The organism is Herbaspirillum sp. FG34 (genome assembly GCF_057809315.1).
Genome location: NZ_JBMDJS010000003.1, coordinates 56,120 through 113,790, shown reverse-complemented (window position 1 = coordinate 113,790; position 57,671 = coordinate 56,120). Strand labels below are relative to the sequence as shown.

Annotated in this window: 50 protein-coding genes and 1 tRNA gene (2 of these 51 running past the window's edge); 29 read left to right on the top strand and 22 right to left on the bottom strand. The window is 61.8% G+C overall.

All coding sequences use genetic code 11. From position 1 onward, the window contains the following. The 6 genes from ACODSZ_RS04690 to fmt form a co-directional block, all read left to right on the top strand. Positions 1–1,830, top strand: the 3' portion of a protein-coding gene (locus ACODSZ_RS04690; protein ID WP_488927137.1) for a primosomal protein N'. Its footprint begins 333 nt before the window's first position; 1,830 of the gene's 2,163 nt are visible here — the last part of the coding sequence; its start codon lies off the left edge, out of view; it ends in the stop codon at positions 1,828–1,830. A gap of 267 nt (positions 1,831–2,097) precedes the next feature. Next, a complete protein-coding gene (gene argS / locus ACODSZ_RS04685; RefSeq protein ID WP_488927136.1) occupies positions 2,098–3,831 on the top strand; it encodes an arginine--tRNA ligase in 1,734 nt (577 codons plus the stop codon). Positions 3,832–3,862: 31 nt separating this feature from the next. Then, the gene (locus tag ACODSZ_RS04680; RefSeq protein ID WP_008332971.1) at positions 3,863–4,501 is read left to right on the top strand and encodes an SPOR domain-containing protein; all 639 of its coding nucleotides are present in this window, start codon (positions 3,863–3,865) and stop codon (positions 4,499–4,501) included. Between the two features lie 108 nt (positions 4,502–4,609). After that, positions 4,610–5,317 carry a thiol:disulfide interchange protein DsbA/DsbL gene (locus ACODSZ_RS04675; RefSeq protein ID WP_008332970.1) on the top strand — a complete coding sequence of 236 codons (708 nt, stop codon included), beginning with the start codon at positions 4,610–4,612 and terminating at the stop codon, positions 5,315–5,317. 100 nt (positions 5,318–5,417) lie between these two features. After that, the gene (locus tag ACODSZ_RS04670) at positions 5,418–6,224 is read left to right on the top strand and encodes an SDR family oxidoreductase (protein WP_008332969.1); all 807 of its coding nucleotides are present in this window, start codon (positions 5,418–5,420) and stop codon (positions 6,222–6,224) included. A gap of 33 nt (positions 6,225–6,257) precedes the next feature. Then, positions 6,258–7,211: a methionyl-tRNA formyltransferase gene (fmt, locus tag ACODSZ_RS04665; protein WP_488927135.1), complete on the top strand. Its 954-nt coding sequence runs from the start codon at positions 6,258–6,260 to the stop codon at positions 7,209–7,211. A gap of 89 nt (positions 7,212–7,300) precedes the next feature. Here fmt and ACODSZ_RS04660 read toward each other — a convergent pair whose 3' ends face one another. After that, on the bottom strand, positions 7,301–7,900 hold the full coding sequence (locus tag ACODSZ_RS04660; RefSeq protein ID WP_008332967.1) for a 5'-methylthioadenosine/S-adenosylhomocysteine nucleosidase: 600 nt from the start codon (positions 7,898–7,900) through the stop codon (positions 7,301–7,303). 200 nt (positions 7,901–8,100) lie between these two features. Here ACODSZ_RS04660 and metH point away from each other — a divergent pair, with 200 nt between their 5' ends. The 8 genes from metH to ACODSZ_RS04620 all read left to right on the top strand — a co-directional run bounded on the left by metH (position 8,101) and on the right by ACODSZ_RS04620 (position 18,284). Beyond that, positions 8,101–11,844, top strand: a complete 3,744-nt coding sequence (gene metH, locus ACODSZ_RS04655; protein WP_488927134.1) for a methionine synthase — start codon at positions 8,101–8,103, stop codon at positions 11,842–11,844. Between the two features lie 140 nt (positions 11,845–11,984). Beyond that, positions 11,985–12,269, top strand: coding sequence for a WGR domain-containing protein (locus ACODSZ_RS04650; protein ID WP_008332962.1), 285 nt, complete (start codon positions 11,985–11,987; stop codon positions 12,267–12,269). A gap of 391 nt (positions 12,270–12,660) precedes the next feature. Then, complete coding sequence (locus tag ACODSZ_RS04645; protein ID WP_299537440.1) at positions 12,661–13,260, top strand: hypothetical protein; 600 nt, start codon at positions 12,661–12,663, stop codon at positions 13,258–13,260. A 202-nt stretch (positions 13,261–13,462) separates the two neighbouring features. Further along, complete coding sequence (locus ACODSZ_RS04640; RefSeq protein ID WP_488927133.1) at positions 13,463–14,116, top strand: hypothetical protein; 654 nt, start codon at positions 13,463–13,465, stop codon at positions 14,114–14,116. A 62-nt stretch (positions 14,117–14,178) separates the two neighbouring features. Further along, positions 14,179–14,673, top strand: coding sequence for a hypothetical protein (locus ACODSZ_RS04635; RefSeq protein WP_488927132.1), 495 nt, complete (start codon positions 14,179–14,181; stop codon positions 14,671–14,673). Between the two features lie 641 nt (positions 14,674–15,314). Beyond that, the gene (locus tag ACODSZ_RS04630) at positions 15,315–15,968 is read left to right on the top strand and encodes an SMI1/KNR4 family protein (RefSeq protein ID WP_488927131.1); all 654 of its coding nucleotides are present in this window, start codon (positions 15,315–15,317) and stop codon (positions 15,966–15,968) included. Positions 15,969–16,235: 267 nt separating this feature from the next. Further along, complete coding sequence (locus ACODSZ_RS04625; RefSeq protein WP_488927130.1) at positions 16,236–17,486, top strand: MFS transporter; 1,251 nt, start codon at positions 16,236–16,238, stop codon at positions 17,484–17,486. Between the two features lie 108 nt (positions 17,487–17,594). Beyond that, positions 17,595–18,284: a MarC family protein gene (locus tag ACODSZ_RS04620; RefSeq protein WP_034351390.1), complete on the top strand. Its 690-nt coding sequence runs from the start codon at positions 17,595–17,597 to the stop codon at positions 18,282–18,284. A 64-nt stretch (positions 18,285–18,348) separates the two neighbouring features. Here ACODSZ_RS04620 and ACODSZ_RS04615 read toward each other — a convergent pair whose 3' ends face one another. The 5 genes from ACODSZ_RS04615 to ACODSZ_RS04595 form a co-directional block, all read right to left on the bottom strand. After that, positions 18,349–19,002 carry an LON peptidase substrate-binding domain-containing protein gene (locus ACODSZ_RS04615; protein ID WP_488927129.1) on the bottom strand — a complete coding sequence of 218 codons (654 nt, stop codon included), beginning with the start codon at positions 19,000–19,002 and terminating at the stop codon, positions 18,349–18,351. Positions 19,003–19,024: 22 nt separating this feature from the next. Next, complete coding sequence (locus ACODSZ_RS04610; protein WP_008332933.1) at positions 19,025–20,554, bottom strand: SpoVR family protein; 1,530 nt, start codon at positions 20,552–20,554, stop codon at positions 19,025–19,027. Further along, positions 20,551–21,819 (bottom strand): YeaH/YhbH family protein, encoded by a 1,269-nt coding sequence (locus tag ACODSZ_RS04605; protein ID WP_175343973.1) that lies wholly within the window; start codon positions 21,817–21,819, stop codon positions 20,551–20,553. Before ACODSZ_RS04605 ends, ACODSZ_RS04610 begins: the two co-directional genes overlap by 4 nt. 102 nt (positions 21,820–21,921) lie before the next feature. Continuing rightward, positions 21,922–23,844, bottom strand: coding sequence for a PrkA family serine protein kinase (locus tag ACODSZ_RS04600; protein WP_008332931.1), 1,923 nt, complete (start codon positions 23,842–23,844; stop codon positions 21,922–21,924). 539 nt (positions 23,845–24,383) lie between these two features. Next, positions 24,384–24,602 carry a hypothetical protein gene (locus tag ACODSZ_RS04595; RefSeq protein WP_488927128.1) on the bottom strand — a complete coding sequence of 73 codons (219 nt, stop codon included), beginning with the start codon at positions 24,600–24,602 and terminating at the stop codon, positions 24,384–24,386. Positions 24,603–25,104: 502 nt separating this feature from the next. On the opposite strand from ACODSZ_RS04595, the gene rpmH reads away from it, so the two are divergent. The 7 genes from rpmH (at position 25,105) to ACODSZ_RS04560 (ending at position 30,431) form a co-directional block, all read left to right on the top strand. Continuing rightward, complete coding sequence (gene rpmH, locus ACODSZ_RS04590) at positions 25,105–25,242, top strand: 50S ribosomal protein L34 (protein ID WP_006461360.1); 138 nt, start codon at positions 25,105–25,107, stop codon at positions 25,240–25,242. 26 nt (positions 25,243–25,268) lie between these two features. Beyond that, the gene (rnpA, locus tag ACODSZ_RS04585) at positions 25,269–25,682 is read left to right on the top strand and encodes a ribonuclease P protein component (RefSeq protein ID WP_175343975.1); all 414 of its coding nucleotides are present in this window, start codon (positions 25,269–25,271) and stop codon (positions 25,680–25,682) included. 18 nt (positions 25,683–25,700) lie between these two features. After that, complete coding sequence (gene yidD, locus ACODSZ_RS04580; protein ID WP_488927127.1) at positions 25,701–26,057, top strand: membrane protein insertion efficiency factor YidD; 357 nt, start codon at positions 25,701–25,703, stop codon at positions 26,055–26,057. A gap of 16 nt (positions 26,058–26,073) precedes the next feature. Further along, on the top strand, positions 26,074–27,774 hold the full coding sequence (gene yidC, locus ACODSZ_RS04575; RefSeq protein WP_175343976.1) for a membrane protein insertase YidC: 1,701 nt from the start codon (positions 26,074–26,076) through the stop codon (positions 27,772–27,774). A gap of 153 nt (positions 27,775–27,927) precedes the next feature. Further along, the gene (gene mnmE / locus ACODSZ_RS04570) at positions 27,928–29,328 is read left to right on the top strand and encodes a tRNA uridine-5-carboxymethylaminomethyl(34) synthesis GTPase MnmE (RefSeq protein WP_488927126.1); all 1,401 of its coding nucleotides are present in this window, start codon (positions 27,928–27,930) and stop codon (positions 29,326–29,328) included. 322 nt (positions 29,329–29,650) lie between these two features. Next, positions 29,651–30,244, top strand: a complete 594-nt coding sequence (locus tag ACODSZ_RS04565) for a nitroreductase family protein (RefSeq protein ID WP_175343978.1) — start codon at positions 29,651–29,653, stop codon at positions 30,242–30,244. Positions 30,245–30,354: 110 nt separating this feature from the next. Further along, positions 30,355–30,431: transfer RNA gene (locus ACODSZ_RS04560), tRNA-Asp, on the top strand. Positions 30,432–30,565: 134 nt separating this feature from the next. On the opposite strand, the gene fusA is transcribed toward ACODSZ_RS04560, so the two are convergent. Then, positions 30,566–32,671, bottom strand: coding sequence for an elongation factor G (gene fusA, locus ACODSZ_RS04555; protein ID WP_175345147.1), 2,106 nt, complete (start codon positions 32,669–32,671; stop codon positions 30,566–30,568). A gap of 499 nt (positions 32,672–33,170) precedes the next feature. Here fusA and ACODSZ_RS04550 point away from each other — a divergent pair, with 499 nt between their 5' ends. Continuing rightward, entirely contained in the window at positions 33,171–33,833 is a 663-nt protein-coding gene (locus tag ACODSZ_RS04550) for a TetR/AcrR family transcriptional regulator (RefSeq protein WP_008332915.1), read from the top strand. A 54-nt stretch (positions 33,834–33,887) separates the two neighbouring features. Here the strand turns inward: ACODSZ_RS04550 and ACODSZ_RS04545 are convergent, their stop codons facing one another. The 10 genes from ACODSZ_RS04545 to ACODSZ_RS04500 form a co-directional block, all read right to left on the bottom strand. Then, entirely contained in the window at positions 33,888–34,814 is a 927-nt protein-coding gene (locus tag ACODSZ_RS04545; protein ID WP_175345121.1) for a recombination-associated protein RdgC, read from the bottom strand. Positions 34,815–34,974: 160 nt separating this feature from the next. Then, on the bottom strand, positions 34,975–36,129 hold the full coding sequence (locus tag ACODSZ_RS04540; RefSeq protein ID WP_488927125.1) for a DNA polymerase Y family protein: 1,155 nt from the start codon (positions 36,127–36,129) through the stop codon (positions 34,975–34,977). A 39-nt stretch (positions 36,130–36,168) separates the two neighbouring features. Then, positions 36,169–36,378, bottom strand: coding sequence for a SlyX family protein (locus tag ACODSZ_RS04535; RefSeq protein ID WP_008332911.1), 210 nt, complete (start codon positions 36,376–36,378; stop codon positions 36,169–36,171). Next, positions 36,375–37,673, bottom strand: coding sequence for a TIGR03862 family flavoprotein (locus ACODSZ_RS04530; RefSeq protein WP_488927124.1), 1,299 nt, complete (start codon positions 37,671–37,673; stop codon positions 36,375–36,377). Before ACODSZ_RS04530 ends, ACODSZ_RS04535 begins: the two co-directional genes overlap by 4 nt. Positions 37,674–37,731: 58 nt before the next feature. Next, a complete protein-coding gene (locus tag ACODSZ_RS04525) occupies positions 37,732–38,475 on the bottom strand; it encodes an amino acid ABC transporter permease (protein WP_175345118.1) in 744 nt (247 codons plus the stop codon). Positions 38,476–38,580: 105 nt separating this feature from the next. Next, positions 38,581–39,393 carry a basic amino acid ABC transporter substrate-binding protein gene (locus ACODSZ_RS04520; RefSeq protein WP_175345117.1) on the bottom strand — a complete coding sequence of 271 codons (813 nt, stop codon included), beginning with the start codon at positions 39,391–39,393 and terminating at the stop codon, positions 38,581–38,583. 246 nt (positions 39,394–39,639) lie between these two features. Beyond that, entirely contained in the window at positions 39,640–39,906 is a 267-nt protein-coding gene (locus ACODSZ_RS04515; RefSeq protein ID WP_488927123.1) for a PAAR domain-containing protein, read from the bottom strand. Positions 39,907–39,939: 33 nt separating this feature from the next. Next, positions 39,940–41,043, bottom strand: coding sequence for a T6SS immunity protein Tli4 family protein (locus tag ACODSZ_RS04510; RefSeq protein ID WP_488927122.1), 1,104 nt, complete (start codon positions 41,041–41,043; stop codon positions 39,940–39,942). 342 nt (positions 41,044–41,385) lie between these two features. After that, a complete protein-coding gene (locus tag ACODSZ_RS04505) occupies positions 41,386–43,239 on the bottom strand; it encodes a type VI secretion system Vgr family protein (protein ID WP_488927121.1) in 1,854 nt (617 codons plus the stop codon). A 343-nt stretch (positions 43,240–43,582) separates the two neighbouring features. Beyond that, positions 43,583–45,655 carry a UvrD-helicase domain-containing protein gene (locus ACODSZ_RS04500; protein ID WP_488927120.1) on the bottom strand — a complete coding sequence of 691 codons (2,073 nt, stop codon included), beginning with the start codon at positions 45,653–45,655 and terminating at the stop codon, positions 43,583–43,585. Between the two features lie 126 nt (positions 45,656–45,781). Here ACODSZ_RS04500 and ACODSZ_RS04495 point away from each other — a divergent pair, with 126 nt between their 5' ends. Next, a complete protein-coding gene (locus ACODSZ_RS04495) occupies positions 45,782–46,252 on the top strand; it encodes an SRPBCC family protein (RefSeq protein ID WP_175345095.1) in 471 nt (156 codons plus the stop codon). A 111-nt stretch (positions 46,253–46,363) separates the two neighbouring features. On the opposite strand, the gene ACODSZ_RS04490 is transcribed toward ACODSZ_RS04495, so the two are convergent. Beyond that, positions 46,364–47,413, bottom strand: a complete 1,050-nt coding sequence (locus ACODSZ_RS04490; RefSeq protein WP_008332895.1) for a YeiH family protein — start codon at positions 47,411–47,413, stop codon at positions 46,364–46,366. Between the two features lie 163 nt (positions 47,414–47,576). Here ACODSZ_RS04490 and ACODSZ_RS04485 point away from each other — a divergent pair, with 163 nt between their 5' ends. Continuing rightward, on the top strand, positions 47,577–48,479 hold the full coding sequence (locus ACODSZ_RS04485) for a LysR family transcriptional regulator (RefSeq protein ID WP_299530724.1): 903 nt from the start codon (positions 47,577–47,579) through the stop codon (positions 48,477–48,479). 26 nt (positions 48,480–48,505) lie between these two features. Here ACODSZ_RS04485 and ACODSZ_RS04480 read toward each other — a convergent pair whose 3' ends face one another. Further along, positions 48,506–48,991 carry an asparaginase domain-containing protein gene (locus tag ACODSZ_RS04480; protein WP_008332892.1) on the bottom strand — a complete coding sequence of 162 codons (486 nt, stop codon included), beginning with the start codon at positions 48,989–48,991 and terminating at the stop codon, positions 48,506–48,508. A gap of 207 nt (positions 48,992–49,198) precedes the next feature. Here ACODSZ_RS04480 and ACODSZ_RS04475 point away from each other — a divergent pair, with 207 nt between their 5' ends. Beyond that, positions 49,199–49,963 carry a hypothetical protein gene (locus ACODSZ_RS04475; protein ID WP_008332891.1) on the top strand — a complete coding sequence of 255 codons (765 nt, stop codon included), beginning with the start codon at positions 49,199–49,201 and terminating at the stop codon, positions 49,961–49,963. Here the strand turns inward: ACODSZ_RS04475 and ACODSZ_RS04470 are convergent. Then, complete coding sequence (locus ACODSZ_RS04470) at positions 49,941–50,927, bottom strand: D-2-hydroxyacid dehydrogenase family protein (protein WP_488927119.1); 987 nt, start codon at positions 50,925–50,927, stop codon at positions 49,941–49,943. The genes ACODSZ_RS04475 and ACODSZ_RS04470 overlap by 23 nt on opposite strands. A 125-nt stretch (positions 50,928–51,052) precedes the next feature. Further along, positions 51,053–52,060, bottom strand: a complete 1,008-nt coding sequence (locus tag ACODSZ_RS04465) for a zinc-dependent alcohol dehydrogenase family protein (protein WP_488927118.1) — start codon at positions 52,058–52,060, stop codon at positions 51,053–51,055. Positions 52,061–52,258: 198 nt separating this feature from the next. On the opposite strand from ACODSZ_RS04465, the gene ACODSZ_RS04460 reads away from it, so the two are divergent. Both ACODSZ_RS04460 and ACODSZ_RS04455 read left to right on the top strand, forming a co-directional pair. Then, on the top strand, positions 52,259–53,149 hold the full coding sequence (locus ACODSZ_RS04460; RefSeq protein WP_488927117.1) for a LysR family transcriptional regulator: 891 nt from the start codon (positions 52,259–52,261) through the stop codon (positions 53,147–53,149). 387 nt (positions 53,150–53,536) lie between these two features. Continuing rightward, positions 53,537–55,405: a phosphoenolpyruvate carboxykinase (GTP) gene (locus tag ACODSZ_RS04455; protein WP_488927116.1), complete on the top strand. Its 1,869-nt coding sequence runs from the start codon at positions 53,537–53,539 to the stop codon at positions 55,403–55,405. Between the two features lie 379 nt (positions 55,406–55,784). Here the strand turns inward: ACODSZ_RS04455 and ACODSZ_RS04450 are convergent, their stop codons facing one another. Then, positions 55,785–56,237: an acyl-CoA thioesterase gene (locus ACODSZ_RS04450; RefSeq protein WP_488927115.1), complete on the bottom strand. Its 453-nt coding sequence runs from the start codon at positions 56,235–56,237 to the stop codon at positions 55,785–55,787. 357 nt (positions 56,238–56,594) lie between these two features. On the opposite strand from ACODSZ_RS04450, the gene ahpC reads away from it, so the two are divergent. Both ahpC and ahpF read left to right on the top strand, forming a co-directional pair. Beyond that, the gene (ahpC, locus tag ACODSZ_RS04445) at positions 56,595–57,158 is read left to right on the top strand and encodes an alkyl hydroperoxide reductase subunit C (protein WP_008332872.1); all 564 of its coding nucleotides are present in this window, start codon (positions 56,595–56,597) and stop codon (positions 57,156–57,158) included. Positions 57,159–57,329: 171 nt separating this feature from the next. After that, on the top strand, positions 57,330–57,671 hold the 5' end (the start) of the coding sequence (ahpF, locus tag ACODSZ_RS04440; RefSeq protein WP_008332866.1) for an alkyl hydroperoxide reductase subunit F. Its footprint extends 1,260 nt past the window's final position; the window shows 342 of its 1,602 coding nt (coding positions 1–342); the start codon lies at positions 57,330–57,332; the stop codon falls past the right edge of the window.

The following is a 57,671-nucleotide window of genomic DNA, read 5'->3' as shown; positions in this document are numbered from 1 at the left end:
CTGACCACGGTCGCGCTGGACAAGGCGCTCAAGGCCCTGGGCCGTCTGGCCGCACCCAAGAAGAGCAAGGCCAGGCGCAAGACCCGCACCGAGGCAGAAGCCATTCCCCAGGCGGTGGCGGAGTTAGTGCCGCCGGATGCCCCTGATCCGCTGCATCTGGGTGAAGCGCCTGCGCTGAACCCGGCGCAGCAGCAGGCCGTGGACGCCATCGCCGGCGCAAAGGACTTTGCGCCGCTGCTCCTGTACGGCGTCACCGGCAGCGGCAAGACCGAGGTCTACCTGCAAGCGGCTGCTGCCATCCTGCGTCGCGCTGCCGATGAGGTTGCCGCATCGCAAGCTGCGCCCGTCGATCCCGCCGTGGCCCCGGCCCAGATCCTGGTGCTGGTGCCGGAAATCAACCTCACGCCGCAACTGGAAGGCAATATCCGCGCGCGCTTCCCGCATCTGAACGTGGTGGCGCTGCACAGCGGCCTGGCCGAGGGCGAGCGCGCCCGCAACTGGCTGGCCGCGCACCTGGGGCAGGCCCACATCGTGCTGGGTACGCGGCTGGCGATCCTGTCTTCGTTGCCTGCGCTCAAGCTCATCGTCATCGACGAGGAGCACGATCCTTCCTACAAGCAGCAAGAGGGCCTTCGCTATTCCGCCCGCGACCTGGCCGTGTGGCGGGCGCACCAGCTCGGTATCCCGGTGGTGCTGGGCTCGGCCACGCCTTCGCTGGAAACCTGGCACCACGCCCAGGCCGGCCGCTACCGCCGCCTGGAGCTGCGCCAGCGCGCCGCCCAGCAGGCGGTGCTGCCCACCGTCAAGGTGATCGACATGGAGCGCGACAAGCCCGTCGATGGCCTCACCGCCGGCCTGATCGCCGCCGTGCGCAAGCGCCTGGAGCAGGGCGAGCAGTCGCTGCTGTTCCTGAACCGCCGCGGCTATGCGCCGGTGCTGGCCTGTGATGCCTGCGGTTGGATCAGCAACTGCATGCGCTGCGATGCCTTCATGGTCGTGCACCGGCCCGAGCGCCGCCTGCGCTGCCACCATTGCAGCCTGGAACTGGCCATCCCGCGTGCCTGCCCGACCTGCGGCAATGTCGATCTGCAGCCACTGGGGCGCGGCACCCAGCGGGTGGAAGAGGGCTTGCAGGCGATCTTCCCCGGCGCCCGCGTGCTGCGCATCGATGCCGATTCGACCCGCCTGAAGGGCTCGGCCCAGAGCGCCTTCGACAGCGTGCACCGGGGCGAGGTGGATATCCTGGTCGGCACCCAGATGGTGGCCAAGGGGCATGACTTCAAAAAGCTCACGCTGGTGGGCGTGCTCAATCCCGATACGGCGCTGTTCTCGCACGATTACCGCGCCAGCGAACGGCTCTTCGCCCAGCTCATGCAGGTGGCCGGCCGCGCCGGCCGGGCCGGGCTGTCGGCCGATGGCAGCTCGGGCGAGGTGCTCATCCAGACCCGCTACCCGCATCATCCGCTGTACCAGGCCGTGATGCGCCATGACTACGACGGCTTTGCCGGTGACCTGCTGGAGGAGCGCCGCCAGGCCCATTTCCCGCCCTTCATGTATCAGGCGCTGCTGCGCGCCGAGGCGCGCGAGCTGGACACGGCCCTGGCCTTCCTGAAGCAAGCCGCCACCCTGCTGGAGGCGCCCGCCATCACCATCAACGAGCCCATCCCGATGACCCTGATGCGGGTGGCCAATGTCGAGCGCGCGCAGTTGCTCGTTGAGTGCCCGTCACGCCCCGCCCTGCAGGGCTTCCTGAAACAATGGCTGGCCGCGCTGCGGCAGCTGAAAACCCGCGCCCGCTGGTCGCTGGAAGTCGATCCGGTCGATATATGAAGACAGGGCCGCAGCAGGCGGGCGGCAGGGCGGTTGTGAAGTTGCGGGTGAAGCTTTTTGCAAAAATCGGGGTAACAGATTTGTTGTGATTGAGGCATCTTTCTGGCGCAGAGAGCTTGCCCGCACGCAAGCTGCTTGCTCGGGCAGTCTACAGGGTGCGCCTAGCCGGTATAATCTCGGTTGCTCAACCAATTGCAAGCGATCCCTCCGCGCGGCGCAGCCTGCCAGACCAGCGCCTCGGCCGCTTCCGCTTTACCCCTCATTCCCATGCTCGCACAACAGAAACAACGCATCTCCGACTTGTTCTCGTCCGCCTTGCAGCCGCTGCTGGCTGATAGCGGCCTGACCCCGACCATCACCCTGGAGCGTCCGCGCGATGCCTCGCACGGCGACATCGCCTGCAACATCGCCATGCAGCTGGCCAAGCCGCTCAAGAAGAATCCGCGCGAGCTGGCGCAAGCCATCGTCGCCGCCGTCATGGCCGACCCGGCGCGCGAGGGGCTGGTGGAATCCGTCGAGATCGCCGGCCCGGGCTTCATCAACCTGCGCGTGGCGGCCGCTGCCAAGCAGGCGGTGGTCAAGGTGATCCATGAACAGGGCGAGGCCTTCGGCCGTGGCAGCCTGGGCGCCGGCAAGAAGGTGCTGGTCGAGTTCGTCTCGGCCAACCCCACCGGTCCGCTGCACGTGGGCCATGGCCGCCAGGGCGCGCTGGGCGATGCGCTGTCGTCGCTGCTGGAAGCCCAGGGCTTTGATGTGCTGCGCGAGTTCTACTACAACGATGCCGGCGTGCAGATCGCTACCCTGGCCACCTCGGTGCAGGCGCGTGCGCGCGGCTTCAAGCCGGGTGACGCCGCGTGGCCCGAGTCGGCCTACAACGGCGACTACATCGCCGACATCGCGCGCGACTTCCTCGACAAGAAGACCGTCTCGGCCAGCGATGGCCAGCCCGTCACCGGCAGCGGCGAGGTCGACGACATCGAATCGATCCGTCGCTTTGCCGTGGCCTACCTGCGTCATGAACAAGACCTGGACCTGCAGGCCTTCGGCGTGAAGTTCGACAATTACTATCTGGAATCCTCGCTCTACGCCGACGGCAAGGTGGCCGCCGCCGTGGACGCGCTGGTCGCCGCCGGCAAGACGTATGAACAGGATGGCGCGCTGTGGCTGCGTACCACCGACTATGGCGACGACAAGGATCGCGTCATGAAGAAGACCGACGGCACCTATACCTACTTCGTGCCCGATGTCGCCTATCACATCAACAAGTGGCAACGCGGCTACGGCAAGGTCATCAATATCCAGGGCAGCGACCACCACGGCACCATCGCGCGCGTGCGCGCCGGCCTGCAAGCCGCCGGCGTGGGCATTCCCCAGGGTTATCCCGACTACGTGCTGCACAAGATGGTCACCGTCATGCGCAATGGTGAAGAGGTCAAGATTTCCAAGCGCGCCGGTTCCTACGTGACCCTGCGCGACCTCATCGAATGGTCCGCCGGCGAGCCGGTCGAGGGCGAGCAGCGCGACCTCACGCGTGGCCGCGATGCGGTGCGCTTCTTCCTCATCTCGCGCAAGGCCGATACCGAGTTCGTCTTCGATGTCGACCTGGCGCTGGCGCAGTCCGATGAAAACCCGGTCTATTACGTCCAGTATGCGCACGCCCGCATCTGCACCGTGCTGGGCAAGTCGGGCGTGGATGAAGAGGCGCTCAAGAGCACGGCTGACCTGTCGCTGCTGACGGCCCCGCGCGAAGCCTCGCTCTTGGCCAAGCTGGCCGAGTATCCGGACATGCTGGCCCATGCTCTGCAAGAGCTGGGACCGCACCAGGTCGCCTTCTACCTGCGCGATCTGGCAGGCGAACTGCATAGCTACTACAATGCGGAACGCGTGCTGGTCGATGATGTCCCAACCAGGTCCGCACGCCTGGCGCTGTTGTCCGCCACCCGCCAGGTGCTGCGCAACGGCCTGGCACTGTTGGGCGTATCGGCTCCGGCCAGAATGTAAAACAAGCTAAAACAAGCAGCTAAAGAGAAACGTGAAACCGTTGAACGCGAAATATCACAAGCAGGCCGGCGGTACGCTGCTCGGCCTGATCCTGGGTTTGATCGTCGGCCTGGGGATCGCCGTGGGTGTGGCATTGATGATCACCAAGTCGCCCATCCCCTTCGTCAACAAGGTCGCGCGCCCCGAGCGCACCGATCCGACCCCGGCCCAGGCGGCCGACCCCAACCGGCCGCTCTACGGTAACCGCGACATCGCCCGCGATGCCGCGCGCGACCAGCAGCAGTCGCAGACGCCGGTGCCGCCCAACACGGCATCGGCGCAGCCGGTCCCGCCGGTGGCGCCGACCCCGCAGGCCAGCCCGGCACCGTCCAGGCCCGACGCCAAGGCCCCGGCGGCCACGTCTGCTACCTCCAAGAACGACACCAACGACGACAAGTGGACCTACTTCCTGCAGACCGGTGCCTTCCGCGACCAGGCCGACGCCGAAAGTGGCCGTGCCAAGCTGGCCCTGCTGGGCTTTGAGGCCAAGGTCAGCGAGCGCACTGCCGACAGCGGCGTGCTCTATCGCGTGCGCATCGGTCCCTTCGAGCATGCCGACGCGATGAACCGTACGCGCAGCAAGCTGTCCGATAACGGGGTCGATGCTGCCATCGTGCGCATTCCCAAATAATCAGAATGCACCCGTGGATGCCGGCGGCAGGGGATGACCGACCGGCACGACGGGCGCGGGGCGGCTACCGGCCTGTCCCACCGACTATCCATCAGAGAGGGTAATACCATGCGTTTCCATCAAAAGCTGCTGGCCGCGGTCAGCTTCGGCGTACTGGCCTTCACCGCCAGCGTTGGCGCCTCGGCCTCGCCGGCCAATCCGCAAGTGGGCAGCGACTACCGCGTGCTGGAGCAGGCCCAGCCGACCGATTCCGGCAACAAGGTCGAAGTGACCGAATTCTTCTGGTTCGACTGCCCGCACTGCGCCGCCTGGGACCCGTCGCTGACGGCCTGGGTCAAGAAGCAGGGTGACAAGATCAACTTCAAGAAGGTGCCGGTGGCCTTCCGCGACAGCTTCGTGCCGCAGCAGAAGCTCTACTACACCCTGGAAGCCATGGGCAAGGCTGAAGAGCTGACCCCCAAGATCTTCCACGCCATCCACGTCGAAGGCCAGCGCATCAATACCGACAAGACCATCCTGGCCTACATCGAAAAGATCGGCCTGGACAAGCAGAAATTCCTCGACCTCTACAACTCCTTCGGCATCCAGACCAAGGCTCGCCGCGCAGCCCAGTTGCAGGAAGCCTACAAGGTCGACGGCGTACCCATGATTGCCATCGATGGCCGCTATGTCACCTCGCCCGCCGTGGTCGGCGTGGCCCTGGCCAATCAGCCGGAATCGATGCAGCAAGCCGCTGCCCTGCAGGTGATGGATCACCTGGTGGCCAAGGTGGCCGCCGAGAAGGCCGCCGGCAGCAGCCACGCAAAAAAGAAATAAGCTTCACCCGTTCCGCACGGTCCGCGTCCGCAAGGCCGCGGACCGTTGTCATTTGGGCAGCAGAAATTACCTAAACCTTCATATCACCTCAGGAGCAGGCATGGCCAACCTTCCCGTCGTTGCAGCCCAGGAACGCGTGTTCCTGACCGGAGCTTCCAGCGGTATCGGCATGGCGCTGGCGCGGGCCTATGCCCGGCGTGGCGCCATCCTCGGCCTGGTCGCACGGCGCAAGGTCGAGCTGGAGGCCTTGTGCGCCAGCCTGCCGCATGCTGAGCGGCACCGTGTCTATGCCGTCGACGTGACCGACCACGCCGCGCTGGCTGCGGCCGCCGACGCCTTCCTGACCGAGTTCGGCGGGGCCGACGTGGTCATTGCCAACGCCGGCATTTCGCAGGGCACGCTGACCGAATACCAGGAAGACCTGCCGGCCTTCGAACGCATCCTGGCCGTCAACGTCACGGCCACCTTTGCCACCTTCACGCCCTTCGTGGCGCGCATGAAGGCGGCGCCCGAGGACCAGCGCCGCCGCTGCCGCCTGGTCGGCATCGGCAGCGTGGCAGGCATTCGCGGCCTGCCGGGGGCGGGCGCCTACAGCGCCTCCAAGGCCGCCGTCATCAGCTACTGCGAATCGCTGCGGGTGGAATTGCGCGGCAGCGGCATCCAGGTCGTCACCATCGCGCCCGGCTACATCGATACCCCGATGACGCGCGTGAACACCTATCCCATGCCCTTCCTGATGCCGGTGGAGCGCTTTGCCGAGCGCGCTGTCGAGAGCATTACCGAGGGCGTGAGCTATCGCGTCATTCCCTGGCAGATGGGCGTGGTGGCCAAGCTGCTGAGATTGCTGCCGAACTGGCTGTACGATATGGCCTTCGCCCGCGCCCCGCACAAGCAACGCAATCCGTAAATCTGGCGGTCTTGCTCGCCTTTGGAGTTTTTCATGAAGATCATTTTTGCCGGCACGCCGGAATTTGCCGCCGTTGCGCTCGAAGCACTCTACGCCGCTGGTCACGAGATCACCCTGGTGCTGACCCAGCCCGACCGCCCGGCCGGACGCGGCATGCAGCTGCAGGCTTCGCCCGTGAAGCAATGCGCGATCAAGCACGGCACACCCGTAGCGCAGCCGGTCTCGCTGCGTCTGAACGGCAAGTATCCGGAGGTGGCGCAGGAGGCCCATGCCCTGCTGCAATCGACCCCGCATGACGTGATGGTGGTGGCGGCCTACGGCCTGATCCTGCCGCGCAGCGTGCTCGACATCCCGCGTTACGGCTGCATCAACATCCATGGTTCGCTCCTGCCGCGCTGGCGCGGTGCCGCGCCCATTCATCGCGCCATCGAGGCGGGTGATGCCGAGACCGGCATCACCATCATGCAGATGGAAGAGGGGCTCGATACCGGCCCCATGATGTTGATTGAAAGCGTCCCCATCGCCGAGGACGACACCACCGGCAGCCTGCATGACAAGCTGGCCGCGCTGGGCGGCAAGATGATCGTGGAAGCCATTGCCAAGCTGGAGCACGGCGAGCTCTCAGCCACCCCGCAGCCCGACGAGGGCGCCAATTACGCCGCCAAGATCGCCAAGGAAGAGGCCGCGCTCGACTTCAGCCAGAGCGCCGACCAGCTGGCCCGCCGTATCCGCGCCTTCAATCCCTTCCCCGGCGCCACCGGTCGTTTCGGCGATACGGTCGTCAAGCTGTGGCAGGCGCGTCCGGTCAAGGTGGCGCAACAGGGCGAGCCGGGACAGGTGCTGTCGGCCGATGCCCAGGGCGGCATCGTGGTGGCCTGCGGTGAAGGGGCGCTGCTGCTGACCGAATTGCAGAAGCCGGGCGGCAAGCGCCTGGCCGCCGCAGAATTCCTCAAGGGCTTCCCCCTCGAAGGCGGGCGCTTCGCCTGAGCCCATCCGGCAGGCATTTCCGGCGCGAATGATGACTTAGTTTCAAACTCGGACAAAGTCTTCCATCCGGGCCTGGATGCCTGCGCGCCTCAACGCGCAGGTTCTGCATCGAACTGCCTGAGCACCAGCGGCAGATGCCGCCAGAACAGTTCCTCTCCCAGATGCACACGCGCCTGCCAGTCATCGGCAGCATCGTCATCGGCGCCATCGGTGATGAACTTGAAGGCCCGCCAAGGGATGCCGAAGTGGCTGCATACCCGGGCGATGGCAAACAATTCCATATCCACCAGATCCACCTTCTGCTGCCGCAGCCAGTCATCGGCGGCTGTCACGAAGCTGTCGCCGGTGCCGCACAAGACGCCCGGATAGCCGGAGACCAATCGGGAGGGTTGTTGCTCCTGGTTCATCAGCGGCGTCACCCCGCGCGGCGCCAGCGGGGTGGCATCCATGTCGCGCTGGAGCACGGCGGCCACTTCCAGCAAGCCATCATGCAGGGGATCGATCTTGCCGGCCGTGCCGAAATTGATGAGCGCGCGCGGACGATGCGTCAGGATGGCCTGCGTCGTATGCAGCGCGGCATTGACCTTGCCCACGCCGCAATAGACCACCTGTACGCCTGCCGGGGCCGCTGCGGCGTCGAGTTCACTTTCCAGGGCGGTCAGGATGAGGATGGGCGCTTGATCGGGCATCGGTATAAATAGTTAACGGTTTGCAACGAAGCACAGCCCGCAAAGCCTGCCGGGAGGCGGGGGAAGGGTGCTTTGACGTATAATCGGGTTCACTTTTTGCCTGTTGAACCGGTCCGTTTCTGGCCGGTTTTTTTATCCGCAGCGCGCCTGCGCGCGGGAACAGGCCTCGCATTGTTGCCGTAACCAGAGAAAAACGCCAGATGAAGCCGAACGAACTGTGCCAGACCGAATTGCTGCTGCGCGACCTGATGTCGCAGCGCATCCTCATCCTCGATGGCGCCATGGGCACCATGATCCAGCGCTACAAGCTGACTGAAGAGGATTATCGCGGCCAGCGTTTCGCCGACTTCAGCGTTCCCGGCAAGGAGATGTTCGTCAAGGGCAACAATGAACTGCTCTCGCTGACCCAGCCGCACATCATCCAGGAAATCCACGAGCAATACCTGGCCGCCGGTGCCGACCTGATCGAGACCAATACCTTCGGCGCCACCAGCGTGGCCCAGGACGACTACCACATGGCGCATCTGGTCTACGAGATGAACGTGGAATCGGCCCGTCTGGCACGCGCCGCCTGCGACAAGTACTCGACCCCGGACAAGCCGCGCTTCGTGGCCGGTGCCCTGGGCCCCACGCCCAAGACCGCTTCCATCTCGCCGGACGTCAACGACCCCGCTGCCCGCAACGTCACGTTTGATCAACTGGTCACCGCCTACCTGGAGCAGACCCGCGCGCTGGTCGAAGGCGGTGCCGACGTGCTGCTGGTGGAGACCATCTTCGACACGCTCAACTGCAAGGCGGCTTTGTTCGCCATTGATACTTTCTTCGAAGAGAGCGGCAAGCGCCTGCCCATCATGATTTCGGGCACCGTCACCGACGCCTCCGGCCGCATCCTCTCGGGCCAGACCGTGACCGCCTTCTGGAACTCCATCCGCCACGCGCGTCCGCTCACCGTGGGCCTGAACTGCGCGCTGGGTGCGGCGCTGATGCGTCCCTATGCGGAAGAGCTTTCCAAGATCGCCGACACCTTCGTCTGCATCTATCCGAATGCCGGCCTGCCCAATCCGATGAGCGACACCGGTTTCGATGAAACCCCCGATGTCACCTCGGCCCTGTTGAAGGAATTCGCCGAAAGCGGTTTCGTCAACGTCGCCGGTGGCTGCTGCGGCACCACGCCGCCGCACATCAAGGCCATTGCCGAGACGGTCGCCACGATTGCGCCGCGCACGCTCTCCGAGCCCACGCACGAGATGCGCCTGTCGGGCCTGGAGCCCTTCACCATCAATGACGATTCGCTGTATGTCAATGTCGGCGAGCGCACCAACGTCACCGGTTCGAAGGCTTTTGCCCGCCTGATCCTGAACGAACAGTACGACGAAGCCCTGGCCGTGGCGCGCCAGCAGGTCGAAAACGGTGCGCAGATCATCGACATCAACATGGATGAGGCGATGCTCGATTCGGTCGCCGCCATGACGCGCTTCCTCAACCTGATCGCCTCCGAGCCCGACATCGCGCGCGTGCCCATCATGATCGACTCCTCCAAGTGGGAAGTGATCGAAGCGGGCCTGAAGTGCGTGCAGGGCAAGTCCATCGTCAACTCCATCTCGATGAAGGAAGGCGAGGAAAAATTCCTGCGCGAAGCCAAGCTGTGCCGTCGCTATGGCGCCGCCGTCATCGTCATGGCCTTCGACGAAGTGGGCCAGGCCGATACCTTCGCCCGCAAGATCGAGATCTGCGAACGCGCCTATCGCCTGCTGGTGGACAAGCTGGACTTCCCGCCCGAAGACATCATCTTCGACCCCAACATCTTTGCGGTCGCCACCGGTATCGAGGAACACAACAACTACGCGGTCGACTTCATCGAAGCCACCCGCTGGATCCACCAGAACCTGCCCTACGCCAAGATCAGCGGCGGTGTCTCCAACGTGTCCTTCAGCTTCCGCGGCAATGACCCGGCGCGCGAAGCGATCCATACTGTCTTCCTGTATCACGCCATCAAGGCCGGCATGACCATGGGCATCGTCAACGCCGGCATGATCGGCGTCTATGACGACCTGCCGGCCGAGCTGCGCGAGCGCGTCGAAGATGTGGTCCTGAACCGCCGCGAAGACGCTACCGAGCGCATGATCGAGTACGCCGCCACGCTCAAGGCTGGCGACAAGAAGGAAGAAGCCACGCTCGAATGGCGCAACCTGCCGGTGGCCAAGCGCCTCTCGCATGCGCTGGTACACGGCATTACGCAGTGGATCGTGGAAGACACCGAAGAGGTGCGCCAGCAGGTCGCTGCCGATGGTGGTCGTCCTATCCACGTGATCGAAGGTCCGCTGATGGACGGCATGAACGTGGTCGGTGACCTCTTCGGCCAGGGCAAGATGTTCCTGCCGCAGGTGGTCAAGTCGGCGCGGGTGATGAAGCAGGCCGTGGCGCACCTGATCCCTTTCATCGAAGAAGAGAAGCGCCAGCTCGAAATCGCCACCGGTGAAGTCGCCAAGCCCAAGGGCAAGATCGTCATTGCCACCGTCAAGGGTGACGTGCACGACATCGGCAAGAACATCGTCACCGTCGTCCTCCAGTGCAACAACTTCGAAGTGGTCAACATGGGCGTGATGGTGCCCTGCGCCGAGATCCTGGCCAAGGCCAAGGAAGAGAAGGCCGACATCATCGGACTCTCCGGCCTGATCACGCCCTCGCTGGAAGAGATGGCGTATGTCGCCAAGGAAATGCAGCGCGATCCGTATTTCGCGGGTCTCAAGATGCCGCTGATGATCGGCGGTGCCACGACCTCGCGCGCCCACACGGCGGTCAAGATCGCGCCCAACTATGAAGGTCCGGTGGTCTACGTGCCGGACGCCTCGCGCGCCGTGTCGGTGGCGCAATCGCTGCTGGCTGACGAGCAGAAGACGCAATACGTGGCCGACCTGAACGCCGACTACGAACGCATCCGCGAACAGCACGCCAGCAAGAAGGCCGCGCCCATGCTGTCGCTGGCCGCAGCCCGTGCCAACAAGACCAAGCTGGAATTCGCCCCGGTCAAGCCCAAGTTCATCGGCCGTCGCCTGTTCAAGAATGTGGACCTGGGTTTGCTGGCCAACTATATCGACTGGGGTCCGTTCTTCCAGACCTGGGACCTGGCCGGTCCTTACCCTGCCATCCTCACCGATGAAGTCGTGGGCGAAGCCGCGACCAAGGTCTTCCAGGAAGCCCAGGCGATGCTGAAGAAGATCATCGATGGCCGCTGGCTCACGGCCAATGGCGTCATTTCGCTCTTGCCGGCCAACACCGTCAACGATGACGACATCGAGATCTACACCGACGACAGCCGCAGCCAGGTCGCCTTCACCTATTACGGCCTGCGCCAGCAGACCGAGAAGCCGGTGGTCGATGGCGTGGCGCGCCCCAACCAGTGCCTGTCGGACTTCATCGCACCCAAGGAGTCTGGCGTGCAGGATTACATCGGCATGTTTGCCGTGACCGCTGGCCTCGGTATCGAGAAATACGAAAAGCGTTTCGAGGATACGCATGACGATTACTCGTCCATCATGCTCAAGGCCCTGGCCGACCGCCTGGCCGAAGCCTTCGCCGAATACCTGCATGAGCGCGTACGCAAGGACCTGTGGGGCTATGCGGCTGACGAGAACCTGAGCAGCACCGATCTCATCAAGGAAAAATATCTCGGCATCCGTCCCGCGCCCGGCTATCCGGCCTGCCCCGAGCACACCGTCAAGGCGGACGCTTTCCGCGTCATGCAGTGCGACGAGATCGGCATGCAGTTGACCGAGTCTTACGCCATGTTCCCCGGTGCCTCGGTGTCGGGCTTCTACTTCGCGCATCCGCAGTCGAAGTACTTCGTGGTCGGCAAGATCGGCGAGGATCAGGTGGTCGACATGGCAGAGCGCCGCCATGTGCCCAAGCAAGACGTGGAACGCTGGCTGGCCCCTAATCTGTAAATGATTTACGGAATCAAGCAAACCGTCCGGCTCCTGTGCCGGACGGTTTGTTTCATTCCTGAACCTTTCTCGCTGGTTCTTGTATTGCGCCGTCGTCCTGCTATCATCCACGCCCGCCGTTCCGTCGCCTCGTTTTTTCCATGATTGATTCTGCTGACCACGTCACCCATGCACTGCCCGTGACCGTGGCTACGCGCCTGCACTTCACCGATGGCAACACGCGCGCCATCTTCACCGTCGACCTGGTGCAGGATCTGTTGGGCGACTGGGTGCTCACGCAAGCCTGGGACGGCATCGAAGGCCGCAGCGCGGTGCGCCGGGTGGTGGTGGCCGGGCATGAGGAGGGCTTGCGGATGCTGCAGAAGATTGCGCGGCACAAGGAGCGGTTGGGGTTTCGGCCGGTGCATCTTTATCACGTGGGGTGAGGCTGCCCGCTTTCCTTCCTGCTCGCCGTTCCCAGGCATTTCTAGAACCCATTTCATAAATAGGCGTGAGATGCGTTCTGTCCAGAAAGGGCGCTGGCAAGGCGCGCAACGCGGCCAGCGCCCTTTCTGGACAGAACCCGGAGGGAGCGGCCCGTTTGGGCGAATTGCTGCGTTACGAATTTGGGTCAAGACGCCCAGTCTTGACCCAAATTCGCGCCTTGCACTTCATCCCAAACGGGACTCGCTCGCACTCACGCCTATTTATGAAATGGGTTCTAGTTCCGCAAGTACCCTTGCCACATTGGTCCTCGTCGACTTTGCTTTGAGCTTGGCGGATCTTTCGTCAAGTGAAGCGTCCAGAAGCGGACACTAAAACTGACATGGAGGAAAATTGAAAATTCGCTCACTCAGCATGGTCTGTGCCGCTGTTCTACTGTTGACGTCATGTGCTGCGGCGTTGGTGCCGAAGGTCGATGATCCTGCAAGAAAATTGCAAGTTGCTCAAGATCTCTTTGAGAATCACAACCGCCCACTTGCGGCTGAACCGCTGATCATCGATGCAATCGCCATTTATAAGGAAAAGCATGATGTCGCGGGACTGGTCGAGGGACAACGTATTTATGGACTGTTCTTGAGGTCAGCGGCCGTCAGGCTATCAAAGCAACACTATCTGGAATACGGATTCAGAGATAAAGAGGTCAACTTCGACAATCGCTTGAGCGCAGCATTGCTTTATTTTGAACGGGCGACAGCCCTGGCGAAAGAAGGTGGGCTGGTCGACATTATTCCCAACCTCTACTTGAACATTGCACTTACAAATTATGCTCAAGGCAATAAAGATGCAACCTGCACGGCGTTCGATGAAAGCCTTCATGCTGATGATGTTCGAGTCCAGCGCGATCCCCAGCGGAAGATTATCTTGCCTCGTGAATATGCAAGTTTCAGGGAAGCTGTGAAGGATTTGAAGATGAAGGCCGGATGCCCGGGCTGATCATTCAAAGCCGGGCTTCTTGCTCAATTCATTCCTGAAGAACTGATTGTTCTTGGTGAGTGTTAATCTTGGGGAATGAAGGCTGCCCAATGAACTGACGTCTTCCATCTACCAGGAGCCAACCACAAGATGCGCAAGCTGGATCAGGTCAGACTAATTTTCTGCTACAGTTCCCCAACAAAAATTCAGGAGGAAAAGAAACATGTCTTGCAGAAGCACCTTTATATGCCTGCTTGTCCTGTTGCTGACGGCTTGTGCCGCATCGAACGTTGATCGCGACTTTTCGCTGGAGAACAATCCGGATCAAGGTATCGTTATCGCCTCCGTTTCATTTGATCGCGCCGGATCCCGAAATTTTCAGGCCATGTTTTACCTTGACGAAGGCATCCCCGGCGCACCTGTTCCGGCCAGGCGTCTGGAGGCGCTCCCTGAACACGCGACGATTCGCATGGGAAGTCAGTTCAAGGATAGTTATGGGCAGGTCCTTGCCATCTCACTACCCGCTGGCAGACATACTATTTCGTCATGGCGCCTGGTTCGGAGCGCCGCATATAGCCTTTCGCCATCAGAGAAGATGCCCCCGCTTGAATTTCATGTAGCAGCCGGCAAGGTCCAATACATTGGCAACCTGCATCTGAACCTCGTCGAGGGAAAAAACATGCTTGGCCTTAGGATGGTGGCAGACGCTTCTCCTGAGATCCGGGATCGCCAGGACCGAGACTTGCCTATCATCAAAAAGAAGTATCCACAATTTGCCGACCGCATGGAAATCAGGCTGCTGCCACTCGGAACATGGGGAGGTGGCAGAACGACAATCCGCGATATCCAGCCCGTCGTCATCGTTCCGGTCAAATGAATCATTGGCACCTCAGCAGCGTGGGACACAGGCCGGCGGCAAGAAAAAGTACGACATCAAAGATGTATGGTCCGGTCTGTCAATCCGGCGGCGGTGGATTGGTTGCCGCCTTGATCGCCGAGCGCAGTGAGGTGCTGTGCGCGGTTTCCTCCTCGGGTGCGACTGCCGTCAAGCATCGGATCCTGGCGGCGGGGCGTAACAGCGACTACACCGGAAAGTCGATGGCCGAGATCTGGGACCCGATGGAACAGCTTGGCCGTGTGCGCCCCATGCACGGCTTCGGCATGTTCGTTACCAGCGATCAAACGGATGCCGAGGTCGGTTTCAGCTCGCAGGCCTACTACGTCAAGGCCGCGCAGCAGATAGTAGCGCGCTCACGACAGGATGCTCGCTTCCTGAACCTTTTGGTCATGCGCCGCGTCTTTGCCTGTTACCCATCATCGTCGCCACCAATACAAGCGCTCCGATCACGAGCCCTGTCCCCAATAATTCCGTCGGTTGCGGCAGGTGGCCCAAGGCCGCCCCAATTGCCATCGCTGAAACGGGTACCCAGTTGATGAACAGAATTCCGGTGGTGATTCCAAGGAGTCGTATCCCCAGGTTGTAGGCCAGCGCGGCCAGCACAGTGCCCACGGCGATGATGTAGATTGCGGCGGGCGCAACCTCCGACATTGCCTGAGCGCTCGGATAATGCGCGAAACCAAGCCCGGTGGCGAGTACAGCGATCGTTCTGGAACAAGATGAACCTGGCTATCACGCCGAGGATATGTCATTGAGCCTGAGTGTAGGCAGCAAGCAATGATCATCAGTAATACCGATCTCAATTCCTGCCGATGATCGACCGCTTTTTTTCGCTGCTTCCATGTTTGCGTTTCAACGTCCCGACTTAGTCGGCAAGCTTCCAGCAGCGGGCCTTCCTTGCGACTTTTTGGCAAATTCTGAATGGCACATAACGCCGACATGCCGTGCACACGCCGGTTCACCACTTTTGCATAATTTGGTGAGAACCATAGCAGTTTTCCACATCGGCGATCCTCGTTGTTCTTTGGGCTAAGATGTCCACTATCGGCCAGGAGCTGACTTTGATACGCGTGTGCCAACGCACTCAAACAAATTCCTCGGAATGGTCGAAATATATTTAATGTTTATCTCGGGCACATGCCGTCAACGGATATAAGCCCTCTTCTCAAAGAGACGTATGACGAAAAAGCAAATGGAACGGTTGGAGAAATGGCTGGAAACCAATCTTCATGAGGTTTATGTTGATTTGGCACCCGGGTGTTCGGAGGCAGATCTTGCAGAGTTCGAGAAACAGGTTGGGATAGCCTTCCCGGAAAGCCTGAAGGATCTCTACAGAATGCATGATGGACAGCTTGTAAGGGCTAACACGGGCCCCTTCTTTGGACTCGTCTTCCTGTCTTTGGCTGATGCACGTAAGCATTGGGAGGCGTGGAAAAAAGTGATCGACGAATGCTCGCCGGAGGACATGAAGGGCGCAAGCCGCTTCTGCAAATCGGCAAAGACGGGCGCGATCAAGGAGCTCTACGCAAACAAGTGCTGGATCCCTTTTGCGTATGACTACGGTGGAAACCATCTTGGAGTGGATTTGGATCCCGGAGAGCTTGGGAACGTAGGGCAAGTCATCAATTTTGGCCGAGATGAAAATGAAAAATTCGTTTTGGGAAGTTCGGTTGAGACATTCCTTGAGTGGCTGGTTGAGCAACTGGAATCGGGGAACGCTGCAATCAGAAATGAGGATGATGGTGGCCGGAGCCTGAATACGAAAGTGCCTGAAAAATTCCATTTTCTGGACTCGGTAAAAATCTTGTTTGCATCACAGCGCAGCGAATGAACCTGCGCTGATGGGACGTCCTGCCGAGCAAGCTTGGGAATCTGCCTCGATTCCTATCTACATAAAAAATGATGAGAAACAAGGCTGATCGGATCAAGCTCATCCCCCATTCAGCCTGAGGCAACCTGAAAGGCAGTTCGTGAAGCGTATTCTTTCCTCGCCGCGCAGATGACACTCTTCCGACCCCCAAACAAATAATTGGAAATGGTCCCTCGAGCCCAAACGCACACCGTTGACCACATTAAAAAAATGAACCCGGAGACCCCCATGCCCCCTTCCTCCCCCGCGCAGCCCGCTGCCACCGACCGGTACCAGGTTGATTCCTCCTATGCCGTACTGCGCCTGTGCATCACCCTGGTCCTCATGATCGTGGGCGCCAGCGGCATGTACGTGATGGCGGTGGTGCTGCCGGCGGTACAGGCGCATTTCCAGGTAGATCGCGGACTGGCCTCCATGCCCTATACCCTGACCATGCTGGGCGTGGGTGTCGGCGGCCTCTTCATGGGCCGCATGGCTGACCGCTACGGCATCATGCGCCCGCTGCTGCTGGGCGGGGCCTGCCTGGGTGCAGGCTTCATCGCGGCCGCGCTGGCGCCCAACATCTGGTGCTTCATGGCCGCCCATTGCCTGCTGATCGGCTTGCTGGGCACGGCCTGTACCTTCTCGCCGCTGGTGGCCGATACCTCGCTGTGGTTCCGCAAGCGGCGCGGCATTGCCGTGGCGGTGTGCGCCAGCGGCAACTACCTGGGCGGCGCGCTGTGGCCGCCCATCGTCCAGCACTTTGTCGATAGCGTCGGCTGGCAGCAGACCTACATCGGCATGGGCATCGCCTGCAGCCTCATCATGTGCAGCCTGGCCCTGCTCATGCGCGCCCGCCCGCCGGTGCAGGACAGCGCGACTGTCACCGCCCGCCCCGGCAGCGGCCCGCGCCCCTTCGGCCTGGCACCGGGCTCGGCGCAGCTGCTGCTGTGCGTGGCAGGTGTCGCCTGCTGCGTCGCCATGGCCATGCCCCAGGTCCATATCGTCGCCTACTGCGGCGACCTCGGCTACGGCCCGGCGCGCGGTGCCCAGATGCTCTCGCTGATGCTGGCCTGCGGCGTGGTCAGCCGTCTGGTCTCCGGCGCCATCTGCGACCGCATCGGCGGCCTGCGCACGCTGCTGCTGGGCTCGGCGCTGCAGGGCCTGTCGCTGCTGCTGTTCATCCCCTTCGACAGCCTGGCCTCGCTCTATCTCATCTCGGCCCTGTTCGGTCTGTTCCAGGGCGGCATCGTGCCCTCGTATGCCATCATCGTGCGTGAATACTTCCCCGCCGCCGAAGCGGGTCAGCGCGTGGGCGCGGTCATCATGGCCACCATGTTCGGCATGGCCCTGGGCGGATGGATGTCGGGCAAAATCTTTGACCTCACCGGCAATTACCACGCCGCCTTTGCCAACGGCATCGCCTGGAACCTGTTGAACCTGAGCATCGCCGTGCTGCTGTTGACAAGGGTGCGCGGCATGCAGCTGCGCGCCGCCTGAGAGAAATGGGCGCAACGGCGCAACGGCAGATGCGCCGTGGTTGGCAGCGTAGCGGCTTTCAGCTACGCTGCCGGGTCAACCTTCAATGCCGTTTTTTCTCATCGCGCCATGTTCATCCTTTTCCTCAAGGCGGTCGTCCTGATCCCGATCACGCTCTTGCCCATCCTCAATCCCCTGGGCATCGCACCGGTCTTCGCCAACCTGCTGGGCAACGTCAGCCGCAGCACCGAAAAGCGCATCGCGCGCCAGGTCGCCATCAATTGCTGGTTCATGCTGGTGGCGGCCATCTTCATCGGTTCGCACGTGCTGACCTTCTTCGGTATCTCGCTGCCCATCGTGCGCGTGGGGGGCGGTCTGCTGGTGGCGGTCTCGGGCTGGAAACTGCTCAACGACAACAGTCAGGACAGCTCCATCCCCACGCAAGTGGCCAAGTCCTATGACGAAGACCTGCCCGACGACGAAATCAAGGCGCGCAGCTTTTATCCGATGAGCTTCCCCCTGACCGTCGGCCCCGGCACCATCGCCGCTTCCATCACGCTGGGCGCCAATACGCCGACCCGCCTGCTGGATTGGGTCATCTCGGTCGGCAGTGCCGCCCTGGGCGCGGCGCTCACGGCACTGGTGATCTTCCTTTGCTACAACTATGCGCACAAGCTGGTGCTGCTGATGGGGCGCCTGGGCACCATGGTGGTGCTGCGCCTGTCGGCCTTCATCCTGCTGTGTATCGGGATCCAGATCTTCTGGTCGGGGATGTCGGCGCTGCTGGCCGAGGCTGGGATCAGTGGCGTGGCGCCGTGACGGGGTGGGAGGAATTTCAGGAAATCTGAAGCAGGATAGTTAGTTGCAATATGGAAATAACTAACTATTTCAGCCAGCCCAGCTCATCCAGCGCATCCTGCACCAGCTCCAGCCGCAACAGCGGATTGTCCAGCGCCAGCAGGCTTTGCTTGAGGTTGACGGTAATGGGCATCATCTCGGCCCAGCGGTTGGCCACCCAGCCGCAATCGTCCAGCCGGTAAGGCGCGGCGATGGGCACTTCGCTGTCCGGCAGGCCCTGGCGCAACACCGATTGCAGCAGATTCTCCAGCGCCTGCGCGGTATTGCGCAACTCCTCGGGGATTGTCACGGCGCGGTCCGCTTCCATCATCTCCACTTGCGCGGTCCATAGTCCGTGTTTCTGCTGCTCGGCCTGCACGATGCGAAAGCGTTCGCCACCCAGACAGGCGATGCGCATGAGACCGGGCGAGGGCGTGCTCCATTCCTGGATGCGTGCCAGCGTGCCCACACCGACGAAGCGTTCGCTCTGGCCGGGGCGCCGCACTTCCGATCCTTCCGTCAGGGCCACCACGCCGAAGCTGCTGCCCTCGGCGATGCACTTGCCTATCATGTCCAGGTAGCGCACCTCGAAGATCTGCAGCGGCAGCCGCCCTTCCGGAAAGAGCGTGCTGGCCAGCGGAAACAGCGGGATGGTCCGGGCCGAGATCGGCGGGCGCGGGGTGGCGGGGGCGGCGGGCATGGTTACTCCTGGCGGCGGTCACTCACGAACGCAGAGCATACCGGTTCTCGGCCACGCATTCATAGCGCTGCACGATGTAGCCGTTGTCGTCCACGCTCTCCAGATAGACGTCGAACTGCCACAGCCGCGCCATGTGGCGCAGCACCTCGTTGGTACTGTCGCCCAGCGAGCGGCCATCGCTGCGGAAGTGGCGCAGCGTGAGGCTGCGGTTGCCGCGCGTGTTGACCGACCAGACCTGGATGTTGGGTTCGCGATGGTTGATGTCGTACTGCCGGGACAGGGCCTGGCGCACGTACTGGAAGCCGCGCTCGTTGTGGATGGCCGAGACCTCGATCTCGCTGCGCGCCTCGTCATCCAGCACGGCGAACATGCGCATGTCGCGCATGAGCTTGGGCGAGAGATATTGCGCGATGAAACTCTCGTCCTTGTAGTTGCGCATCACGTATTGCAGGGTATCGAGCCAGTTGCGCCCGGCGATGTCGGGGAACCACTCGCGGTCTTCATTGGTGGGATTCTCGCAGATGCGGCGGATGTCGCTCATCATCGAGAAGCCCAGTGCATACGGATTGATGCCGTTGTAATACGGTTTGGTGATGGGCGGCTGGAACACCACATTGCTGTGCGAGTGCAGGAATTCCATCATGAAGCCATCGGTCAGGCGGCCCTGGTCATAGAGCGTATTCAACAGCGTGTAATGCCAGAAGGTGGCCCAGCCTTCGTTCATCACCTGGGTCTGACGCTGGGGATAGAAATACTGGCCGACCTTGCGCACGATGCGGATGACTTCGCGTTCCCACGGCTCCAGCAGGGGTGCATTCTTCTCGGCGAAGTACAGCAGGTTTTCCTGCGGTTCGGAAGGGAAGCGGCCTTCCACGGCGGCGGCCGCCGTTTCCTTTTTTGCCGGCAAGGTGCGCCACAGCTCGTTGACCTGCGACTGCATATAGGCTTCGCGTTCGCGCTGGCGCGCCTTCTCCTGTGCCAGCGACAGGCGTTGCGGACGCTTGTAGCGGTCCACGCCGTAATTCATCAGCGCATGGCAGGAGTCCAGCAATTCCTCCACGCGTTCGAAGCCATGCCGTTCCTCGCACTCGGCGATGTAATTGCGCGCATACACCAGGTAATCGATGATGGCGCTGGCGTCCGTCCACAACTGGAACAGGTAATTGCCCTTGAAGAAGGAGTTGTGGCCATAGGCCGCATGGGCGATGACCAGGGCCTGCATGGTCATCGTGTTCTCTTCCATCAGGTAGGCGATGCAGGGATCGGAATTGATCACGATCTCGTAGGCCAGGCCCATCTGCCCGCGCTTGTAGTCGCGTTCGGTCAACATGAAATGCTTGCCGTAGGACCAGTGGCGATAGTTGACCGGCATGCCGTGCGAGGCATAGGCATCCATCATCTGCTCGGCCGAGATGATCTCCAGCTGGATGGGGTAGATGTCCAGCTCGTAACCCTTGGCCACGCGTGCGATTTCCTCGTTGTAGCGCTCGATGAGATCAAAGCTCCAGTCCGAGGGGCAAGGCAGCGGGTCATGCTTGAAGCGGCTGTTCATGCGTGCACCTGCTTTTCAAAGAGTTCGCGGAAGACCGGATAGATCTCGGCGGCCGATTGCACCTTCTTCATGGCGAAGTGCGGATGCGATTCGATCAGCTGCATGTACTCGGTCCACAGGTTCTGTTCCGGCTCGGCCACCTGGATGTAGGCGAAGTAGCGCGTCAGTGGCAGGATGGCGGACTCCAGCAGTTCACGGCACTTGGGGGAATCGTCGTTCCAGTTGTCGCCATCCGAGGCTTGCGCGCCATAGATGTTCCATTCGCTGGGCGAATAGCGTTTGGTGATGATGTCGTGCATCAGCTCCAGTGCGCTGGAGACTACCGTGCCGCCACTTTCCTGCGAATGGAAGAAGGTGTTTTCATCGACTTCATCGGCGCGGGTGTGATGGCGGATGAAGACCACTTCGATGTGTTCGTAATTGCGCGTGAGGAAGAGATACAGCAGGATGAAGAAGCGTTTGGACAAATCCTTGCGCTGCTCATCCATCGAGCCCGATACGTCCATCACGCAGAACATCACCGCACGGCTGGAGGGCTGCGGCTGGCGCACCCTGTTCACATAGCGCAGATCGAAAGGGTCGATGAAGGGGATGCGCAGGATGCGGGCGCGCAAATGCTTCACTTCCTCTTCCAGCAGCGGGATGTCGGCGCTGTGCTCCTGAGGCTTGCGCTTCATCTCGGCCAGCGCTTCTTCGGCGGCATCGAGCTGGCGCTGCAGCGGCCCGCCCAGGGCGATGCGGCGGCCCAGCGAAGAGCGCAGCGAACGCACCACGTCGATATTGTTGGGCGAACCATCGACCGAATACCCGGCACGCTGGTTCTTCCAGTTGGGTACTTGCAGCAGATTGGTTTCCACCAGACGCGGCAGTTCCAGGTCCTCGAAGAAGTAGTGCATGAATTCTTCGCGGGTCAGTTCGAAGGTGAAGTCGTCCTGTCCTTCACCGTCGTTGCTGGCACTGCTGCCGCCCCCACCACCGCTGCCGCCGTTCTGGCGCGGGATGCGGTCACCCTGCAAATAATCCTGGTTGCCCGGATGCACGGCTTCGCGCTTGCCACCCTTGCCGTGATGGAAGAAGGGCTCCGAGACATCCTTGCGCGGGATGCTGATGCTCTTCGATTTTTCCAGATCGGTGATGCTGCGGTCGCGCACGGCGTCCGCCACCGAACGTTGGATATGCCCCTTGAAGCGCCGCAGGAAGCGCTCCCTGTTGGCGATGCTCTTGTTCTTGCCAGCCAGCCTGCGGTCGATGATCTGATGCAGCACTCGGTTCTCCTGCTAGTGGTCGGCGGTGCGCCAGGCGCACGGCGCCGAAGGGTCGCCGCGCGCATCGCCGTGCTTGGAGCGGGCGATGCGCAACAGCGGCGCTTACGAGGACTTGCGCACGCGCAGGTACCATTCGCACAGCAGGCGTACCTGCTTGGGCGTGTAGCCCTTGCTGACCATGCGGTTGACGAAGTCTTCGTGTTTCTGCATTTCTTCGGTGGAGCCCTTGGCGTTGAAGGAAATCACCGGCAAGAGGTCTTCGGTGTTGGAGAACATCTTCTTCTCGATCACCACGCGCAGTTTTTCATAGCTGGTCCACAGCGGATTCTTGCCACCGTTGTTGACCCGCGCACGCAGCACGAAGTTGACGATCTCGTTGCGGAAGTCCTTGGGGTTGCTGATGCCGGCCGGCTTCTCGATCTTTTCCAGTTCCGCATTCAGGGCCGCGCGGTCGAAGCTTTCGCCGGTATCGTGATCGCGGTATTCCTGATCCTGGATCCAGAAGTCGGCATAGGTCACGTAACGGTCGAAGACGTTCTGGCCATATTCCGAATACGATTCCAGATACGCGGTCTGGATTTCCTTGCCGATGAATTCGGCATAGCGCGAGGCCAGCGTGTCCTTCACGAAGGAGAGATATTTCTGCTCGACTTCCTGCGGGAACTGCTCGCGCTCGATCTGCTGCTCCAGCACGTACATCAGGTGCACCGGATTGGCCGCTACCTCGGTGGTATCAAAGTTGAACACGCGCGAAAGGATCTTGAAGGCGAAGCGCGTGGAGATGCCGTTCATGCCCTCATCCACACCGGCATAGTCGCGGTACTCCTGATAGGACTTGGCTTTCGGATCGGTATCCTTGAGGTTCTCGCCGTCATAGACCTGCATCTTGGAGAAAAGGCTCGAATTCTCCGGCTCCTTCAGGCGCGTCAGTACCGAGAACTGCGCCATCATCTTCAGCGTGCCGGGGGCGCATGTCGCCTTGCCCAGCGAAGAGCTGCGGATCAGCTTTTCGTAGATCTTGATTTCTTCCGAGACGCGCAGGCAATACGGCACCTTGACGATGAAGATGCGGTCCAGCAGCGCTTCATTGTTCTTGTTGTTGCGGAAGGCCTTCCATTCCGATTCGTTGGAGTGGGCCAGGATGACGCCATCGAAGGGGATCGCACCAAAACCTTCGGTGCCCTTGAAGTTGCCTTCCTGCGTGGCCGTCAACAGCGGGTGCAGCACCTTGATGGGGGCCTTGAACATTTCCACGAACTCCAGCAGGCCCTGGTTGGACAGGCACAGGCCGCCCGAATAGCTGTAGGCGTCGGCATCGTCCTGCGAATATTGTTCCAGCTTGCGGATGTCGACCTTGCCGACCAGGGTGGAAATGTCCTGGTTGTTTTCATCGCCCGGTTCGGTCTTGGAAATGCCGATCTGGCGCAGGATGGACGGATAGCGCTTGACCACACGGAACTGGCGGATGTCGCCGTTGTACTCGTGCAGGCGCTTGACCGCCCAGGGGCTCAGGATGGGTTTGAGATAGCGGCGCGGGATGCCGTACTGCTCTTCGAGGATGGGGCCGTCTTCGTCGTAATCGAACAGGCCCAGCGGCGATTCATTGACCGGCGAACCCTTGATGGAATAGAAGGGCACCTGCTCCATCAATTGCTTCAAGCGTTCGGCGATGGAGGACTTGCCACCACCGACCGGGCCCAGCAGATAAAGGATCTGCTTCTTCTCTTCCAGACCCTGCGCGGCATGGCGGAAATACGAAACAACCTGCTCGATGACTTCTTCCGCGCCATAGAACTCCTTGAAGGCGGGATAGACCTTGATGACCTTGTTGGCGAAGATGCGCGAGAGGCGCGGATCTTCCCGGGTGTCGACCTTCTCCGGTTCGCCGATGGCCATCAGCATCCGTTCGGCAGCCGATGCGTAGACTGCCGGGTCGTTCTTGCAAAGATTCAGATACTCTTCAAGCGATAATTCTTCTTCTCTGGTCTTGTCGAACCGGCTTGCAAAGCTGCTGTAGATATCCATACCACCTCCGTCGCTCTCAAAAAAGTACGAAACAGATTCATATGTCTGGACTTGCCATCTGCGGTTATCGAAGAACGCGTCGGTGACTCTGTACTGCGTCATTGCCGGTGTGTTCTTTGAAAGCCGTAGCATCCACAGCGTGATGCGAAGATCTTTTCGGATCGTGTTTTTATTCTATTCCTTTTTTTGCTTCCTCTTGATGATCCCATTAGTGCAGCTTCGTTCACCAAGCCCAGGATTTTCCCTGCATGTTCCCGTGCGTTGAGCTGACGCTCTGATCCCCTTGCCGACACAGGGATATTGGAAGCCTCGTTCACATCATGCTCTTTCAATGTGCGCAGCGCGTCAGCGGTTGACCATACGGTGCGCTATTTTCGCGCAGGACACCATGGTGAAATCCCTGATAGCCGACGCAAGAGAACAGGCGGACAATGCCCGTGGGGCCATTCAGAGCAGGCCGGACGGGCTGGTCCTGCCGATGCGGTGGTCCTCCTCCTCCCGGTGCCTTTTGCGCATGCTTGTGCACCGATCTCTTTCCTTCATATCCCCTTATAGCTGGAATCGTGCCAGGCATGTTTGTCATATTGCAGGGTGCCGCCCGCATGAACCATCTTTTTTGTAACGGCGACGATTGCGCTCTTGCTCTGTTGCTGATCCGCCTCATCCCCAGCCGGTGCGCATCCCGGGCGCACCGATGTCCAGCGCCGCTGAAAAAATGCTTTAGATGATTTACAGATTTGTTCATGCGCCGGGCGCATGGACTGTTTGCGTTTTCTTCATGCCTCCTCCCCATCCGATGAAGGCATTGGCAGGATCACGGGAGATGTCTTGCAAGCAACTTCATATCGTGTTTTTCCCGGGCAGGCGCGGCACCGGGAGAGGCCGGGATTGCGAGGGGATGCGGCAATTCCGCCACGTTCTGCCTCTGACGCCGGTCGTTGCGGGGGCGGGGAGGGCGCAAAAGCGCATAAGTCATTGACAGCCAAGGGGAAAATGCAGTCTAATTCAGGGTTCACCATCTGAAGAATTGCGCGCGGTGCCGACGCAGTGCTGTTTCAGTTGCCCACCGGTCGATTACCCAGGTATTGCACCGGGAGGCGGCAGAGGCCAACAGAGTTAATGGTGTCAGCGATGCAGGGGCTGCCGGCTTGTTGGGCGGCAGGGCATCGGTGATGCGGAACAGGCACACCGAAAGCGGTTCCAGAATTCCGATTTATTTTTGCTGTTTGCTCCAAGGCAGCCCAACTTAGCGAGTCCAACATGAAACGTACTTACCAACCTTCCGTCGTGCGTCGCAAGCGTACCCATGGTTTCCGTGCCCGTATGGCCACCCGTGGCGGCCGTGCCGTGATCAACGCCCGTCGCGCCAAGGGCCGCAAGCGTCTGGCTGCTGTTTAAGCCGGGGCCTTGCGCAGCCGTTTCGTGTGACGGACGTCCGTACATCGCTTCCAGCACGTCAAGCAGGCGACTTCCCACGCGATCGGCGAATCGTTAAAACGGATGAGTTTTCATCCGTTTTTCGTTTGCGCCCCGTGTATCGTACCGAGCATTTCGTGTTGTACGCACGCCGCAACAGCCTGCCGCAAGCCCGTCTGGGCGTGGTGGCGGCCAAGCGGCTGGCACCCCGTGCGGTCACCCGCAACACGATCAAGCGGGCTACCCGCGAGCTGTTTCGGCAGGCCCAGCTGCCTGCCGTGGACTGCATCGTGCGGCTGTCGCGCCCGGTCAATACCAGGAAGGATCCTGCCCGCAGTGTGGCAGTCAAGCTCATGCTGCGCGCCGAACTGACGCAATTGTTCGCCTTCCTGCCGAGCGCCCCCGCGTTCGCCAGGAAATAGCCAGGAAAACAGGAAGTGATGAAGACCCCTCTGCTCCTGCTGTTACGTGCCTACAAGCTGGGAGTGAGCCCTTTCCTGGGGCAGAATTGCCGTTTCTATCCCAGCTGTTCCGACTATGCCGCCGAGGCGGTGCGCCTGCATGGCGCGCTCAAGGGCAGCCTGCTGGCCGGCCAGCGCCTGTGCAAGTGCCATCCCTGGCATGCCGGCGGCCTGGATTTCGTGCCGGGTTCGGCCGAGGCACGTGCGCATGCCGAGGCAGAGGCAAGAGGCCCGTCTTCTTCGATTGCCGTTCCCGATTCCCCGACCACTGCGCTGCCGTCTTCGGTAGCGCGGCTGTCTCCCCCTGTGGCCGCTGACGGTTGCAGCCACTCCTGAACTCATCAATACGCATATGGATATCAAACGTACCGTCCTGTGGGTTGTATTCTCCTTCTCCCTGCTACTGCTGTGGGATGGCTGGATGCGCCATAACGGACATCAGTCGATGTTCTTCCCGTCGGCCACCCCGACTCAGGAGCAAGCCGCCGCCAATCCGGCCGCACCCACCGCCAGCCCGACCGGGTCCCCCGTGCCGCAGGCCGGCACGCCCGCACCGGCACCTGGCGCCGTGCCGGGGGCTGACGTGGCTGCCGCCACCAAGGGCGAAACCATCACCATCACCACCGACCTGGTCAAGGCCAGCATCGATACCGTGGGCGGTGAGTTGAAGCGCCTGGAATTGCTGAAGCAACCGGACGTGGTCGACCCGACCAAGAACGTGGTGCTGTTCGATTCCGAACCGGGCCACATGTACCTGGCCGAGTCGGGCCTGATCGGCGGTCCCTTCCCCAACCACAAGACCCTCTTCACTGCCCAGGCCGGTCCGCGTACGCTGGACAATGGCAATGAAATCCAGCTGGTGCTGGTGGCCGAGCAGGGTGGCGTGAAGCTGACCAAGACCTACACCTTCAAGCGCGACAGCTACCTGATCGACATCAAGCACACCGTGACCAACACCACGGGTGCGGCGATCAATCCTTCGCTGTACCTGCAACTGGTGCGCGACGGCAACAAGCCCGGTGGCGAATCGCACTTCTACAGCACCTTCACCGGTCCTGCGGTGTACAGCAACGCCGAGCATTTCGAGAAGCTGGACTTCGAGAAGATCGCCAACGGCAAGCAGCAGCACGTCAACAAGGCTGACAATGGCTGGTTCGCCATGGTGCAGCATTACTTCGTCTCGGCCTTCATCCCGCCCGAGAAGGCGCAGCGCGACATCTTCAGCAAGAAGGTCGGCGACAACCTGTATGCGGTCGGTTCCATCCTGCCGCTGGGCACCGTGGCACCGAACGCCAGCGTGACCATGGACAGCCAGCTGTATTCCGGCCCGACCATTTCCAAGACCCTGCAGGCCATTGCCCCGGGCCTGGATCTGGTGCGCGACTACGGCCACCTGACCGTGATCGCCGAGCCCATCTTCTGGCTGATGACCCACATCCACAACCTGGTGGGCAACTGGGGCTGGACCATCATCCTGCTGACGGTGCTGATCAAGCTGGTGTTCTTCCCGCTGTCGGCCGCCAGCTATCGCAGCATGGCCAAGATGAAGGCGGTCTCGCCGAAGATGCAGGCCATCCGCGAACGCCACAAGGGTGATCCGCAAGCCATGAACCGCGAGATGATGGCGCTCTACAAGACCGAGAAGATCAATCCGCTGGGGGGCTGCCTGCCCATCGTGATCCAGATCCCGGTGTTCATCTCGCTGTACTCGGTGCTGCTGGCATCGGTGGAAATGCGCGGCGCGCCGTGGCTGGGCTGGGTGCATGACCTGACCGCACCTGACCGTCTGTTCGGCACCATCCCTTACTTCAACATGCCCATCGGGCTGTTGCCGATCATCATGGCGGCGTCGATGTTCCTGCAGACCAAGCTGAACCCGACCCCGCCGGATCCGGTGCAGGCCAAGGTGATGATGTTCATGCCGCTGGTGTTCTCGTTCATGTTCTTCTTCTTCCCGTCCGGCCTGGTGCTGTACTGGGTGACCAACAACATCCTGTCGATCACGCAGCAATGGGTGATCACCCGCAACATCGATAGCGGCAAGACCAAGTAATCCGGTTCTTGCAGGCCATCAAAGGAAAAACCCGTGGAATCCACGGGTTTTTTTTCGGTCGTACCGGGCAGGCAGGTTTAACATGGCTTTACGTCGTTGCTCCGAGGGGGAGCAGCGGCGGTCTCACCTCAACACAACAACAAGTACTCGCAGATGACTTTCGATTCTTCTCCCATTGCCGCCATCGCCACCGCACCCGGACGCGGAGGCATTGGCGTGGTCCGCATTTCCGGCAAGAACCTGGCGCCGGTGATGCGCGCCGTCTGTGGTCGCGACAGCCTGTCGCCGCGTCATGCCACCTATCTGCCTTTCCTCAACGAGGATGGCAGTCCGATCGACCAGGGCCTGGCGATCCATTTCCCGGCCCCGCATTCCTACACCGGGGAGGATGTGCTGGAGTTGCAGGGGCACGGCGGCCCGGTGGTGATGCAGATGTTGCTGGCGCGCTGTGTGCAGGCCGGCAGCGAGATCGGTCTGCGCCTGGCCGAGCCGGGTGAATTCACCCAGCGCGCCTTCCTGAACGACAAGATCGACCTGGCCCAGGCCGAGGCCGTGGCCGACCTGATCGAAGCCACCACCGAGGCGGCGGCCAAGTCGGCCTCCGAATCGCTCTCGGGCGCCTTCTCCAAGGTGATTCATGAGCTGGTGGACCAGGTCACGCGCCTGCGCATGCTGGTGGAAGCGACGCTGGATTTCCCCGAGGAGGAAATCGATTTCCTCAAGCAGAGTGACGCCCGCGGTCAGTTGGCCACCATCCGCGCCACGCTGGAAGAGGTCTTCAGGCATGCGGCCCAGGGGGCCTTGCTGCGTGATGGATTGAATGCGGTGCTGGCCGGCAAGCCCAACGTGGGCAAGTCCTCGCTGTTGAACGTACTGGCCGGATCGGATGTGGCCATCGTCACGCCCATCGCGGGCACCACGCGCGACAAGGTGACGCAGACCATCCAGATCGAGGGCATGCCGCTGAACATCATCGATACCGCCGGCATTCGCGAGGCCGGCGAGGATGGCAGCGGCCCGGATGAAGTCGAGCGCATCGGCATCGAGCGCACCTGGGCCGAGGTGGCCAAGGCCGACGTGATCCTGCACATGCTGGACGCTGACCGTGGCCCTACGCTGGAAGATGAGAAGATCACCGCGCGCTTTCCTGAAGGCGTACCCATCATCCGCATCTGGAACAAGATCGACCGCTCCGGCCACAAGCCGGCCGTGGATACCATGCCCGATGCCACGCACGTTTACCTTTCGGCGGCCGAAGGACAGGGCGTGGACTTGTTGCGGGCCGAATTGCTGCGCATTGCTGGCTGGCAGCAGACAGTGGAGTCGCGCTATCTGGCCCGCGAGCGTCACTTGCTGGCGTTGAAGGCGGCCGATGAGCACCTGGCCCATGCGGCGGCGCATGCGGCGCTGGACAATGAGGCCGGTGAACATGCGCTGGATCTGTTTGCGGAAGAACTGCGGCTGGCGCAGGAGCGCTTGTCCAGCATCACCGGCAAGTTCACGCCGGATGATTTGCTGGGGGTGATCTTTTCGCGCTTCTGTATCGGGAAATGAGCTTGCTCCCAAGTCGGAGCATGTCGTGTTAGGGCGACAACAAGTTACCCGATCCTGACAGATAGCTCACAGTCCACTGCACAATTGCAACGGATGTTACAGCGTGTAAAAACGTTGGAGGCGCAAGAGGGGCATCGTTATTCTGAAGTTCCTCCCCCTCCAATTCATCACCCCTGAGAATTGGATTTAACCCGCCACCGCAAGGTGCGCGGGTTTTTTTATATCCATACCGATCTGTCCAGGCTCTGCAGCAAAGGAGCGGCGCTGCTAAGATGCCAGCTGCCTGAATTCATCCCTCTCACATCACCATAGGAAAAAGAGCATGTCCGCCAATCCGCGCAACGCTGACTATCCCATTGATCCGCAATTCCTGAACCGCTGGTCTCCGCGCGCCTACAACGGTGCCGAGATCTCTGAAGAAACCGTCCTGACTTTCCTGGAAGCCGCCCGCTGGGCGCCCTCGGCCTACAATGCGCAGCCCTGGCGCTTCGTCTACGCGCGTCGTGGCACGCCGGCCTGGGACAGCCTGCTGGGCCTGTTGAACGAATTCAACCGTAGCTGGTGTGCCAATGCTTCGGCGCTGATCGTGGTGTTGTCGCGGACCGTGATGGTGCCGCCGGGTGCGACCGAGGCGGTGCCTGCGCCGACCCATTCCTTCGACACCGGCTCGGCCTGGGGATATCTGGCCTTGCAGGCGTCGCTGTCGGGCTGGCATGCGCACGGCATGGCCGGTTTCGACAAGGACCGCGCCCGCACTGAACTGAATGTGCCGGCTGAATTCTCGGTGGAAGCCATGGTGGTGGTGGGCAAGCTGGGTGACAAGTCGGTCCTGCCGGAAGGGTTGCAGGCACGTGAAGTGCCCAGCCCGCGTGAGCCGCTTTCCAAGCTGGCATTCGAGGGCAAGTTCAAGGCATAAGGCCTGCTCGTAAAATATTTCGCAATTTTCTAAAAAAGGCCTGGCTTTTTGAAAAAGCCTCTCCTATAATAGCGATCTTTCAGCAAGCAAGGACAGCTGAAACGGTTTTAGGAGTGGTAGTTCAGTTGGTTAGAATACCGGCCTGTCACGCCGGGGGTCGCGGGTTCGAGCCCCGTCCGCTCCGCCAGATAAAACGCCTCATTCGCAAGAATGGGGCGTTTTTGTTTTTGCGCTTTCTTCTTCGTGCGATCAGCGTGAATCTGAAAAAAGCCGATGCAGCCCCAAGATACATCGGCTTCTTCACAAGACAGGCAAGACCTGTTAGCCCTTCGCCTTACCACCCGACAACTGCTCCACCACCTGCCTCGGCGCTTCGGCATAGTGCTTGAACTCCATCGAGTAAGTCGCCCGCCCCTGTGACAATGACCGCAGCGTGGTCGAGTAGCCGAACATTTCCGACAGCGGGACTTCAGCACGCACCAGCTTGCCGCCGCCCACGATGTCTTCCATGCCCTGCACCATCCCGCGCCGCGACGACAGGTCGCCCATCACGTTGCCCATGAATTCCTCGGGCGTTTCCACCTCGACCTGCATCATCGGTTCCAGCAGCATCGGACCGGCACGCTTCATCGCTTCCTTGAAGGCCATGGAGCCGGCCATGCGGAAGGCGTTTTCGTTGGAGTCCACATCGTGGTACGAACCGAAGGTCAGCGTAGCCTTCACGTCCACCACCGGGTAACCGGCCAGCACGCCCGCCTTGAGCGACTCCTGGATACCCTTGTCGACCGCCGGGATGAATTCGCGCGGGACCACGCCACCCTTGATGGCATCGACGAATTCATAGCCCTTGCCGGCAGGCTGCGGCTCCAGCTTGATCACCACGTGGCCATACTGCCCGCGTCCACCGGACTGCTTGACGAACTTGCCCTCGACATCTTCCACGCCTTTGCGGATCGCTTCGCGGTAAGCCACCTGCGGCTTGCCCACCGTGGCCTCGACGTTGAACTCGCGCTTCATCCGGTCCACCAGAATTTCCAGGTGCAGCTCGCCCATGCCGGACATGATGGTCTGGCCCGATTCCTCATCGGTATGCACGCGGAAGGACGGATCTTCCTGCGCCAGGCGATTCAGGGCGATGCCCATCTTTTCCTGGTCGGCCTTGGTCTTCGGTTCCACTGCCTGCGAGATCACCGGCTCAGGGAAGATCATGCGTTCCAGGATGATGGGATGTTCCGGATCCGACAGCGTATCCCCGGTGGTCACATCCTTCAGACCCACGGCAGCGGCGATGTCACCCGCAAACACTTCCTTGATCTCCTTGCGCTCGTTGGCGTGCATCTGCAAGATGCGACCCAGGCGTTCCTTCTTGCCCTTGACCGGGTTGTAGACCGTATCGCCCGAATTGACGATGCCGGAATACACGCGGAAGAAGGTCAGCTGCCCCACGAAGGGATCGGTCATGATCTTGAAGGCCAGCGCCGAGAACGGTTCCTCGTCCGAGGGATGGCGCTCGATCTCGCTGTCATCTTCGCCATGCCCGGCGATGGCCGGCACGTCGACGGGCGAGGGCAGGTAGTCGATTACCGCATCCAGCATGGCCTGTACGCCCTTGTTCTTGAAGGCGCTGCCAGCCAGCATCGGCACGATCTCGTTGGCCACCGTGCGCAGGCGCAGGCCGCGCTTGATGTCGTCTTCGCTCAAGGGATTGCCGGAGAGATATTTCTCCAGCAGTTCCTCATTGGCCTCGGCGGCCTGCTCGACCATGTGATCACGCCACTGGCGTGCGGTGTCCTCCAGCTCCAGCGGGATGTCTTCATACTTGAACAGCACGCCCTGGCTGGCTTCGTCCCAGATGATGGCCTTCATCTTGACCAGGTCGATCACGCCCGAGAAATGGTCTTCCGCGCCCACCGGAATCTGGATGGGGACGGCTTTGCCTTTGAGGCGTTCCTCGATCTGCTTCTGCACGCGGAAGAAGTCCGCACCGATGCGGTCCATCTTGTTGACGAAGGCAATGCGCGGCACCTTGTACTTGTTGGCCTGGCGCCAGACGGTCTCGGACTGCGGCTGCACGCCGCCCACCGAGTCATACACCATCACCGCGCCATCGAGCACGCGCATGGAGCGCTCCACTTCGATGGTGAAGTCCACGTGACCGGGGGTGTCGATGATGTTGATGCGATGCTCGGGATAATTGCCGGCCATGCCCTTCCAGAAGGCCGTGGTGGCCGCCGAGGTGATGGTGATGCCGCGTTCCTGCTCCTGCTCCATCCAGTCCATGGTGGCCGCACCGTTGTGCACTTCACCGATCTTGTGGTTCACACCCGTATAAAAAAGAATGCGCTCGGTGGTCGTGGTCTTGCCCGCGTCGATATGCGCGCTGATACCGATGTTGCGGTAGTTTTCTATTCGGGTCTTGCGGCTCATGGCATGTCCTTTCGATGGGTGCCGTCAAATGCTGGATTCAGTACTGCCGGGTTAATGTTTGATTAGGGCCTGTTCACATTCAATCTGTGAGATGCGTTGCCCCCAGAAGGCGTGGTGGCAAGGCGCGCGTCAGGGCTGGTGGTGGTGCCACCAGCCCTGACGTGCAACGCGGCCAGCGCGCCTTCTGGGGGCAACCCTCCGGGAGAGGCCGCCAAGCGTCGCCTGCCGTTGTTGCAGCTCCTTGCCGTGGCACCACCACGGCGCGTCGCTGCGCCTAGGCAGACAACGCTTGGCGACCTCTCGCACTCACAGATTGAATGTGAACAGGCCCTAATGATGTTGCTCATTACCGTTTATTTATGTAATGAGCATTAGATAATAGGAACGTCTTCCCCAAAGTTCAAGGGCTGGCGATTTAATTTTGTAATGCCGACTAAATTAAACTACACTTCTCCGCAACACCATTACCGCCAGGGGTAATGCCCCGCAAAGGAAACCGATGATAAAAACCCGTGGCCGTCCGCGCAGCTTCGACCGCGACCAGGCGCTGCAGCAGGCCATGCAAGTGTTCTGGAGCAAGGGCTATGAAGGCACCACCATGGCCGATCTGTGCGAGGCCATCGGCGTGAAGGCACCCAGTCTCTACTCGGCCTTCGGCGACAAGGATGCGCTTTTCCGCGAAGTCATGGAGGTTTACTCGCGCACCATCAGTGCCGAACCGCTGCGCCTGTTGCAGGCCGGCAAGGGTATTCGCGAAGACCTGCAAGCCATGCTGCGCGCTAGCGTGCGCATGTATTCGGGCAAGACGACGGTGCCGGGCTTGCCGGCGGGAAAGGGGTGTATGGTCGTGATTTCAGCCATCAACTGTGCGCCCGAGAACAGCCAGCACAGTGATGCGCTCTCGCAACGCCGCCACAAGCGCCGCAATGAAATCCGCGCGCGGCTGCTGCAGGCGCAGCGCGAAGGGGAGATCCGCGCCGATGCCGATGTCACGGCGCTGGGCGATTTCTACACCAGCTTTCTCAATGGCCTGGCGCTGGGTGCGCGCGATGGTGTCTCCAGCGCGCGACTGGCCGCCACGCTGCCGCATGCGATGCTGCCGCTGGAAAATGTGCTCGTGGCGCCCCCTGCCAGGATCACCGAGGCGCAACGACGCGCATGAAAAACGGGAGCCCATGGGCTCCCGTTGTCGTGATGCAAATAGGGCCGCTTGAGTTCAGGCAGCCTGCGCCAGCGTCCCGTCGTTCTCCTTCAACTGCCCGCCCAGCGCGTCGACCAGTGCCGAGAGCAGCTTGGCCAGCTCACCGGTCATCAGCATGAAGTCGCCGTCGAAGCGCTCATCGTCGTTCTTGCCGGCGATCTCGCTGTCTTCCTTGAGCACGTCCAGCGGCGCGATGCGCTTGACCGACAGGTTCTCGGTCAGCACGAAGGAGACCTTGTCGGCCCAGGTCAGCGCCAGGCGCGTACACTGCTTGCCGGCCTCGATATGGCGGCGGATGTCGTCGGCTTCCAGCGTGTGGCGCACGTAGCGCACCGTCGCCTTGCTCTCGGCGGTGGAGCGCAGCTCGGTATCCTGGTCCACGGTGAAACCGTTGGGCGCTTCGTCGCTGGCCAGCCAGTCGGTCATGGCCGCTGCCGGCGACATGACGGTGCGCAGCGTTTCCAGCGGGAACTTGGGGATGGCCTTGAAGAGCAGCTTCAACACTTCCTCGGCCTTGGAGGGCGAGCCGGCATCGACCAGCAGCCAGCCATTGACCGGATCGATCCAGACCCAGGTGCTGCGCACCACCGAGAAGGCGCGCGGCAGCAGCTCATCCGTGACTTGCTCCTTCAATTCCTTGGTCTGCTTGCGGCCCGGCGGGAAACCTTGCTGTTCTTCCAGCTCGGCGGCACGGGCCTTGGTCACCTGGTTGATGACGGTCGAGGGCAGCAGTTTCTTCTCGGTATCGAGTTTCAAGAGCAGCTGGCGGTTGACCACATGCACCAGTTTTTCATTGTTGCGCGGCGGCACCCAGCCCTGGCTCTGCATGTCCAGGCTGGAGCAGGCGGTGAAGGCCTGCGGCGCGAGATGGGATTCGAGTTCGTCGGCATGGATCGCCCACGGTGCGGGCAGACGGTAGATCTGGAGATTCTTGAACCACATAGGTTTCCGGAGCAGGGCAAAGAGGGAAAGGGGGAGATTTTACACGCCCGTCCTGCCGCAAGCGATGTCGGATTGTCCACGCTTGCAGTTAAATTTTCCATGGCCGGGCTGGCCGCAGAGCTCGCTGGAAAAACGCACAGAAAGTTCGCAGGAAAATGGATCAGCCGGCAAACGGCAATTCCGCCTGCACCGCCTGTGCGGCCGCCGCAAGCTCATCCTTGCGCGAGAGCGCACCCACGCGCACTCCGAGCAGGCGCAGCTTCTTTTCCAGCGGTACGCGCTTCAGACATTCCCCTGCCGCCTGTCGGATGGTGGCGGCGTCCCCGGTGGGCGAGGGCAGTGTCACATCGCGCGTCACACCCTGGAAATCGGCGTATTTCAGCTTGATGCCGATGGTGCGGCCGACATAGCCCTTGCGCTCCAGGTCGCCGGCCAGCTTCACGCACAGGGCCGTGAAGATTTCGGAGAGTTGCGCGCGGTCGGCACGCGCATGCAGGTCGCGTTCGAAGGTGGTTTCCCGGCTGATGGATTTGGGTTCGGAATACGTCTGTACCGGGCGATCATCGACGCCCTGCGCCACGCGTCCCAGCCACTCCGAATAACTGCGCCCGAAATGTGCACGCAGCAATTCAGGCGAGGCACGTGCCAGGTCGGCCACGGTCTCGATGCCCAATGCTGCCAGCTTCTCGGCGGCCTTCGGCCCGATGCCATTGATCTTGCGCGTCGGCAGCGGCCAGATGCGGCGCTCGATATCCTCGGGCGTGAGAATGGTGAGCCCATCGGGTTTGTCCAGCTCGGAAGAGATCTTGGCCAGCATTTTGTTGGGGGCCACACCGACGGAGCAGGTCAGGGCGGTAGCCGCATGCACCGCATCCTTGATCTGACGCGCGACCTCATGCGCGGTATCGGGCCACGCAGAAAGATCGATGTAGATTTCATCGATGCCGCGATCCTCGATCAGCGGGGCGATGCTGCGCACCGCTTCCTTGAACAGGCGCGAATACTTGCGGTAGGCCTCGAAGTCGGTCGGCAGCAGGATCGCGTCCGGTGCCAACTGGGCCGCCTTCATGATGCCCATGGCCGAGAACACGCCCAGCGCGCGCGCCTCATAGGTGGAGGTGGTGACCACGCCGCGCCCAGCGTAATCGCGCATGCGGAAATACTGGCGCGAGCCGTCGGGCAATTCTACCGGCCGCGTGGCCGAGCCGCCGCCGATGACCACGGCTTGGCCACGCAGGTCGGGATAGCGCAGCAGTTCCACCGAGGCATAGAAAGCATCCATGTCGAGGTGGGCGATGCGGCGTTCGTGGACCATGGTGGTGCGAGCAGCGAAGAGAAAGCGTAAGCGGTGCGATCAGTAATGCGGCGGCTTCTCGTTGGCGGCCGCGCGGTCCTGGCTGGTGTCGGACAATTCCTTGAAGCGCTTGGCCAGGGCATGCAGCAGCATGTCCAGTTCCTCGATCTTCTTTTCCTGGCGATAGACGGTCTGGTTCAGTTCGTCCAGCAGGTGTTCCTGATGGGCGATCTTCATTTCCAGGTCGATGAGGCGGTCGTCTTGGGTCACTTGTGTTCTTCCTTGGAGGTGTTGCTCAGACTGGCGGCACGGTCGTCGCTGATGAGCCAGTGCAGGACACCAGCCGCCGCGGCGCGGCCGGTGGCAAAGCAGGCGGTGAGCAGGTAGCCGCCGGTGGGCGCTTCCCAGTCCAGCATCTCGCCGGCGCAGAATACGCCCGGCAGGGCGCGCAGCATCAGCGCATCATCGAGCGCCTCGAAGCTCACGCCCCCGGCGCTGCTGATGGCTTCGGCGATGGGGCGCGGGCGTAGCACCGTCAGCGGTAGAGCCTTGATGGTGCGCGCCAGCTTGCCCATGTCGGCGAAATCCTCCTTGCTGACCAGCTCGCGCAGCAGTCCGGCCTTCACGCCCTTGAGATGCAGGCGGCTTTGCAGGTGGCTGGAGAGCGAACGCGCACCACGCGGATGGGCCAGTTCGGCTTCCACTTTTTCCAGCGGCCAGTCGGGCAGCAGGTCCAGGTACAGGCGCGCCGAGCCTTCTGCGGTAATGGTGTCGCGCAAGGCCGAGGACATCGCATAGACCAGGCTGCCTTCGATGCCCTCGGCGGTGACGATGAATTCGCCGCGACGATTCTGCACGCCGCCGCTGGGCAGCGCCGTGCTGGCCACCACCGGCTTGACCGGTTCGCCGGCGAAGCGGCTGCGGAAATGTTCGCTCCAGTCCAGCTCGAAGCCGCAGTTGGACGGCAGCAGCGGGGCGACTTCCACCTGACGGGTTTGCAGCAGCGGCACCCAGCTGCCGTCCGAACCCAGGCGCGGCCAGCTGGCCCCGCCCAGTGCCAGCACCACGGCATCGGCTTGGACATCGGTGTGGCCATCAGGATGGGCAAAGCGCAGTGCGCCGTCTTCCTGCCAGCCCAGCCAGCGATGGCGCATGTGGAAGCGCACGCCGGCCTCGCGCAGGCGATGCAGCCAGGCGCGCAAGAGCGGTGCGGCTTTCATCTCGCGCGGGAAGACGCGGCCGGAGCTGCCCACGAAGGTCTCTATGCCCAGGGCGTGTATCCATGCGCGCAACTGGTCGGCATCGAAGCGGCGCACGAAGGGCGCCACCTGTTCACGGCGATTGCCGTAGCGAGGCAGGAAGTCGGGTTGCGGTTCGGAGTGCGTGATGTTCATGCCGCCGCGTCCGGCCAGCAGGAATTTGCGACCGGCCGAGGGCATGGCGTCGTAGACGTCCACGGCGGCGCCTTGTGCGGCCAGGACTTCGGCGGCCATCAGGCCGGCCGGACCGGCGCCGATCACGGCCACGCGGCGACTGCCGGGAGCGAGTTGGGGAAGAGTGTGCATCGATGTCATGCGCGGCATGATACCGCCCGCCTGCCACTAGCGCACGTCATCCCTGCGTTCAGCGGCGATGCGGGGTGCTGTATTTGTTTTCCAGTCGCGCCACCACCAGTGCCAGGCAGATGGTCATGGAGAAATACAGGATGGAAATGGTGATGTACGGTTCCCAGTAACGGGCATAGGTGCCCGCCACGGTGCGCGCGGCATAGGCCAGTTCGGCCAGGCCGATGGCCGAGACCAGCGAGGAATCCTTGAGCAGCGTGATGGCTTCGTTGCCCAGCGGCGGCAGCATGCGGCGAAACGCCTGCGGCAGCACCACGTAGCGCATGGTCAGGCCATAGTTCATGCCCAGGCTGGCCGCAGCATAGGACTGGCCGCGCTCGATGGACTGGATGCCGGCGCGGAAGATCTCGGAGATGTAGGCGCCGGCATTGAGCGACAGCGCCACCGTGCCCGAAAGGAAGGCGCCGTAGTCCTGCTTGATGGTGCGTGCCAGTTCCCCGGTGATGAGCAGGCCGTGTTCCTGTTGCACCAGCAGTGGCATCACCGCGAAGTGGATCAGCATGATCTGCACGAACAGCGGCGTGCCCCGGAAGAAGGCGACGTAGAAGCCGGCCAGCCAGCGCAGCACCTTCAGCGGCCACTTCCAGGGGCCGTGCGGCACCTCGGCCAGGCGCAGCATGCCCACCAGCAAGCCGATCACGGTACCGATCAGAATACTGATCAGCGACACCTGCAAGGTCATGAGAACGCCCTTGGCGAACAGCGGCGCGTAGCCTTGGATGATGCTCCAGCGGAAATCCATGTCGGACTCGATTGGGGATTGGAAAAATCAGTTTCTGGAAGGACAGGACGGCGGCAAACTGCCGCCGTCGCCGGGGAGGTGCTGCCGACAGTCTGCGGACGGCGCTTACTTGCCGAAGTAGTGTGCGCTGATGGCGGCGAAGCTGCCATCGGCCTTCATTTCGGCCAGGGCCTTGTTGATCTTGGCCAGCAGTTCCGGATCATCCTTGCGCACGGCGATGCCGTAGTCTTCCTTGGGGAAGCTCGGATCGGTGACGGTACGCAGCTTGCTGTTGGGGTTGTTGGCGATGTAGTTCTTGACCACCGGTTCATCGGCCACGACGGCATCGACGCCGCCGTTTTCCAGTTCCTTCAGGGCCAGCGGGGTGGAGTCGAAGCGCTTGATCTTGGCGCTGTTCTTGCCCAGCACCTGCTGCACCAGTTCGTCGCCGGAGGTGGCGCTCTGGGTGCCCACGGTCAGGGGCTTCAGGTCTTCCATCTTGCTGACCTTGGACTCTGCGGCCGGCAGGGCGATGGTCTGGGTAGCCACGAAGTAGGGATCGGAGAAGGCCACCGACTTCTTGCGTTCATCGGTGATGGTGATGGCCGAGATCAGCAGGTCGCGGTCACCTTGGGCGAGGAAATTGAAGAAGCCTTCGAAGGGCGTCGGCACGAACTTGACTTCGATGCCGATCTTCTTGGCCAGGGCCTTCATGACGTCGATGTCGAAGCCGACCACTTCCTTCTGTTCGTTTTCGGAGGAGAAGGGGGCGTAGGCCGATTCCACGCCGACCACGTAGACGCGGGCGGCAGCGGCTTGCGGTGCAGGGGCAGCGGCGCTCTTGTCTTCCTGCTTGCCGCAGGCGGCCAGGCCCAGCATGCCGACGAAGCCGGCGGTCAGCGCCAGCGTACGGGCGTGGCGGGAGAACATCTTGATCATTGCTTGATTTCCTTGTCTGGAATGGTTGGGGCAACAGGGGCAGGCGAGCGGGTAGCGCGGCGGGCGGTGTTGCTTGTGTGAAACTCGGGGATTTTTTTGCAGGCGGCATTGTAAACCGCCCGGGGGTGGTGGCGGGCAATGGTGCGTCAAAAAGGGGCAGGAAATGGCGCAAAGCGTGGTGTCGGTGCAATTTTCAGGGCGGATATGCGCAAATGTTGCCCTGCTCCGGACAGGCGGCGCTGGCTGTCAGCCATAGGAGGCCGTGGTCAGGCTGGAAATGAGGCTGCACCCGCAGGCAGCACGATGCCCTTGCAGGGCGACCATGCGATCACCGATCAGCCAGGTCGGCGCCCCCTCGATGATCGGATTGGTACCATGCCCTTCCTTGGGACAACTGACCAGGTCGCCGACACGGGCAATGCCGATGCCGTGGAGGGTGTGGGTGGGAGAGGCGGAGATCACTTTGCCGCCATGGGAAGTGGAGTCGCCGAGACGGATGATGGGCAGGGGCATCAGTAGTTCTCTTGAAGAAGGGAAATGATGGGATCAGAATGCGCCGGGGCGTGTGCGTAGTGTGCGAATCACCTTGTCCCACAGGTGGATGGCTTCGGCTTCGCTAAGGCTGGGGGTGAGGATGGGCGGTGGATAGGCATGCTCGTTCGGGTCCTTGGGATCAGGTTCGGGTTTGCGTTTGCCGACATTCATTTCTACCTCGATCATCGGGTTGGTGATGCCTTTTCCGTGGCGCGCATCTTCGAAGAGGAACCGGAGGGTGGGGATCTTGGTGTGTTCATCCGGGGTCATATAGAGCACTTCCTGTCCGGGCAGCTCGTGATAAAGCTTGCCGCTCCTGATGAGGCGACCGTCGCCCGTCTTCCAGATGGGCGCAAGGAACTTCATCCGGTCCAGCAGAGTGTCAGCATCGCGCGGGCCGGATAAGGTCGCTAACGTGAAATACACATCGTCGACGTCCTTCAGATGATAGAAGAAGCGCAGACTTTCGTCGCTTGAAGCGGGGCCCGTGACAAAGCCGTTGAGGATGCAGGTGCCCTGGCCCGAGGGGATTTCGTCGCCACGGGGTTGGGTGCGATGGTAGACCTTGAGCAGGGCGGCCAGTTTTTCGGGGGTGGTGTTTAATACCGTTCCCTCGGGATATTTTTCCTCCGAGTAGCGTCTGTCTCGCGCAGCAATTTCCATCTTGATTTGATAGCCGCCACGCCAATCCATGAGCTCAAGAGTGCGGAACAAATTGCTGAACTGATTTTCGGCACGATCAAAAATCGCGCCACGTCCATTTGGGAGAGGGATAATTTCCTTGAGCGTTGTAGTCTTTGGTTCGACCAAAAGTGTCTGCGACTCGAGCACGCGTTTTCTTGCGACCAATGCTTGGTTGAAATCTGCCTCTGAGAGAGCTTTGATATCGATGGTCACCCCATCGATATCTTGCCCTCCTTGGGTATTGAGAACGAAGCTTTCTGGCAAGTCAATCAGATAGCGTCCAAAACATCTCGGGGTCATTTTTTCGCTGATCGACCGCATATGCTCTTTTTCCACCGACGTGAGTACTGGTGATTTGGCTTGGCATGCAAAGAATGTCAGCAAGATCAATATGAGCACAATTCCAGCTTGCCGGAGATATGTGTTTTTCATGACTACCTTATTCGTCATCCAGATCGGCGTACACGATCGCTCTTGTATAGGTTGAATAGAAATCTGGATTTCCTACCTTCGTGCTTAACCAATAATAGAAATCGATGTCTTCGCGCTCGTTGCTATACGGGTGTAGTCCGATCCCGAATTTTGGCTCCATGAACATTCCAAAGATATGTTGGTTCTCATGAAGAACGCGGAAATGAGTGTGTTTTCCGTCATCTGATATTTTTATTTTTGTTTTTCCTAAAGAGAGTGGATAGAGCCGATCGTTAAGTAGCATTACTGGACCTTCTGGCGTGGCGAATAGCGCTACCGTGTTCAGGGTAGGGGACTCGCTTTCTATTTCAAAAAAACCAAAGCAGATCTTGCTTGAATCAATTTTCGCTGCGGGGATGGCCGGCCATAGGTGCTGAAGTACAAGCCCTTGTGCGTGACGATGGCGCCATAGGCATCGGTACTGAGCGCAAAGCCGCTACCGAAGAAGCTGCGACGCTCGTTGCCCATCTGGCTGACCAGATGGCCGAGGTTCAATTGCGCATGGGTATTGGTGCTGTAGAGATGAATCCGGTTCTGCTCAGGGGTGTCGTCCATCACCATCTGGTTGAACCCGGTGCCACCGAATTCCTTGGACTTCACACCCGAGAGCCGCCCGTTGGTATGCCACTGCGGACGCTGTTCCCCATTGAACAAGCGACCGGTCACGACTGGCCGATCCGGGTCGCCGTTGAGGAAGGACACGATGACTTCCTGCCCGATGCGCGGCACCTGAATCGCACCCCAGGATTGGCCGGCATTGGGGTAGCTCACCCGCACCCAGCAGGACGCCGCCTCGTTGCCGGGATTGATGCGGTCCCAGCGGAACTGGACCTTGATGCGATCGAGATGATCGGTATAGACCTCCTCACTGGCAGGCCCCACGACGATGGCCGTCTGCGGGAGCATGACAGGCCTGGCATGCGTGCGCGCAGCACGAAACGGCAGCTTGCGGCGCTGTACCTCGAAGCGGTTGAAGCAATGGCCGGTGTGTTCGTTGTCCGTTTCATCGACCTGCCGTTCGCGCCGGATCGACTCCTTGAATGCTGCCAGCGTGGCGCTCAGGCTGCCCGGAAAATCCAGCGCCTGATGCGACAGGGGCAAGTTGTTCTCGATGAACCAGTCGATGGCGAGGATGACGAACTGGCGTTCCCTGTCGGACTCTGCCCGATACCGGGGATGTTCTTCCAGCCTGAACCAGCGCCCGCAAGCCAGATTGCGTACACCCGAGACGGCAGCGTAGCGCTGCATGGAGGATTCCCACTGCTCCACTTGCAGGTCGGCCTGTCGATTGCCTTTTGCCTGCTGCGCAAAACTGTAAGCACCGGTGTACTCATACATCTCCAGCTGTGCGGGCAGCTGGTCGTATTCGGGCATCACCTGTTCTTCGGCTTCCTTCTGCATGCGAGGCGATTTGTAGTCGTCGCTGCGGCCCCGCCATGTCTTGGAGGAAAGCGTGCGGCTGGCGCTCCAATGCAGGATCTTGTCGAGCTCGTCGCGGGGGCCGGCACCGTGGAAGGCGATGTCTTGCTGGGGCAAGCCGGGCAGGTTCCAGGTGTTGTCGGTGATGACCAGGACGTGGCCGTTGCCATCTTCCCGCTGTTCGTGATGGGCGAACCAGCCTTCTTCTTCCATCAGGCGCTGGACGAAATGCCAGTCGGTTTCGTACTGGGTGCAATAGGATCGCGGGACATAAGTTCGTTCAAGTGCGAAACGGTAATGGCCACGTGCTTGCGGATGGTTGTTGAAGACCTCGGCGAGAATGTCCTCGGTCCTTTTGTCCTGCCAGATCCGGGCGTCCTTGCGAAAGCGCAGGAAATGCAGCCACGAAGAGAACGAGAGCTGGCAGAAATCGAGTTCGCCGTCACTGCCCAGGCGCTTTGCAGTATGCACGTAGCCATGCCAGGGCAGGGTCTCGCCCTCATGCTGCCGGATCCACAGCGTGACTGGCTGCGCAATCAACTGTTCCAGCGCAATGCCGGTATGCGTGCTCAGCAGATCGATGGTAACTTCGTAGCCGTCATTGAGTCGCTCGGTGGCGATGAGCCGTTGTGGCAAGAGGACGTCTGGCCCGAGCGGCGAGTCCAGCTGGAGCAGGCGGCGATGCTGCGTGATGTGCGCTTGGGAGCGTGGTGAATCATTCGGCGAGAGGGAGGGCATGCGATGCGGCTTCCAGAGAGAAATCGCGCAGTCGGGACCATGCAAGTGAACAAACAGGAGAAAAACGCAGGACTTCTTGCGAAGCGCGCCTGCCTGGTTTGAAGGAGGATGTCCCGGATGCGGCTAATGCCCATGGACTCCTCGGTAGAGCAGGGTCCCGAGCGACGAAGGCGACAGTCTCCGTTGCACGAGGCACTTTCTCAATGGAAGTAATTCGATTTTTTCGCCAAATCATTTTGGCAGTTTTGATTGGCAGTCAATCCGTTGTGAGGCAATGACTGTCAAGCGGATGGATGCAGCGAGATAAGGGAACCGGCCCTGTCAGTCCCCGATACGGCAGGTGCTAACCTTGTTCCGGTGTATTGCGCGGCTTCTGCAACAAGGCCTTCAAATTGGCCAGCCGCGCCTGCGGCGTGATCTTCTCGCTCTCCTGCGGCACCGCCTCGCCTTCATCAAGCCGCATTTCCTTGACGAAGCGCGAGATCTGGCAATCGATCACTTCCTTGGCGCGCTTGCGGCGCTTGCACCAGGACACGTGCAGCGAGCGCTGCGCGCGCGTGATGCCCACGTACATCAGACGACGCTCCTCTTCCACGCGCGCAGCGGCTTGTTCCGGTGGGGTATCCGGATCACCCTTGTGCGGCAGGATGCCTTCCTCCACACCGACCAGGAACACGTGCGGAAACTCCAGTCCCTTGGAGGCATGCAGGGTCGACATGCGCACCGCATCCTGCTCTTCGTCGCGCCCTTCGAGCATGCTCATGAGCGCCACCATCTGGGTGATTTCCAGCAGGTTCTTCTCTTCGCCCTCGCCATCACGTCCACCGCAGGCGCGTTCCTTGAGCCAGTTGATGAAGTCGACCACGTTCTGCCAGCGCGCCTGCGCAGCGCGCTCCTCGAAGCTGTCGTAGAGGTAGAACTCGTAGTTGATGGCCTCCATCATGTCGTCCAGCACCTTGCCAGCCTCGGCGCCGCTGCCGGAGGGGCCGGGGCGGGTGGCGCGGGATTCCAGCGCGTTGATGAAGTCGCAGAACTTGCGCAGCGGCAGCAGCTGGCGGTCGCTCAGCTTGTCTTCCAGTCCCCCCTTGTAGACCGCTTCGAACAAGGAACACTGCCACTGTCCGGCCAGCGTACCCAGCACTTCCAGCGTGGCCTGACCCACGCCTCGGCGCGGCGTCGTGACGGCGCGGATGAAGGCCGGGTCATCATCCTGGTTGGCGATCAGACGCAGGTAGGCAATGATGTCCTTGATCTCGGCGCGGTCGAAGTAACTCTGGCCGCCCGACATCACGTACGGAATGCGTTCGCGCCGCAGCGATTTTTCCAGGATGCGCGCCTGGTGGTTGCCGCGATACAGGATGGCGTAATCGGCAAACTTGGCGCGCCGCTCGAAGCGATGCGCCGAGAGCGTGATGGCGATCTGGTCGGCTTCGGCTTCTTCATCATCCATCGCCATGACCGTGATCGGGTCGCCCAGCCCGTGCTCGGACCACAGGGTCTTGTCGAACAGCTTGGGATTGTTGGAGATCACCGCGTTGGCCGCCTGCAGGATGCGCGTGCTCGAACGATAGTTCTGCTCCAGCTTGATCAGGTGCAGGTTGGGAAAATCCACGCCCAGCAGTTTCAGGTTCTCGATGGTCGCGCCGCGCCAGGCATAGATGGCCTGGTCATCGTCGCCCACGGCGGTAAACATCGGCTTCTTGCCCACGCCGGTCACCAGCAGCTTGACCAGTTCGTACTGGCAGGTGTTGGTGTCCTGGTACTCATCGATCAACAGATAGCGCAGCTTGCGCTGCCAGCGGTCGCGCACTTCCTCGTTGCTGCGGAAGAGCTCCACCGGCAGACGGATCAGATCATCGAAATCGACCGCCTGGTAAGCCTTCAACGTGGCCACGTAGCTGCGGTAGATGCGCGCGGCCTGGGCTTCGTCTTCGGTGCGGGCATTCTTCTCGGCCAGGTCGGGGTCGATCAGGCCGTTCTTCCACAAGGAGATGGCATTCTGGATGCCACGGATGATGGCCTTGTCGGTAGTGACCGCCAGTTCTTGCACCAGGGAAAAACAATCGTCGCTGTCCATGATTGAAAAGCGATCCTTCAGCCCCAGATGCTTGGACTCCTGCCGCAGGATCTTCACGCCCAGGGAGTGAAAGGTCGACACCGTGAGGTGCTTGGCCTGCTTGGGATCCTTGAGCAGCTTGGCGATGCGCTCCTGCATTTCCAGCGCGGCCTTGTTGGTGAAGGTGAGCGCGGCGATGTTGCGCGATTCGTAGCCACAGTTTTCGATCAGGTGGGCGATCTTCTGCGTGATCACGCGGGTCTTGCCGGAACCTGCGCCGGCCAGCACCAGGCAAGGCCCGGCCATGTAGTGGACGGCTTCGCTTTGCGGCTTGTTCAGGCCGAAGGAGGGGGCGGACATACGGAGGCGATCGGCGTGGGCAGGAGAAGAAACGAGGCGCCATTGTAGCAGCCCGCCCGAGCCACCCGGCGGTGCCTGTGGGACAATGCCCGCATTGCCGGTGGCAACAACATCACGAGAGCAACCATGAAATTCAACCATCTCATCCAGATCAACGATCCGCTCAATGCGCTCATCGATCCTCTGAGCCGCGAGCAGCTCTGGCGCGGCCTGGTCCTGCGCGCAGAGTCCCCGCGCCTGTTCATGCCGCACCTGGACGACTGCCGCCTCTCCGAGAAGAGCCTGGACAGCGTGCGCCGCGAGCTGCGTTATGGCGAACTGGTCATCATCGACAAGGTCACCTACCTGCCGCAGATCCAGGTGCTCTATGAAGTGCCCGCGCAGGGCGAGATTGCGGCCTCGCGCATGAGCATGACCATCGAGGAGCCGCAGACCGATGTGCTCTTCGTGCGCTTCGAATATGACGATGGCAAGCCCGAGGATGTGACCGGCGAAGAAGCCTTCTACGACAACTTCCGTCGCTCTGCCTACCAGGAAGCCGATATCGATACGGTACGCATCATCCGCGAGCTGACCCAGCGCGGCGAGCTGCATTGAAGAAGCTGAACGAATTGCTTGCTTGCGTCAGGTTTCCTGAAGCCGCAAAAAAGAGGCGCGATCCGCAAGGACCGCGCCTTTTTCTTCGGTGTCGGTGTCGGGGCTTCAGGTTCAGGCCAGCAGGCGTCCCAGTGCACCATTGACCAGGGCCCCACCGATGATCAGCCAGGCGAACAGGATCGCACCCAGGATCATCGGCTTCATGCCGGCACTGCGCAGTGCCGAGAGGTGGGTGGACAATCCCAGGGCCGCCATGGCCATGGCCAGCATCAGCGTATCGGCTTGCAGCACCAACTGGTTGACCTGGGCCGGCAGCGGGAAGAAGGAGTTCAATACCACCACACCGATGAAGGCAAAGGCGAACCACGGAATGGACAGCTTGCGGTGCTGATGCTGGTGACCGGAAAGGGACGGTGCCGCCTTCATCGACAGCATCAGCAGGAAGGGCGCCAGCATCATCACGCGGACCATCTTGGTGATGACGGCCACGTCGGCCGTGTGCTGGTCGATGGAGCGGGCCGCAGCCAGCACCTGTGCCACTTCATGGACGGTGGAACCGATGTAGACGCCGAAGTCCGGCAGCCGCAATCCCCACATCGCTTCGCCCTGCAGCGTGTAGAGCAGCGGATACAGGAAGATCGCCAGTGACCCGAAGATGACCACGGTCGAGACCGCCACCGTGACCTGCTCGCTGCGTGCGCGCAGTACCGGCTCGGTGGCCATGACGGCGGCGGCACCGCAGATGGAGCTGCCGGCACCGATGAGCAGCGCGGCTTCGCGATCCAGCTTCAACAGCTTGGTGCCGACCAGCCAGGCCAGACCGAAGGTGGACAGCAGCATGACGGCGTCGATCGCCACACCGGCCAGTCCCACGTGGGCGATGTCCTGGAAGGTCAGGCGAAAGCCGTAGAGGATGATGCCGGCGCGCAACAGGGTCTGCTTGGAGAAGCGCACGCCCTCGCCGCAGTACGCACCCAGGCGTGGATAGACGGTGTTGCCGATCACGATGCCCAGCACGATGGCCACCGTCAGCGCCGAGAAGCCGTGGTTCTGCAGCCAGCCGATGTCGCCCAGGCGCATGGCGGCCCAGGCCACGGCGCCCGAAAGCGCCAGCCCGGCGGCGGCGGGATGCAGGGGGGATGTCTGGATGGCGGTACGCATGAGGCTCTCCAAAAAGGTCGTTGCTGTCGATGGAGTGCACTGTACGCGTCGTGCAATTAAAAGAAAAACGAGTTATTTTGCTAATATCTACCTGTTCAATGGGTAGATGGCGGGCCGGCCTCTGCGCGCTCCCGGCCGTCGGGAATCATGAAAGGAGTCATCGATGCGGATCACCTTGCGGCAATTGCAGATTTTCCTGGCCGTGGCCCAGTCCGGTTCGACCACGGCGGCGGCCGGGCTGGTGGCGCTGTCGCAGTCGGCCGCCAGTGCGGCATTGAACGAGCTGGAGAGTCTGCTGGGCGTGCAGCTCTTTGATCGCGTCGGCAAGCGGCTGGTGTTGAACGACAGTGGCCGTCAGTTGCTGCCCCAGGCGCGCCACATGCTGGACGCGGCACAGACCATCGAGCGTCAGTTCAGCGATCCGGCGGCCGGCAGCGATCTGCATCTGGGGGCCTCCACTACCATCGGCAGCTATCTGCTGCCGGCCATGATCGCCGCCTACCGGCGGGTGCATGCCGGTGCGCGGGTGCGGGCGCTGGTGGCCAATACGGCCGATATCGTGGCGGCGGTGGTCAATTTCGAGGTCGATGCGGGATTGATCGAAGGCCCCTGCCACGCCGATGATGTGCAGGTGGAGCCGTGGATGACCGATGAACTGATCGTGGTCGCGGCCCCCAGGCATCCCCTTGTCCGTGCGCGCCGCAAGATCACCTTGAAGATGCTGCGCCAGGCCGACTGGCTGCTGCGCGAGGCCGGGTCCGGCACGCGCGAGGCGGTCGAGCATGCGCTCATTCCCTACCTGCATTACCTGCCCTCGTCGTTCGAGTTCGGCAATTCGGAAGCCATCAAGCGCGCCACCGCCGAAGGGCTGGGCATCAGCTGCCTGTCACGCTCGGTGGTGGAAGACCTGATCGAATCGAGGAAGCTGGTCGAACTGGACACGCCCCTGCCGACCTTGCGCCGGCATTTCTACATGGTGGTCAGCCGTCACCGGGCGCCGTCGCCCAGCCTGACGGCGCTGCTGTCGTTCTGCCGCGCCTGGGCGCAGCGGCAGGCACCGCGCTGAAGGGCGGAACCTGCTCACTACCGGGATCAGATCGGTTCGAACACGCCGGCGCTGCGGTTCTTGGCGACCTTGTTCCAGGCGAAGATGCGGCCATTCATCGCCACATACACGCCCGGAGGCAGCACCTGGGCCACGCCGCAGGCAAAGCCGAAGTTGAAGAAGGCGTCGGAGTTAGCGATCTCGTAGGGGATCATGGCGCCGGTCAGCACCACGGTCTTGTCGGTCAGCGCCGGGCCCAGCACCTGGGCGGTCTGCTGCATGGTGTCAGTGCCGTGGATGATGACGATGGCCTGCTGCGTCGAGGCCTGGCAGGCTTGCAGCACGCGCTGGCGGTCGCCGTCCTGCATCTCCAGCGAATCCAGCAGGCGCAGGGTTTCCAGGGAGACGTCGGTGGTGATGCGGGCACGGGCGATGACGTCCGGCAAATGGCTTTCACTGAAGCCAAGCTGGCCGGCGATTTCGTCGTAGTGCTTGTCGAAGGTGCCGCCGGTGGCGATGATGCGCAGGCTCATGGGTTCCTATCTTCCAACTGGTCAAAAATGTTCACATCGCGGGATAAGCAAGATGCGCTCCCGGACGCCGCGTGCCAGCCGCTTCCCCCCGGATAGCCGCCGCAATGGCCGCTGGCAGGCGCTATCTTACACGCAGGAAGCTTCATTTATGCCGGGAGACTGGTTGGCCCGGAGCGATTTTCTCAGGACATTTATAATGGACCGGATATGAAACCTCTGGCACCCGGCACCGTCATCTTCCACCGCCATCGCGGCTATGGCGTGATCGTGCTCGTCAACCTGATGACGGGCTGGATTTCTGCGCGCTTCGGCAGCGAGGTGCGCACCCTGGACCTGAACCTGTCGTCGGACGAAGTGCAGCACGCCGATGGCACGCCCATCCTGTTCCGCCGTGCCCCGCCGGATCGCATGCCGCATGCGCGCCTGATGGCCATGGTGCGCGAGCTGCATCGCGCCGGTTATCAGCGCCTGTATCTGTACAGCTGGCCCAAGCCGTCCGGACTGCACTGGCGCTGGCATCTCTTCAGCGGCCCGCGCAACTGGATCGAGCGGCCCTGGCGCGAAGGCTGGTATGGCTCGGGGGCCGATTACAACTTCAATCCGGTGATGGGCTGGGGCGATGGGCCCTCCTCGTCACCCGAGGAACTGGCGCGCCTGCTGGCCCAGTTCGACCCGCAAGGACTGGCCCAGGCGCTGGGCGAGGACGAGGCCCACGCCAGCTGGTTCGAGCTGGTCTGCGCCACGCTCTTGCCGGATTACGCCTTCAGCCTCGGCTGGCACAGCAACGGCAGCATCCCGGAACACCTGCCGGTGATCCCGATCCGGCGCAATGTTCCCGAATACGCCGGGCCGCCGCTACCTTGGCCGCCGGGCTGGCGGCACCTGTGGAAGCGTGCCGGGGCCATGCCCCAGCTGACCTATGACCCGCCGGTCAAAACCATTCACCGCATCACCCCAGAGCCTCAGGATTGAGGACGTTCCTGGGCGACCCGGCGGCGTAGTCGACGATGTTCTGGAAGGCCGCGCGGAAATAAAGTTCATATCCGTCTTTTTCCACATAGCCCAGGTGCGGGGCGGCCACCACGTTGTCCATCTTCAGCAGCGCTGAATCCACCGGCAGCGGCTCGCGCTCGAAGACATCCAGCGCGGCCAGTCCGGGGCGGCCGGCTTGCAGGGCTGCTTCCAGCGCATCGGCCTCGACCAGTTCGGCACGGCTGGTGTTGACGAAGCAGGCGGTCGGCTTCATGCGGGCCAGGTCGCTGGCCTTGACGATGCCGCGTGTGGCGTCGTTCAAGCGCAGGTGCAGGCTCAGCACGTCTGCCTGGGCGAAGAAATCCTCCTTGCTGGCTGCGGCCTGCAGGCCATCCTTGACGGCTTGCTCGCGGCTGGCCTCGCGTCCCCACACCACTACCTGCATGCCGAAGGCGCGGCCATAGCCGGCCACCAGCTTGCCGATCTTGCCGTAGCCCCAGATGCCCAGGGTGCGGCCCTTGAGGGCGGTGCCGATCAGATTGTGATGCGGCGTGGGCGAGACCTGCTGCCAGGCGCCCGCGCGCAGGGCGCTGCAGTATTGCGGCACGCGGCGCATGGCAGCCATGATGAGGGCCCAGGTCAATTCGGCCGGTGCGGTGGGGTCCCCCACCCCTTCGACGATGGCGATGCCGCGCGCGGTGGCGGCGGCCACGTCCACATGGCCGCTGACCTTGCCGGTCTGGGAAATCAGTTTGAGCAGGGGGAGTTTTTCCAGCAGGGGCTGGGTGAGGGCGGTGCGTTCGCGGATCAGGACCACGGCGTCAAACGGTGCCAGCCGGGCGGCCAACTGGCCGATGCCGCGCACGGTGTTGGTGAAGACCTTGACGTCGTGGCCGTCGAGCAGGCCAAAGCAATCGAGGTGGCGCACGGCATCCTGGTAGTCGTCGAGGATGGCGATTTTCATGGGAAGTCTCCTGGCACTCTTGTGGGGCGGTAACCGGCCACCTGGGTGGCCGGCGTGGGCGTCCATCATAAAGCGATTGCCGGGATTCGGCACGGGCGGCGCTGCCTGGGCCGATTCCCCGCCAGTCAAAACCCGATGTCGATGACCAGCTTGCCGCGCGCCTGGCCCTCGGCCACCAGGGCGTGGGCCTGGTTGACCTGCTCCAGGGTGAAGCGGCGTTCGTCCATCAGGATCCGCAATTTTCCGGCATCGGCCAGGCGCGCGGCTTCGCGCATGATCTGGCCATGGCGTGCGCGGTCTTCGCCGGTCAGCAGGGGCAGCAGCGTGAAGACGCCCGAATAGGTGGCACCCCGGAAGGACAGCGGCGCCAGCTTGTGTGCGCCCCAGCCGAGGCAGCTGACGACGTGCCCGACATAGCGGCGGGCCGCGGCGAAGGAGGCGTCCAGCGTCGCGCCGCCGACGGTGTCATAGATGACGTCGAAGCCTTGGCCGTCGGTGTATTGCTGCACGTAGTCTTCCACCTGCTGGCTGCGGTAGTCGATGGCGGTGGCACCCAGGCTCTCGATGAGGTCCTTCTGCTCGGCGCTGCCGGTGGCATAGACCTCGGCACCCAGTGCACGGGCGATCTGCACCGCAATGTGGCCGACCCCGCCGGCGCCGCCATGCACCAGCACTTTCTGGCCGGGCTGTACGCGGGCGCGTTCGACCAGGCCTTCCCAGGCGGTGATGAAGACCAGCGGCAGGGCGGCGGCCTGGCGCATGTCCAGGCTGCGCGGCTTGTGGGCCAGCAGGTCGCCATCGACGGCGGCGAACTGGGCCAGCGAACCGGGCACACCGCCGATGCCGCCGGTCATGCCATAGACCTCGTCACCGGCGACAAAGCGCGTTTCGCCAGGCGCGACCGCCTCGACTACTCCGGCCAGGTCGATGCCGAGGATGGCAGGCAGGCGGGCCTGGGCGTGGGCGGCGTTGCCGGCCTGGATCTTGGTATCGAGCGGATTGACGCCGCTGGCGGCGATGCGTACCAGCACCTGGCCGGGGCGCAGCGTCGGTACCTCGATGGGGGCAATCGACAGCGCGGTGCCGAACTGGGTCAGCAGGGCGGCTTGCATGAGGGAAGGGGCGTTGGACATGATGACTCCTGATGATGGTCTGGGTGGTGGAAGCATCGCCTCACCGCAGCGCGGCAGGTCGATGCACGCAGTCTCCCGGTTTGCCTTGCGCCGAAAAAGCGGGCGGCGCCAAAGTCAGAATTGCGCATCGGCGAATAATCGGCAGGGCGCCATGGCCTAGAATCAGCGCACTGATAACGACAGCACAGGGAGAACACCATGGACCGACTGGATATGCTCAAGGTCTTTTGCACCGTAGTCGAGGCGGGGGCATTCAGCCGTGCGGCTGAAAAGCTTTCCATGTCCACGTCCTCGGTGACCACCCACGTCGCCGCACTGGAGGCGCATTTCAAGGTGCGCCTGCTCAATCGGACCACGCGCAGCATGTCGCTCACCGAAGAGGGGCGTCACTGCCATGAGCAGGCGCTGCGGCTGCTGGCCGACATGGGCGAGCTGGAGGCGGGTTTGCGGGCCTCCGATACGCGCCCCGCTGGCTTGCTGCGCGTCGACCTGCCCAGCGTCATCAGCCGGCGTTACGTGGCGCCGGCGCTGCCGCGCTTCCTGCGCCAGTATCCCGAGCTGGAACTGCGCGTCACCGTCAGCGACCGCATGGTCGACATGGTGGAAGAGGGACTGGACGTGTTGGTGCGCATCGGCACCTTGGCCGACTCGGGCATGGTGGCGCGCAAGCTGGCCGTTACCCGCTACCTGTGCTGTGCGGCGCCGTCCTACCTGCAGCAGCACGGCTGGCCGCAGACGCCGGAGGCGCTGGACCAGTTCGCCTGCCTGGGCTTCATGAATCCGCGTACGCGCATGGTCAAGCCCTGGCGTTTTGGCCGTGACGGCGTTGAAAGCTCGCATATTCCCAAGGGCCTGCTGGCCATGGATCACGTGGAATCCATGGTGGCCGCCGCGCAGGCTGGCGGCGGCATCATCCAGCAGATGTCGGTGACCCTCGATCCGGCCCTGCAGGAGGGCAGCCTGGTGCCGGTGCTGCCCGAATGGCAAGTGCCCGGTCCGGACATCGTGGCGCTTTACCAGCCGACACGCCGGGAGACGGCCAAGGTGAAAGTTTTCGTCGCCTTTTTACAGGAGATATTCACGGTGTGAATGGCTGATCTGCCGCAATGCCGCGCAAATCCAGTATTCATGCGGATTGTCCTGGAATTGCTGTTATGCGGCACAGTAATGAAAAAACAGATTTTTTTTGATTTGTAATTACCTACTACATAAGTCGGGTATTTTTCGCTACAAATTTGCGTAAATTCCGTTTTATCGGGGTACAATCGCTGCCACTTTCCTGCACTCTCGACTGTCGAAGAGTGAGCAAAACCCGCCGCCAGCAAGGGGGCGGGCAGGGTGACCGGGCTCTCTGAGCCGGTCGCCACCGACAAGACCGCCGTACTGCCGACTGGCGTGTGCATCCCGCCGGCTCCGTGCAACGACGATCCTGCCGTGCCAACCGAATTCATCAACTTGTGGCATTGGAGGTAGCATATGAACCAACCCCTCATGGCAGGCATTCCCGCAGTCAATGCGCCCGCCTGCGTCAAACACCAGAAACTGATCAACTGGGTCGCCGAAATCGCCGCGCTGACCAAGCCGGCTCGCATTTACTGGTGCGATGGTTCGCAGGAAGAATACGACCGCCTGTGCGCGGAAATGGTTGCCGCCGGCACCATGAAGAAGCTCAACGAAGCCAAGCGTCCCAACAGCTACCTGGCCTGTTCCGATCCGTCGGATGTGGCGCGCGTGGAAGACCGCACCTTCATCTGCTCCAAGAACAAGGAAGACGCCGGCCCGACCAACAACTGGACCGATCCGGCCGAGATGCGCCAGACCTTGAATGGTCTCTTCGACGGCTGCATGGCCGGCCGCACCCTGTACGTGGTGCCGTTCTCGATGGGTCCGCTGGGTTCGCCCATCGCGCACATTGGCGTGGAACTGTCGGACTCGCCCTATGTGGCGGTGAACATGCGCATCATGACCCGCATGGGCAAAGCCGTGTACGACGTGCTGGGCAGCGATGGCGAGTTCGTGCCTTGCGTACACACCGTGGGCGCGCCGCTGGCGGCTGGTCAGAAGGATGTGGCCTGGCCGTGCAATGCCACCAAATACATCGTCCACTATCCGGAAACCCGCGAGATCTGGTCCTACGGTTCGGGCTACGGCGGCAACGCGCTGTTGGGCAAGAAGTGCTTCGCCCTGCGCATCGCCTCCACCATGGGCCGCGCCCAGGGCTGGCTGGCCGAGCACATGCTGATCCTGGGTGTGGAATCCCCGGAAGGCAAGAAGCACTACGTGGCCGCCGCCTTCCCCTCGGCCTGCGGCAAGACCAACTTCGCCATGCTGATCCCGCCCAAGGCCTTCGGCGGCTGGAAGGTCACCACCATCGGTGACGACATCGCCTGGATCAAGCCGGGCGCCGATGGCCGCCTGTATGCCATCAACCCGGAAGCCGGCTATTTCGGCGTGGCCCCGGGCACCAACGAAAAGAGCAACTACAACTGCATGGCCTCGGTGTCGGCCAATACCATCTTCACCAACGTGGCGCTGACCGATGATGGCGATGTCTGGTGGGAAGGCATGACCAAGGAAGCGCCGGCGCACCTGATCGACTGGCAGGGCAAGGACTGGACCCCGGAAATCGGCAAGGAAACCGGCCGCAAGGCAGCGCACCCGAACGCCCGCTTCACCGTCGCAGCCACCCAGAACCCGGTGATCGATCCGGCCTGGGACGATCCGGCCGGCGTACCGATCTCGGCCTTCATCTTCGGTGGTCGCCGTTCCACCACCGTGCCGCTGGTGACTGAAGCCCGCAACTGGGTTGAAGGCGTCTACATGGCCGCGACCATGGGTTCGGAAACCACCGCTGCGGCCGTCGGCCAGCAGGGCGTGGTGCGCCGCGATCCGTTCGCCATGCTGCCGTTCGCCGGTTACAACATGAGCGAATACTTCCAGCACTGGCTGGACATCGGCAAGAAGATCGCTGCTTCGCCCGCCGAGCTGCCCAAGATCTACTGCGTCAACTGGTTCCGCACCGATGCCGACGGCAAGTTCGTCTGGCCCGGCTTCGGCGACAACATGCGCGTGCTGAAGTGGATGCTGGACCGCATCGAGGATCCGCAGGGCGTCAAGACTGGCGGCGTCGAGCATCTGTTCGGCCTCACCCCGCGCTTCGATGACCTGCAATGGGAAGGCCTGGACTTCAGCGCCGAACAGTTCACCACCATCACCTCCATCGACAAGGCCGCCTGGGTCAAGGAACTGGAGCTGCATGCGGAACTGTTCGACAAGCTCAAGCACAAGCTGCCGGCTGAACTGCAAGGTGTCAAGGACAAGCTGGAGAAGAAGCTGGCAGCCTAGGGCCTGTTCACACTGAATCTGCGAGATGCGTTGCCCCCAGAAGGCGTGGTGGCAAGGCGCGCGTCAGGGCTGGTGGTGGTGCCACCAGCCCTGACGTGCAACGCGGCCAGCGCGCCTTCTGGGGGCAACCCTCCGGGAGAGGCCGCCAAGCGTCGCCTGCCGTTGTTGCAGCTCCTTGCCGTGGCACCACCACGGCGCGTCGCCGCGCCTAGGCAGTCAACGCTTGGCGACCTCTCGCACTCGCAGATTCAGTGGGAACAGGCCCGAAGCTGACCGGTTCGGAGAAGACAGGAAGCGCCTGCCGCAGTGATGCGGCGGGCGTTTTCTTTTCTTGCTGCCGCGGTTCGCTGATCTGTGAGGTGGCGCTTCTCCTGAATGCTCACCCGGGCATCAGCAAGGTCAGCGGCATGAGCGCCGCCCGCAATGCCTCCGGCAACGCCACCGGCCTGCGGCTGCCACGATCCACGTACACGTGCACGAAGTGGCCTTGCGCTGCGGCAGTGTCTTCACCCGCCTTGAAGATGCCCAGCTCGTAACGCACGCTGCTGCGGCCCAGATGCGCCACCCGAACACCCACTTCGATCAAGTCCGGAAAAGCGACGGAAGCGAAATAGTTGCACTGCGTTTCAATGACCAGCCCGATCACTTCTCCCCGCTCGATATCCAGCACACCCTGCTGCACCAGGTAATGGTTCACGGCGGTATCGAACCAGCTGTAGTAGATGACATTGTTGACGTGGCCATAAACGTCGTTGTCCATCCAGCGCGTCGCAATGGCGTGAAAATGCGGGAAATCGGCGCGGCGGCCGGGTTGGGGACGGTGCTCGCTCATCGGTTCATCAGAGTCAGGATTGGTCGGCTTGTGCACCTGCACAAGAATGGCGTGCTTGCAGTAACATTGCTTCCACTTCCGGTCGTGCCCGCTGCAGGGCGCTGCCGGAAGTGTTCCATCTTAAGCGATCATGGTTGGCAATTGGCCAGTGTCGTGCTTGCATCTGCGCGGGCCGACGCCATGTGTTTGTGGTGACCGCGCCGTTTGCGCTCGCCGGCGCTGCCGATAGCCGGATCCTCAAGACTGATAGTTAAATCCAATCAAAAGTATTGATTAAATAAAATTGATCTATTTTGTTGGGCGTTCTACTATTCATCCCATCGCTTCACTCAACCCCCCTTTAAAAGGAAATCGACAATGTCCCTGATCAACACCACTATCAAGCCGTTCAAGGCAACCGCTTACCACGATGGCAAGTTCGTCGACATCACCGAAGCCACCCTGAAGGGCAAGTGGTCCGTGTTCGTGTTCTACCCGGCCGACTTCACTTTCGTGTGCCCGACCGAGCTGGAAGATCTGGCCGACAACTACGCTGAATTCAAGAAGCTGGGCGTTGAAATCTACGGCGTGTCCACCGACACCCACTTCGCTCACAAGGCATGGCACGACACCTCGGAAGCCATCAAGAAGGTCCAGTACCCCCTGGTGGGCGACCCGACCGCGACCCTGGCACGCAATTTCGAAGTGCTGATCGAAGAAGAAGGCCTGGCACTGCGCGGCACCTTCGTGATCAATCCGGAAGGCGAAATCAAGGTCATGGAAGTGCATGACAACGGCATCGGCCGTGACGCTTCGGAACTGCTGCGCAAGGTCAAGGCCGCCCAGTACGTCGCATCGCACCCGGGTGAAGTCTGCCCCGCCAAGTGGGAAGAAGGCGCCGCCACTCTGAAGCCGTCGCTGGACCTGGTCGGCAAGATCTAAGCAACATCCCGCCGTATCGCGCCAGCCAAGCGCTGTTCTCCGGCTGGCGCTGCACTGAATATCCCGCAGTATCCGTCCTGACCCGCTCCCCCCGGGCAAGCGGCCGACCCCCACAAGGGCGAGGCCGTGGTCAGGGCGACCCTAGAATCTCTCAACGAGGAAGTAATCATCATGCTTGATGCCAATCTCAAGACCCAATTGAAGGCCTATCTGGAAAAGGTCAGCCACCCGATCGAGATCGTCGCGTCGCTCGATGATGGCGCCAAGTCCCGTGAGATGCAGGAACTCCTGCAAGACATCGTGCTGCTGTCGGACCGCATCAAGCTGGTCGAGCAACGCGGTGCCGATGCCCAGGGACGTACCCCGTCCTTCAAACTGAACCGCCCCGGGACCCACATCAGCGTCGAATTCGCCGCGATCCCCATGGGCCACGAATTTACCTCCCTGGTGCTGGCCCTGCTGCAAGTGGGCGGCCACCCGGTCAAGCTCGACGACAAGGTCATCGAGCAGATC

Bases quoted from the DNA above. Each gene is read 5' to 3' on its own strand.
- ACODSZ_RS04530 (WP_488927124.1), bottom strand. From the start codon at position 37,673: ATGCACACTCTTCCCCAACTCGCTCCCGGCAGTCGCCGCGTGGCCGTG.
- ACODSZ_RS04670 (WP_008332969.1), top strand. From the start codon at position 5,418: ATGGCCAACCTTCCCGTCGTTGCAGCCCAGGAACGCGTGTTCCTGACC.
- ACODSZ_RS04485 (WP_299530724.1), top strand. From the start codon at position 47,577: ATGCGGATCACCTTGCGGCAATTGCAGATTTTCCTGGCCGTGGCCCAG.
- yidC (WP_175343976.1), top strand. From the start codon at position 26,074: ATGGATATCAAACGTACCGTCCTGTGGGTTGTATTCTCCTTCTCCCTG.
- ACODSZ_RS04470 (WP_488927119.1), bottom strand. From the start codon at position 50,927: ATGAAAATCGCCATCCTCGACGACTACCAGGATGCCGTGCGCCACCTC.
- ACODSZ_RS04450 (WP_488927115.1), bottom strand. From the start codon at position 56,237: ATGAGCGAGCACCGTCCCCAACCCGGCCGCCGCGCCGATTTCCCGCAT.
- ACODSZ_RS04495 (WP_175345095.1), top strand. From the start codon at position 45,782: ATGAAATTCAACCATCTCATCCAGATCAACGATCCGCTCAATGCGCTC.
- fmt (WP_488927135.1), top strand. From the start codon at position 6,258: ATGAAGATCATTTTTGCCGGCACGCCGGAATTTGCCGCCGTTGCGCTC.
- ACODSZ_RS04625 (WP_488927130.1), top strand. From the start codon at position 16,236: ATGCCCCCTTCCTCCCCCGCGCAGCCCGCTGCCACCGACCGGTACCAG.
- fusA (WP_175345147.1), bottom strand. From the start codon at position 32,671: ATGAGCCGCAAGACCCGAATAGAAAACTACCGCAACATCGGTATCAGC.
- ACODSZ_RS04565 (WP_175343978.1), top strand. From the start codon at position 29,651: ATGTCCGCCAATCCGCGCAACGCTGACTATCCCATTGATCCGCAATTC.
- rpmH (WP_006461360.1), top strand. From the start codon at position 25,105: ATGAAACGTACTTACCAACCTTCCGTCGTGCGTCGCAAGCGTACCCAT.
- ACODSZ_RS04455 (WP_488927116.1), top strand. From the start codon at position 53,537: ATGAACCAACCCCTCATGGCAGGCATTCCCGCAGTCAATGCGCCCGCC.
- ACODSZ_RS04540 (WP_488927125.1), bottom strand. From the start codon at position 36,129: ATGGTCCACGAACGCCGCATCGCCCACCTCGACATGGATGCTTTCTAT.
- ACODSZ_RS04660 (WP_008332967.1), bottom strand. From the start codon at position 7,900: ATGCCCGATCAAGCGCCCATCCTCATCCTGACCGCCCTGGAAAGTGAA.
- ACODSZ_RS04635 (WP_488927132.1), top strand. From the start codon at position 14,179: ATGTATGGTCCGGTCTGTCAATCCGGCGGCGGTGGATTGGTTGCCGCC.
- ACODSZ_RS04675 (WP_008332970.1), top strand. From the start codon at position 4,610: ATGCGTTTCCATCAAAAGCTGCTGGCCGCGGTCAGCTTCGGCGTACTG.
- metH (WP_488927134.1), top strand. From the start codon at position 8,101: ATGAAGCCGAACGAACTGTGCCAGACCGAATTGCTGCTGCGCGACCTG.
- ACODSZ_RS04610 (WP_008332933.1), bottom strand. From the start codon at position 20,554: ATGAACAGCCGCTTCAAGCATGACCCGCTGCCTTGCCCCTCGGACTGG.
- ACODSZ_RS04595 (WP_488927128.1), bottom strand. From the start codon at position 24,602: ATGCGCCCGGCGCATGAACAAATCTGTAAATCATCTAAAGCATTTTTT.
- ACODSZ_RS04490 (WP_008332895.1), bottom strand. From the start codon at position 47,413: ATGCGTACCGCCATCCAGACATCCCCCCTGCATCCCGCCGCCGCCGGG.
- ACODSZ_RS04465 (WP_488927118.1), bottom strand. From the start codon at position 52,060: ATGTCCAACGCCCCTTCCCTCATGCAAGCCGCCCTGCTGACCCAGTTC.
- ACODSZ_RS04515 (WP_488927123.1), bottom strand. From the start codon at position 39,906: ATGCCCCTGCCCATCATCCGTCTCGGCGACTCCACTTCCCATGGCGGC.
- ACODSZ_RS04505 (WP_488927121.1), bottom strand. From the start codon at position 43,239: ATGCCCTCCCTCTCGCCGAATGATTCACCACGCTCCCAAGCGCACATC.
- ACODSZ_RS04650 (WP_008332962.1), top strand. From the start codon at position 11,985: ATGATTGATTCTGCTGACCACGTCACCCATGCACTGCCCGTGACCGTG.
- ACODSZ_RS04630 (WP_488927131.1), top strand. From the start codon at position 15,315: ATGACGAAAAAGCAAATGGAACGGTTGGAGAAATGGCTGGAAACCAAT.
- ahpC (WP_008332872.1), top strand. From the start codon at position 56,595: ATGTCCCTGATCAACACCACTATCAAGCCGTTCAAGGCAACCGCTTAC.
- argS (WP_488927136.1), top strand. From the start codon at position 2,098: ATGCTCGCACAACAGAAACAACGCATCTCCGACTTGTTCTCGTCCGCC.
- ACODSZ_RS04550 (WP_008332915.1), top strand. From the start codon at position 33,171: ATGATAAAAACCCGTGGCCGTCCGCGCAGCTTCGACCGCGACCAGGCG.
- ACODSZ_RS04460 (WP_488927117.1), top strand. From the start codon at position 52,259: ATGGACCGACTGGATATGCTCAAGGTCTTTTGCACCGTAGTCGAGGCG.
- ACODSZ_RS04510 (WP_488927122.1), bottom strand. From the start codon at position 41,043: ATGAAAAACACATATCTCCGGCAAGCTGGAATTGTGCTCATATTGATC.
- ACODSZ_RS04500 (WP_488927120.1), bottom strand. From the start codon at position 45,655: ATGTCCGCCCCCTCCTTCGGCCTGAACAAGCCGCAAAGCGAAGCCGTC.
- ACODSZ_RS04620 (WP_034351390.1), top strand. From the start codon at position 17,595: ATGTTCATCCTTTTCCTCAAGGCGGTCGTCCTGATCCCGATCACGCTC.
- ACODSZ_RS04475 (WP_008332891.1), top strand. From the start codon at position 49,199: ATGAAACCTCTGGCACCCGGCACCGTCATCTTCCACCGCCATCGCGGC.
- ACODSZ_RS04525 (WP_175345118.1), bottom strand. From the start codon at position 38,475: ATGGATTTCCGCTGGAGCATCATCCAAGGCTACGCGCCGCTGTTCGCC.
- ACODSZ_RS04640 (WP_488927133.1), top strand. From the start codon at position 13,463: ATGTCTTGCAGAAGCACCTTTATATGCCTGCTTGTCCTGTTGCTGACG.
- ACODSZ_RS04520 (WP_175345117.1), bottom strand. From the start codon at position 39,393: ATGATCAAGATGTTCTCCCGCCACGCCCGTACGCTGGCGCTGACCGCC.
- ACODSZ_RS04600 (WP_008332931.1), bottom strand. From the start codon at position 23,844: ATGGATATCTACAGCAGCTTTGCAAGCCGGTTCGACAAGACCAGAGAA.
- mnmE (WP_488927126.1), top strand. From the start codon at position 27,928: ATGACTTTCGATTCTTCTCCCATTGCCGCCATCGCCACCGCACCCGGA.
- ACODSZ_RS04615 (WP_488927129.1), bottom strand. From the start codon at position 19,002: ATGCCCGCCGCCCCCGCCACCCCGCGCCCGCCGATCTCGGCCCGGACC.
- ACODSZ_RS04480 (WP_008332892.1), bottom strand. From the start codon at position 48,991: ATGAGCCTGCGCATCATCGCCACCGGCGGCACCTTCGACAAGCACTAC.
- yidD (WP_488927127.1), top strand. From the start codon at position 25,701: ATGAAGACCCCTCTGCTCCTGCTGTTACGTGCCTACAAGCTGGGAGTG.
- ACODSZ_RS04545 (WP_175345121.1), bottom strand. From the start codon at position 34,814: ATGTGGTTCAAGAATCTCCAGATCTACCGTCTGCCCGCACCGTGGGCG.